Origin of the sequence: uncultured Fluviicola sp. (genome assembly GCF_902168135.1) — a bacterium.
Taxonomy (GTDB): Bacteria; Bacteroidota; Bacteroidia; order Flavobacteriales_D; family Crocinitomicaceae; genus Fluviicola.
The window spans coordinates 1-57,671 of sequence record NZ_CABHOL010000041.1 but is presented as its reverse complement, the minus strand read 5'-3'; the positions used below and the strand labels follow the sequence as shown (position 1 = coordinate 57,671).

General features: G+C 43.4%; 43 protein-coding genes and 1 tRNA gene (1 of these 44 running past the window's edge). 17 read left to right on the top strand and 27 right to left on the bottom strand.

The annotated features are described in order from the left end of the window. The 10 genes from QZT69_RS14170 to QZT69_RS14125 all read right to left on the bottom strand — a co-directional run. On the bottom strand, nucleotides 1–1,126 hold the start of the coding sequence (locus QZT69_RS14170) for a PKD domain-containing protein (RefSeq protein WP_294675691.1). It extends 2,540 nt beyond the left edge of the window; the window shows 1,126 of its 3,666 coding nt (coding positions 1–1,126); it begins with the start codon at nucleotides 1,124–1,126; its stop codon lies off the left edge, out of view. 16 nt (nucleotides 1,127–1,142) lie between these two features. After that, the gene (locus tag QZT69_RS14165; RefSeq protein ID WP_294675688.1) at nucleotides 1,143–1,553 is read right to left on the bottom strand and encodes a hypothetical protein; all 411 of its coding nucleotides are present in this window, start codon (nucleotides 1,551–1,553) and stop codon (nucleotides 1,143–1,145) included. 136 nt (nucleotides 1,554–1,689) lie between these two features. Continuing rightward, entirely contained in the window at nucleotides 1,690–2,349 is a 660-nt protein-coding gene (locus QZT69_RS14160; protein ID WP_294675682.1) for a hypothetical protein, read from the bottom strand. Further along, nucleotides 2,349–3,803: an RNA polymerase factor sigma-54 gene (gene rpoN, locus QZT69_RS14155; protein ID WP_294675675.1), complete on the bottom strand. Its 1,455-nt coding sequence runs from the start codon at nucleotides 3,801–3,803 to the stop codon at nucleotides 2,349–2,351. The genes QZT69_RS14160 and rpoN overlap by 1 nt, the downstream gene beginning before the upstream one ends. 112 nt (nucleotides 3,804–3,915) lie before the next feature. Continuing rightward, nucleotides 3,916–5,367 carry an asparagine--tRNA ligase gene (gene asnS, locus QZT69_RS14150; RefSeq protein ID WP_294675670.1) on the bottom strand — a complete coding sequence of 484 codons (1,452 nt, stop codon included), beginning with the start codon at nucleotides 5,365–5,367 and terminating at the stop codon, nucleotides 3,916–3,918. Nucleotides 5,368–5,529: 162 nt separating this feature from the next. Beyond that, nucleotides 5,530–6,435, bottom strand: a complete 906-nt coding sequence (locus QZT69_RS14145; protein WP_294675665.1) for an AEC family transporter — start codon at nucleotides 6,433–6,435, stop codon at nucleotides 5,530–5,532. A 64-nt stretch (nucleotides 6,436–6,499) separates the two neighbouring features. After that, complete coding sequence (gene dxs / locus QZT69_RS14140) at nucleotides 6,500–8,458, bottom strand: 1-deoxy-D-xylulose-5-phosphate synthase (RefSeq protein WP_294675658.1); 1,959 nt, start codon at nucleotides 8,456–8,458, stop codon at nucleotides 6,500–6,502. A gap of 111 nt (nucleotides 8,459–8,569) precedes the next feature. After that, nucleotides 8,570–11,908 carry a T9SS type A sorting domain-containing protein gene (locus QZT69_RS14135; protein ID WP_294675656.1) on the bottom strand — a complete coding sequence of 1,113 codons (3,339 nt, stop codon included), beginning with the start codon at nucleotides 11,906–11,908 and terminating at the stop codon, nucleotides 8,570–8,572. Nucleotides 11,909–11,947: 39 nt separating this feature from the next. Next, nucleotides 11,948–12,982 (bottom strand): hypothetical protein, encoded by a 1,035-nt coding sequence (locus QZT69_RS14130; protein WP_294675655.1) that lies wholly within the window; start codon nucleotides 12,980–12,982, stop codon nucleotides 11,948–11,950. A gap of 2 nt (nucleotides 12,983–12,984) precedes the next feature. Continuing rightward, entirely contained in the window at nucleotides 12,985–14,154 is a 1,170-nt protein-coding gene (locus QZT69_RS14125) for an iron-containing alcohol dehydrogenase (protein ID WP_294675654.1), read from the bottom strand. 440 nt (nucleotides 14,155–14,594) lie between these two features. Here QZT69_RS14125 and QZT69_RS14120 point away from each other — a divergent pair, with 440 nt between their 5' ends. From QZT69_RS14120 to QZT69_RS14095, 6 genes are all read left to right on the top strand, one after another. Then, nucleotides 14,595–15,200 carry a TetR/AcrR family transcriptional regulator gene (locus QZT69_RS14120; RefSeq protein WP_294675653.1) on the top strand — a complete coding sequence of 202 codons (606 nt, stop codon included), beginning with the start codon at nucleotides 14,595–14,597 and terminating at the stop codon, nucleotides 15,198–15,200. Between the two features lie 11 nt (nucleotides 15,201–15,211). Then, nucleotides 15,212–16,471, top strand: a complete 1,260-nt coding sequence (locus QZT69_RS14115; RefSeq protein ID WP_294675652.1) for a TolC family protein — start codon at nucleotides 15,212–15,214, stop codon at nucleotides 16,469–16,471. Nucleotides 16,472–16,482: 11 nt separating this feature from the next. Further along, complete coding sequence (locus QZT69_RS14110; RefSeq protein WP_294675651.1) at nucleotides 16,483–17,568, top strand: HlyD family secretion protein; 1,086 nt, start codon at nucleotides 16,483–16,485, stop codon at nucleotides 17,566–17,568. A gap of 2 nt (nucleotides 17,569–17,570) precedes the next feature. Then, complete coding sequence (locus QZT69_RS14105; RefSeq protein ID WP_294675650.1) at nucleotides 17,571–19,151, top strand: DHA2 family efflux MFS transporter permease subunit; 1,581 nt, start codon at nucleotides 17,571–17,573, stop codon at nucleotides 19,149–19,151. A 287-nt stretch (nucleotides 19,152–19,438) separates the two neighbouring features. After that, complete coding sequence (locus QZT69_RS14100) at nucleotides 19,439–19,819, top strand: TraR/DksA C4-type zinc finger protein (protein ID WP_144334364.1); 381 nt, start codon at nucleotides 19,439–19,441, stop codon at nucleotides 19,817–19,819. A 1-nt stretch (nucleotide 19,820) separates the two neighbouring features. Next, nucleotides 19,821–20,537 carry a signal peptidase II gene (locus QZT69_RS14095; RefSeq protein WP_294675649.1) on the top strand — a complete coding sequence of 239 codons (717 nt, stop codon included), beginning with the start codon at nucleotides 19,821–19,823 and terminating at the stop codon, nucleotides 20,535–20,537. A gap of 20 nt (nucleotides 20,538–20,557) precedes the next feature. On the opposite strand, the gene QZT69_RS14090 is transcribed toward QZT69_RS14095, so the two are convergent. From QZT69_RS14090 to kdsB, 3 genes are all read right to left on the bottom strand, one after another. Continuing rightward, nucleotides 20,558–21,439, bottom strand: coding sequence for a Fic family protein (locus QZT69_RS14090; protein ID WP_294675648.1), 882 nt, complete (start codon nucleotides 21,437–21,439; stop codon nucleotides 20,558–20,560). Nucleotides 21,440–21,517: 78 nt separating this feature from the next. Next, nucleotides 21,518–23,398, bottom strand: coding sequence for a hypothetical protein (locus QZT69_RS14085; RefSeq protein WP_294675647.1), 1,881 nt, complete (start codon nucleotides 23,396–23,398; stop codon nucleotides 21,518–21,520). Between the two features lie 27 nt (nucleotides 23,399–23,425). Next, complete coding sequence (gene kdsB / locus QZT69_RS14080) at nucleotides 23,426–24,163, bottom strand: 3-deoxy-manno-octulosonate cytidylyltransferase (protein ID WP_294675646.1); 738 nt, start codon at nucleotides 24,161–24,163, stop codon at nucleotides 23,426–23,428. A 146-nt stretch (nucleotides 24,164–24,309) separates the two neighbouring features. On the opposite strand from kdsB, the gene QZT69_RS14075 reads away from it, so the two are divergent. The 4 genes from QZT69_RS14075 to QZT69_RS14060 all read left to right on the top strand — a co-directional run bounded on the left by QZT69_RS14075 (nucleotide 24,310) and on the right by QZT69_RS14060 (nucleotide 28,156). Further along, nucleotides 24,310–25,269 carry a hypothetical protein gene (locus QZT69_RS14075; RefSeq protein ID WP_294675645.1) on the top strand — a complete coding sequence of 320 codons (960 nt, stop codon included), beginning with the start codon at nucleotides 24,310–24,312 and terminating at the stop codon, nucleotides 25,267–25,269. A gap of 131 nt (nucleotides 25,270–25,400) precedes the next feature. Continuing rightward, complete coding sequence (gene pth, locus QZT69_RS14070; protein WP_294675644.1) at nucleotides 25,401–25,964, top strand: aminoacyl-tRNA hydrolase; 564 nt, start codon at nucleotides 25,401–25,403, stop codon at nucleotides 25,962–25,964. 126 nt (nucleotides 25,965–26,090) lie between these two features. Further along, complete coding sequence (locus QZT69_RS14065) at nucleotides 26,091–27,173, top strand: acyl-CoA desaturase (RefSeq protein WP_294675643.1); 1,083 nt, start codon at nucleotides 26,091–26,093, stop codon at nucleotides 27,171–27,173. A gap of 83 nt (nucleotides 27,174–27,256) precedes the next feature. Next, nucleotides 27,257–28,156 carry a cation diffusion facilitator family transporter gene (locus QZT69_RS14060; protein ID WP_294675642.1) on the top strand — a complete coding sequence of 300 codons (900 nt, stop codon included), beginning with the start codon at nucleotides 27,257–27,259 and terminating at the stop codon, nucleotides 28,154–28,156. A 329-nt stretch (nucleotides 28,157–28,485) separates the two neighbouring features. Here QZT69_RS14060 and QZT69_RS14055 read toward each other — a convergent pair whose 3' ends face one another. The 3 genes from QZT69_RS14055 to QZT69_RS14045 all read right to left on the bottom strand — a co-directional run bounded on the left by QZT69_RS14055 (nucleotide 28,486) and on the right by QZT69_RS14045 (nucleotide 33,506). Then, a complete protein-coding gene (locus tag QZT69_RS14055) occupies nucleotides 28,486–32,214 on the bottom strand; it encodes a choice-of-anchor I family protein (protein ID WP_294675641.1) in 3,729 nt (1,242 codons plus the stop codon). A gap of 236 nt (nucleotides 32,215–32,450) precedes the next feature. After that, on the bottom strand, nucleotides 32,451–33,116 hold the full coding sequence (locus QZT69_RS14050; protein ID WP_294675640.1) for a 2-C-methyl-D-erythritol 4-phosphate cytidylyltransferase: 666 nt from the start codon (nucleotides 33,114–33,116) through the stop codon (nucleotides 32,451–32,453). Between the two features lie 210 nt (nucleotides 33,117–33,326). Then, nucleotides 33,327–33,506 (bottom strand): hypothetical protein, encoded by a 180-nt coding sequence (locus tag QZT69_RS14045; RefSeq protein WP_294675639.1) that lies wholly within the window; start codon nucleotides 33,504–33,506, stop codon nucleotides 33,327–33,329. Nucleotides 33,507–33,692: 186 nt separating this feature from the next. Between QZT69_RS14045 and QZT69_RS14040 the strand changes: the two genes are divergently transcribed. Together QZT69_RS14040 and QZT69_RS14035 are read left to right on the top strand one after the other, a co-directional pair. Further along, complete coding sequence (locus tag QZT69_RS14040; protein ID WP_294675638.1) at nucleotides 33,693–34,109, top strand: BrxA/BrxB family bacilliredoxin; 417 nt, start codon at nucleotides 33,693–33,695, stop codon at nucleotides 34,107–34,109. Nucleotides 34,110–34,196: 87 nt separating this feature from the next. Continuing rightward, on the top strand, nucleotides 34,197–34,973 hold the full coding sequence (locus QZT69_RS14035) for a TatD family hydrolase (protein WP_294675637.1): 777 nt from the start codon (nucleotides 34,197–34,199) through the stop codon (nucleotides 34,971–34,973). Nucleotides 34,974–34,985: 12 nt separating this feature from the next. On the opposite strand, the gene QZT69_RS14030 is transcribed toward QZT69_RS14035, so the two are convergent. After that, on the bottom strand, nucleotides 34,986–35,258 hold the full coding sequence (locus QZT69_RS14030; RefSeq protein ID WP_294675636.1) for a helix-turn-helix transcriptional regulator: 273 nt from the start codon (nucleotides 35,256–35,258) through the stop codon (nucleotides 34,986–34,988). Nucleotides 35,259–35,461: 203 nt separating this feature from the next. On the opposite strand from QZT69_RS14030, the gene QZT69_RS14025 reads away from it, so the two are divergent. Together QZT69_RS14025 and QZT69_RS14020 are read left to right on the top strand one after the other, a co-directional pair. Further along, on the top strand, nucleotides 35,462–36,631 hold the full coding sequence (locus tag QZT69_RS14025; RefSeq protein ID WP_294675635.1) for a transglutaminase domain-containing protein: 1,170 nt from the start codon (nucleotides 35,462–35,464) through the stop codon (nucleotides 36,629–36,631). Between the two features lie 154 nt (nucleotides 36,632–36,785). Further along, nucleotides 36,786–37,814 carry an asparaginase gene (locus QZT69_RS14020; protein ID WP_294675634.1) on the top strand — a complete coding sequence of 343 codons (1,029 nt, stop codon included), beginning with the start codon at nucleotides 36,786–36,788 and terminating at the stop codon, nucleotides 37,812–37,814. A gap of 47 nt (nucleotides 37,815–37,861) precedes the next feature. Here QZT69_RS14020 and QZT69_RS14015 read toward each other — a convergent pair whose 3' ends face one another. Together QZT69_RS14015 and QZT69_RS14010 are read right to left on the bottom strand one after the other, a co-directional pair. After that, nucleotides 37,862–38,584: a YoaK family protein gene (locus QZT69_RS14015; protein ID WP_294675633.1), complete on the bottom strand. Its 723-nt coding sequence runs from the start codon at nucleotides 38,582–38,584 to the stop codon at nucleotides 37,862–37,864. A 205-nt stretch (nucleotides 38,585–38,789) separates the two neighbouring features. Further along, nucleotides 38,790–38,876 (bottom strand) — tRNA-Ser (locus tag QZT69_RS14010). A 207-nt stretch (nucleotides 38,877–39,083) separates the two neighbouring features. Here QZT69_RS14010 and QZT69_RS14005 point away from each other — a divergent pair. The 3 genes from QZT69_RS14005 (at nucleotide 39,084) to QZT69_RS19200 (ending at nucleotide 41,559) form a co-directional block, all read left to right on the top strand. Further along, nucleotides 39,084–40,499 carry an aldehyde dehydrogenase family protein gene (locus tag QZT69_RS14005; protein WP_294675632.1) on the top strand — a complete coding sequence of 472 codons (1,416 nt, stop codon included), beginning with the start codon at nucleotides 39,084–39,086 and terminating at the stop codon, nucleotides 40,497–40,499. Nucleotides 40,500–40,552: 53 nt separating this feature from the next. Then, nucleotides 40,553–41,362 carry an AraC family transcriptional regulator gene (locus tag QZT69_RS14000; RefSeq protein ID WP_294675631.1) on the top strand — a complete coding sequence of 270 codons (810 nt, stop codon included), beginning with the start codon at nucleotides 40,553–40,555 and terminating at the stop codon, nucleotides 41,360–41,362. A gap of 104 nt (nucleotides 41,363–41,466) precedes the next feature. Then, entirely contained in the window at nucleotides 41,467–41,559 is a 93-nt protein-coding gene (locus QZT69_RS19200; RefSeq protein WP_367242278.1) for a nucleotidyltransferase domain-containing protein, read from the top strand. Between the two features lie 122 nt (nucleotides 41,560–41,681). Here the strand turns inward: QZT69_RS19200 and QZT69_RS13995 are convergent, their stop codons facing one another. The 8 genes from QZT69_RS13995 to QZT69_RS13960 form a co-directional block, all read right to left on the bottom strand. Then, complete coding sequence (locus tag QZT69_RS13995; protein ID WP_294675630.1) at nucleotides 41,682–43,940, bottom strand: OmpA family protein; 2,259 nt, start codon at nucleotides 43,938–43,940, stop codon at nucleotides 41,682–41,684. A 16-nt stretch (nucleotides 43,941–43,956) separates the two neighbouring features. Then, the gene (locus QZT69_RS13990; protein WP_294675629.1) at nucleotides 43,957–44,880 is read right to left on the bottom strand and encodes a type IX secretion system membrane protein PorP/SprF; all 924 of its coding nucleotides are present in this window, start codon (nucleotides 44,878–44,880) and stop codon (nucleotides 43,957–43,959) included. 25 nt (nucleotides 44,881–44,905) lie between these two features. Further along, the gene (locus tag QZT69_RS13985; protein WP_294675628.1) at nucleotides 44,906–50,272 is read right to left on the bottom strand and encodes an Ig-like domain-containing protein; all 5,367 of its coding nucleotides are present in this window, start codon (nucleotides 50,270–50,272) and stop codon (nucleotides 44,906–44,908) included. A 3-nt stretch (nucleotides 50,273–50,275) separates the two neighbouring features. Continuing rightward, a complete protein-coding gene (locus QZT69_RS13980) occupies nucleotides 50,276–50,938 on the bottom strand; it encodes a hypothetical protein (protein ID WP_294675627.1) in 663 nt (220 codons plus the stop codon). Between the two features lie 318 nt (nucleotides 50,939–51,256). After that, nucleotides 51,257–52,867, bottom strand: coding sequence for an AraC family transcriptional regulator (locus QZT69_RS13975; protein ID WP_294675626.1), 1,611 nt, complete (start codon nucleotides 52,865–52,867; stop codon nucleotides 51,257–51,259). 86 nt (nucleotides 52,868–52,953) lie between these two features. Further along, nucleotides 52,954–53,235, bottom strand: a complete 282-nt coding sequence (locus tag QZT69_RS13970) for a chaperone modulator CbpM (RefSeq protein ID WP_294675625.1) — start codon at nucleotides 53,233–53,235, stop codon at nucleotides 52,954–52,956. 1 nt (nucleotide 53,236) lies between these two features. Next, nucleotides 53,237–54,148, bottom strand: coding sequence for a DnaJ C-terminal domain-containing protein (locus QZT69_RS13965; protein WP_294675624.1), 912 nt, complete (start codon nucleotides 54,146–54,148; stop codon nucleotides 53,237–53,239). Between the two features lie 268 nt (nucleotides 54,149–54,416). Further along, entirely contained in the window at nucleotides 54,417–57,560 is a 3,144-nt protein-coding gene (locus tag QZT69_RS13960; protein ID WP_294675623.1) for a leucine--tRNA ligase, read from the bottom strand. Nucleotides 57,561–57,671 lie beyond the last annotated feature (111 nt).

The window sequence follows — 57,671 nt, the reverse complement described above, 5'->3', positions numbered from 1 at the left end:
TATCATCTTCGTTGGGTTCTCCGATCTGAACGCCGCCGCCGCCCTGCTGGTGCAAAACCTGGCTTTGTCCGTTCGGACATTCGACAATAATCACCAAATCTCCCATGAAGGAATGCTCCATTTCCAAACACAAACTTTCCAGGTCACTAACCTGTGTAAGTGTCGCTCCCGCGCTAAATCCTGTTTGGGTAATCGGAACTTCCTGGGCAACACCAATTTGATCATCTGTCAAACATCCGTCATTAACAGTAACAGATCCGGGGAATCCGGTCCAGGTTACCGGGTAAAGCTGCGGCTGTGCCGTAAGGACCACGCTTTCTCCTATACACAATGTAGTATCGCTTGGGAAACCGGCAAAACTAGGTATTGTAGCAACAAAAACCTGTAAGTCTAATAAATTGGTATTCGTACAGCCATTGTTGTCTGTCACGATCAATTGAACACGGTATTGACCCGGAGCATTAAACTGGTGAGATACGTTTTGACCGATAGCAGTCGTACCGTCCATAAAGTCCCAGGCATAATTAGCAAGTGTAAATCCTGGAGCTGCGAAAGATCCAACTCCTGAGAAATCAACGGCATCTCCAACACAAATACGGGTACTGTCGGGAGTTTCACCCGCAACAATAAAACCTCCCGCTGTTGGTGTAGAACAAGGTGTTGTACAGGTTGCACTTGCAGTAAACAATCCGGTTCCTGTTGAATTAGATCGGAAACGGATGGTAAGACAACCGGTAGTATTCAACGGAGTGCACGAGATAGCAACACCCAGCAGATCGGTACCGGAATAGGTTCCCAATGTTGGAGCAGCAGTCGAGTTACCATCGTAAATGTCCATGTAGTCCACATTCGTAACAGTAGGAGAAGGGTTGTCATCCGTCATGCTTAAATTGAACGTGTTGAAAATCAATGAAATGATATCTCCGGGAGTGTCCGGACAAATGGTTACAACAACTGTTTCATTGTCTCCGTATCCGCCCCCGCCTTGTCCGCCGGAATCGATTACGAACCCGTTACAGGTACTGAATGTTTGCCCGTTGCTTGCGGCATTCATTTGGATGGTTGTGCTTTGCGAAAAAGCATTACAAGCCAATAACGTTATCAGCGTAAAAAGAAAATTCTTCATAAAGTTCAGGTGTGTTCTATTTTGTATTTAAGGGACTTGTGGTAAAAGCTTTTGTTACCTCAGGAATAGCATAAAAAACCAATACTTTCTCTTTATTAACCTGCACGTACTGTCTTTCAGATTTAGACAATCTGATTCCCAGGTCGTAAAAATTAAAATTAGGAGTACCGATATTCGCCAGATCCGAATCGCTTAACGTGATGTTCTTTTTCATCAGGCTGATCTGTTCTTTCGAAAGTGATTTTTTAGAAACCAGCTCATAAGAATGGTCCAATTCGAACAAGAGGTAATTGTATGAGTTTTTGTTGTACACATACAATTTTTCGGCTTGTTTTCCTTTGTTTTTGAGGATTCTTGAGTCAATGTCCTGGGAGAAAGACACCGATGTGGAAATAAGGAATCCCGCTACAATTATTAGTTTTTTCAACGCGGTTTGTTTTTAGTTCTGTACCTGACAGACAACAAAAAGTCGGAAAGGTTGTCTCATGAGGCAAAACAAATTTAACAAAAAAGTCCGTTTTTTGTTGTCAGGCTTAACAACAATGCTTGGAATTCTTTAAATCCTAATAGTATCGAAAGAAGAACTCTATTCCCAGAACCAGGCCTGCAAAGCCTATAGCGAAACCAATGATCAGTTGAGATAAAGTGTGGAGCTTCAGATACATCCTTGCCGACATGACTATGCCGCTGGCAATAAATGCAAGCACCAGGATCCACATTGGAAAAAGCAGCATTTTACTGTAATACATGTACAGAAAACCGGTTAAAATTCCCATTCCGGCGGCATGCAGGGAAACTTTCCAGCGAAAAGTAAGAATTGTACAGACAACCACCGCTATCAAAGACCCCAGTGACAGTCCAAAAATAAATCGTGCACCGGGAAGATTTTGAGGGACTTTAAACAACAAAATTGCTAACAAAGAAATTCCGAATAAGACCGTCATTACTGCAGGAATGATCCGTTCCGTCCTTTTTTCCATCATTACGGAAGTAACCGAACCCCGGGTTTGAAGAAAAAGGACCGTTAATGCGGGAGCCAGGAATGAAAAGGAAGTGAAGAGGTATAAGAAAAACTCCTTTGCCCGTTCGTCTAGTGAAAACAGGCTGTCTCCCTGATAGAAATCAGCTTCCCAGCTTTCCGTATACATCGTAATAACAACAGCATATACAGGTGCTAAAAGCGGCAAAAAAAGCCAGGAAAGAATCTTGGAAACAACTTTCATTACAGTTCTTTTCTTAAACGCGCAACAGGAACATTCAACTGCTCTCTGTACTTTGCAATCGTTCTTCTGGCAATGTTGTATCCTTTATCATTCAGCAATTTCGCCAAATGTTCGTCTGTCAAAGGTTTCTTTTTATTCTCTGCTTCGATCGCATCAGTCAGGATTTTCTTCACTTCCCGGGTTGAAACTTCTTCACCGGAATCAGTTGAGAGTGATTCGGAGAAAAAGTACTTCAGGGAATAAACTCCGTAAGCCGTTTGCACATATTTTGAATTCGCAACACGTGAAACAGTTGAAATATCAAGACCCACAATTTCAGCAATGTCTTTTAAGATCATCGGTTTCATATTCGTTTCATCACCTGTCAGGAAGAACTCGTACTGATACATCATAATTGCATGCATCGTTGTATAAAGCGTTTGCTGGCGCTGGCGAATCGCATCAATAAACCATTTTGCCCCTTCCAGTTTCGTTTTCACGAACAGAAGCGCATCTTTGTCTGCCTTCGATGTTTTAGCTCCTTCACTATAGCTTCTAAGCAGCTGTTCGTATTCTTTGGAAACTTTCAGGTCCGGAGTGTTTCTTCCGTTAATGGACAACTCCAGTTTTCCATCAAACTCCGCAATCATGAAATCCGGGATTACCTGCTGGATGCTTTTCGAGTTATCTTTTAACGAACCTCCCGGCTTCGGATTCAGCCGGATAATCGCATCGATTGCTTCTTTCAGGTCTTCATCTTCGATTTCCAGTTTCTTCTGGATCTTATCGTAATGTTTTTTGGTAAACTCTTCGAAATGGTCTTCCAGGATCTTTTTAGCCGTAAATAAGGTAATATTTCCTTCCTGGATGCGTTCGATCTGAAGCAGCAGGCATTCTCTTAAATCACGCGCACCGATTCCTGCCGGGTCCAGTTCCTGTACAATTTTCAATACGTGTTCCACTTCTTCTTCGGAAACCATGATATTGGAAGAAAAAGCCAAATCATCTACAATCGCATCCAATTCGCGATTTAAATAACCGGATTCATCCAGGTTACCTATGATCGTATCCGCTATTTGAAATTGGGTGTCGTCCAAATCCAACAGATGCAATTGCTCAGTCAGTTTATCCTGGAAGGAAGAATCCACGGAAAGCGGAACTCCGCGCTCCTCATCGTCCTTGCTCTTATTGTTTACCTGTGTTTTATAATCGGGAGTATCGTCGTCGAAATAGTCACTGATGTCGAAATCGTTATCGAATTCGTTTTCATCATCTTTGTAATCGTCTTCCGGATCGTTATCGTAATCGTCCTCTATTTCCTCAGCACCTTCGTCCAAAGCCGGATTTTCCTCCAACTCCTGCTTGATACGCTGGTCTAATTCCATGGTAGGAACCTGCAACAATTTCATCAATTGAATCTGCTGCGGGGAAAGTCTTTGTTCCAGTTTTTGAGTGAGCTGCTGCCTTAGTGCCATTGAGGATTTTATTCTTGACTAAAGATAAATAAACTAAAGGAAAATAAAAGGATTTATTTCAAAGGAGACTTTCCCGAAAGATTCGGGACTCAGTCTCCTTTATTGAATTTATTTAAAATTCTGCGTTCTGCGGTGTACGCGGGAATGGAATTACGTCACGGATATTCGTCATACCGGTTACAAACATCACCATTCGTTCGAAACCTAATCCGAAACCGGAATGCGGAACGGAACCAAAGCGACGTGTATCCAGGTACCACCACAATTCTTCTTCGTGAATTCCGAAATCGGAACATTTCTTTTTCAACACATCCAAACGCTCTTCACGCTGAGATCCGCCGACCATTTCCCCGATTCCAGGGAATAGGATATCCATTGCTGCAACAGTCTCTTTTCCTGGTTCACATCCGTCGTTTGCACGCATGTAGAATGCCTTGAACGATGCCGGATAATCCGTAATGATCACAGGACGTTTGAATTCTTTTTCAACCAAATAACGCTCATGCTCCGACTGTAAATCAGTTCCCCAGTTTACATCGTACTTGAACTTCTTTTTCTTGTAATGGTTTGAATTCATCAATACATCGATCGCCTCAGTATACGTAATTCGTTTGAAATCATTCGTTGTTACAAACTGCAAACGCTCGATCAATCCTAATTCGTTTCGTTCGTTCTGTGGTTTTGACTGTTGTTCCTGTGCTTCGCGCTCGTTCAGGAATTTCAGGTCATCTGCGCAGTTCTTCATCACGTACTCACAGATGTATTTCAGCATGTCTTCCGCCAAATCCATGTTGTCGTGAATGTCGTTGAAAGCCACTTCCGGTTCGATCATCCAGAACTCTGCCAGGTGGCGGGAAGTATTGGAGTTCTCTGCACGGAACGTTGGTCCGAAGGTATAGATCTGGCCCAAAGCCAAAGCAGCTAATTCTCCTTCCAGCTGACCGGAAACTGTTAAGTTTACTGCTTTTCCGAAGAAATCTTCCGAGAAGTTCACAGATCCATCTTCGTTCAAAGGTGGATTTTTAGCATCTAAGTTCGTTACGCGGAACATTTCTCCTGCTCCTTCTGCATCCGAACCGGTAATAATCGGAGTATGAATGTAGTAGAACCCACGATCGTTAAAAAACTGATGAATGGCATAACTCACAGCATGACGTACTCTGAAAACCGCTCCGAACAAGTTGGTACGGAAACGTAAATGCGCCTGCTCACGCAGGTACTCCAAACTGTGTTTTTTCGGCTGCATCACCGTTTTTTGAACTTCATCAGGATTTGCTTCACCGATGATCTCAATTGCTGAAACCTGCAGTTCTACAGCTTGCCCGCTTCCTTGTGATTCGGTCAAAACACCGATTAATCCAACGGACGCAGCTGTTGTTATTTTTTTCAAAATTGCCTCGTCAAAATTCGACGCTTCCACTACACCCTGCAAATTATTGATAGTAGAACCATCATTCAATTGAATAAAACGGTCGTTGCGAAATGATCGCACCCAACCCTTCACAAGGTAAGTTTCCCCGACTTTCGGTTGACTTAATAAATCAGCAATTTTTGTTCGTTTCATGTTGTTTTTCTATGAATTGCAAAAATAGAAGAAAAAGCGTAGCTTTTGATAACTGAACAAGCGTTAGTGCAGTTCAGCAAAGAGAATTAATAAAAAAACCATAACTTTTGATAATATCCGGCTTCGGCTGGTAACATTGTGCATATCCATAACAAATTGCTATCAGACCACGATTTCCAATACCAGGTACCAAATTCCGCTCGTAATGAACGAAAGTAAAATCGTCATAAACACAATCAGGTTACTCAACCGCGGATTCAATCCGAACTGGTCATTTAAAATCCCGGCGCTAATCATGGTCCCCATCGAAGCTTCGAAAACGGAAATCTTTGTCTGCATTTCTCCGGTATGAAACATCAAAGCCAATCCTAAAATAATCAATGGAGAAAGAACTAATTTGTAAAAAGAAGCCGCTAAAATGGGTTTGATCACATCCCGCATTTTTCCTAATTCAAACTGCAGACCAACCGAAAATAGTGCCAGCGGAGAAAGTGTCAGTGCCAGAGTTGAGACCAAGGGATTGATTGGTTCCAAAGAAATGAAATGCGGTAAGACCAATGCTGCGATAATGACCAGGAAAGGTGGGAATTTCAGAAGCTTCAGACTGATTGTCCTAAAATCTGCTTTGGCACTCCCGGAAGCTCTCATTGCAACAATCGATGCAAAAACGGCGAGCATGAAGAATGACATTTGATCTGTCACTGCGGCTATGGATAGGTATTTTTCGCCATAATAAGCTGAAATTAACGGAAAACCTATAAAAGAGGTGTTTCCCAGTCCGGTAACGATCCAAAAAGCAGCTTTCGTCTTTCTGTCAAAATGAAAAGGTTTTGAAACCAGTTCAGCCAATAGCCACGCTCCAAGCCAGCAGATCAGGGGAGTGATTAACGGAACGATAAGATCGCCCGACCAAACGATACCGGGAAGGTATTTCAGAGTCGCGGCAGGAAGCGCCACATAAATAATCCAGACATTGATCCCATGATGACTTCCTTTTGCAAGAACGCCTGATTTTAGAAGTACGAAGCCGGCCAGGAAACAAACTCCAATGAGGATAAAATTCGACATGGCCCAAAATTAGAGCTTATCGATGAATCCGTAGGGAAATAACTTGCTAAAAAGGTATAGTCAATTAACCAGCTTCACTTCTTGAGGATTGCTCTTCTGAAGTCGAAATATTTAGTAATTCTTTCACTTTTGCAGCAATCGATCCGGCATCAAAACCGCAATCAATGTGCAATTGTTCCGGAGTTCCATGATGGATGTATTTATCCGGAATTCCCAATCGAACTACATGTGATCGGTAGTTATGATCTGCCATGAATTCTATAATCGCCGAACCAAATCCACCCATGATACAGCCGTCCTCAACAGTAATGACTTTATCGAACTTGGTAAACACTTCGTGCAATAAGGTTTCATCCAATGGTTTGGCAAAACGCATGTCATAATGCGCCACAGATGCTCCTGTTTCTTTCAGGGATTGAATGGCTTCCTGGGCAAAATTCCCCACGTGACCGATCGTCACCAAGGCAATGTCTTCTCCGTTGCTTACTTTCCGGCCCTGACCAATCGGGATTGCTTTCATGGGCGTTTTCCATTCGGTCATAACCCCGTTTCCACGTGGATAACGAATAGAGAATGGTCCGTGATTTTCAGCCTGGGCAGTAAACATCAGGTTTCTCAATTCTGCTTCATTCATCGGTGCTGAAACGATCATATTCGGAATGCTGCGCATGTAAGCAATGTCGTAAGCTCCGTGATGCGTTGCTCCGTCTGGTCCGACCAATCCACCGCGGTCTAAACAAAATACTACGGGAAGATTTTGCAGAGCAACATCGTGCAATACCTGGTCATAGGCACGCTGCATGAATGAAGAATAAATATTACAAAAAGGTATTAATCCCTGTGTAGCCAGACCTGCTGAAAACGTAACAGCATGCTGTTCGGCAATTCCCACATCAAATGCACGATCCGGCATAGCGTCCATCATAAATGTCAATGAACAGCCGGTTGGCATTGCAGGAGTGATCCCCACGATCTTTTCGTTCTGTTCCGCCAATTCCACAATCGTATGTCCGAATACATCCTGGTATTTCGGAGGCTGTGGGGATTTCGGAACAATCTTAACGATTTCACCGGTTTCTTTATTGAAAATTCCCGGTGCGTGCCATTTGGTAGGGTCTCCCTCTTCCGAAAATTTATACCCGGCTCCTTTTCGCGTGATGCAGTGCAGGATTTTCGGTCCCGGAATATCTTTCAAGTCTTCGAGTACTTTCGCCAAACCAATGGTATCGTGCCCGTCTACCGGACCGAAATAACGGAAGTTTAAGGATTCAAATAAATTACTCTGCTTCAGGATCGACCCTTTCAAAGCTCCGGATATCTTCGAAACGATGGATTGTGCATCCGGTCCGAATTTGCTCACTTTTCCAAGCAGTTTCCAAACCTCATCTTTCACTTTATTATACGTGTGAGAAGTCGTGATATCCGTCAAATATTCTTTCAAGGCACCCACATTCGGATCGATAGACATGCAGTTGTCGTTCAAAACCACCAATAAATCGGCATCTTTCTCAAATCCGGCATGATTCATTCCTTCAAACGCCATTCCGGCAGTCATGGCTCCATCACCGATCACAGCAATGTGATGGCGGTTCTTTTCTCCTTTGTAACGGCTTGCAACAGCCATTCCCAAAGCAGCAGAAATAGATGTGGATGAATGACCTACACCAAAAGTGTCGTATTCGCTCTCGGAGCGCTTGGGGAATCCGGAGATCCCGCCTTTTGTACGGTTTGTGTGGAAAACATCCCGGCGGCCTGTTAAGATCTTGTGACCGTAAGCCTGGTGGCCAACGTCCCAAACCAACTGATCGTAAGGAGTATTGAATACATAATGCAATGCAACTGTCAATTCCACCACTCCCAAACTGGCCCCAAAATGCGAGTTCCCAATTTCGGAAATGACATCGATGATGTATTGACGTACTTCATCTGCAACCTGTGGCAATTGATCCACAGTCATTTTATCCCTCAAATCCTGCGGGATAATGATTTGTTCCAATAAAGGGCCTGCTTTATAAGGATGCATAAAATCGGTATTCAACTGCAAAGTTAAGCCTTCACGAGTTGGTTAACAAACAAACTGCGGGTTTATTTTGTCCCGATCTGAATTTAAAGATTTTTTGGGAATGAGTGCTTATTAATTCTTCATGATTTTAAATACCTGGCTATCATTTTCAGAGTCCAAACGAATCAGGTAAACTCCCTGAGACCAGTCGGATGCATCCAGATCATAAGCCGTGTTTCCGTTTAGAGTTTGTGTCAAAACAGGCGCGCCTGATAAGGAACAAACCGAAACACGGTAACTTTCCGAAGGATTCTCTATTTTGATAGTGATCAGGGAACTTGTTGGGTTTGGATAAAGCGTAATTTGTCCTTTCTGAATTTCTTCCACACCGAGGTTTATGATCTCTAAAATTTGAGATGAAGTGCTACACCCATCTGCGGTTGAAACTACCACATAATACGAACCGTCCTCTGTTGGAGTAAACGATTGCTGGGTGGCACCAGGTATATCTTCATTCGTTTCCGCGTTGACCCATTGATAACCGGTTCCACTAACAGACGCCGTCATGGTGAAAAAATCCCATAGAATAGAGGCCTGAGGAGCGATACAGAGTTGGTACTTCAGTAAATAACCGTCTGAATAATTAGAACTTCGAAGGAGTTGTACTTCACTGGAAGGATCGAAATCCACACTGATTTCATGCACACTGCCTGTAATCCCCACCAGGCCATTTCGATAGGCGATGTGTGTGATGTATTGCGTGGACAAAGGACCAAAGGAGAATACGTTATGAACCTCTCCGTTCGGATCAAAATATACCAGGAAGTTATTGCCGGTCCCTCCAATTGCGTTTCGATGAATGTTTGGATTTACAGAAAATTGGATGTTTCCCGAAAAATATCCTCCCACAAGGATGTTACCGGAACTATCAACAATGCACGAATGAATCTCATTCACAGAGTAATTATCAAAAAGTTTAGCCCAATTGAATTGTCCTGTTGCTGAGTATTTCCCTACAAAAGAATGGAGGTTATTCGTGGTCAAATTAAAAACCGATGAAGACGGATCACAATCAAGCGTTCCTTTAAAACTACCTGCCAGAATAAGATTTCCGGCATGATCCTTTTGGAACTCACTGATATTTAAATAATATGTTGAATTGAGTGTTTTTACATATCCGGGAATTCCTGTATTGGAATAGGAAGCAAAAAAAGTTGCCTGCGCATGCAACGAGGTGTAATTGCTTACACCTCCGTTCAGGTTTAAATTCGCCGTTCCTGAAAAAGCACCCGATAGGTAAAAGTTACTTATCCCGTTTGGAAGGATCTGAAAAGATCTGTCAACCCCATTCCCTCCTATTGCACGAAGCCAGATTATGTCTCCGCTAGCATTCAAACGAGCTACAAATATATCTTCTGACCCATCGTTTGAAACAAGCATCGTATTGACTCCTTGTACATCGAAAAATACGGTGTCAGTAAATGTTCCTGTTACAAAAATCTCATCGTTTTCATTGAATGCTACATCTGTGAGTGTCACTCCTCCATACGTTTCCGTGAAAATTCGCTTTGCCCAGATTAATCCTCCAGAGTCATCAAATTTAAACAGCCCGTACCTGGAACTTAAATCGGTCAACGTATCTGCAAAGGTATTGGTAGGAGTTGTGAAAGCCAGGCCACCTGAATACATCACTGAAACCAGGACATTATTATCAGAATCCGTTAACGGTGGAATATTAATGGTCGCCAATACATTATTTCCGGCAAAACTTTGTGCCCAAACCAGCTCATTTGCAGCATCGTAATGACACACATATGCCGAACTGACAAGGCTTCCTGAATCTGAATACGCCAAATTGGATGTTAGGTCGAGGTCTACTTGTTGCCTGTAAACACCAGTTACAAAACTTCCCCCTTGTTCGTCAAAAACTACTCCGGTTGTTGATTCATTTGAAGCATTCATTAGACTATTTGACCCGATAAAAGAGCACCAATTAATTGCCCCGGTATTCAAAAACGATGCTAAGAAATAAGTATTCGTTTTTGGGGGATGAAGCGTGTTGTTGGTTTGGTCCATATCCACAAATTTTCCAGCTTCTCCAAGTACTACCAGGTTTCCGTCAGGGCTAAGAGAAACTGCATAACCGTAGGATAAATCCTGGTTAGCCGGGCCAGGACTTATTTCAAAGAAATGCTCCTGCGCCACATTTCCGATAGCATCAAATTCCAAACGACTAAGATCAGACTTGTCATCAAATGCAGTGCCGGAATGACTTAGGGTATCACTTGCAGTATAGATGGTGTGACTTTTTCTACTTAACAGGTAGCAATGCCCGTTTTCAGAAAGTGTCACATCCCAAAAAGGCACATTAAATGCGGAAGAAGTGAGCTTGTTTACGTATGTTAATTGGCAAGTATCATCATACTTGACAACAAACACATTGTCTGTAGAGGAAGCTGTAATTGTATTTTGACCCAAGGTTACGGAGAAATCGCGCGTACCTCCAAATTTTCCCATTATGAGTATTTCACCGGATTGGTTTACTCTGAGTTGTTGCAAATCTACCCAATCCAGGCCGGTGCTCATACGCGCCCACACCATTGAACCATTCGTATCGTATTTACAGAAATAAATCCCGATATAATAGGAGTTAATTCCATAACTGGTATTTAAGAGATAGGTCCCGGAATTAAAGTCCGCATCCAAAACACCTCTAAAGACACCGGATATACACATGTTCCCATTAATATCACTCCCGATACCGCTGACATTCAAATCATTGGAATTTCCGGAAGGTGTTGATTTTGCCCAAAGCACATTCCCACCAGCTGCAAATTTTGCTAAAAAGATGTTGTTTGAGGAACCGTTGAGTAAATAAGGATTTCCGAAACCTCCCAGGTCAATACTATTCTGATAAATTCCGGTAGCAATGACTTCGTTATCATTATTCAGGTTGAAATGAAAAGATTGGGTCTCGAAAGATTTGTACCAGATTAATACCCCGTTGCTTGTATACTTGGCAAGGAATTTCGAATATTGCCCACCCGAATGAATGATTTGACTTCCATTGAACCCTAAATCAATAGAATCCGGGACTTGCCCGCTTAAATAGACATTTCCGTTTTGATCCGCATGAATATCCATGATATCCGAATCCGTATTTAAAACGGTTGTTTTCTCCCACAACAACTGGCCATTCGGAGAATATTTAACGAAAAACACCTTTTCCTTTCCGTCCAATGATTGAATCAGCTGTTCATTTGGAGAAGGATCAATATCGAGTGTTCCATGGAATCTGCCGGCTATGTAATGATTTCCTAAGGAATCCACCGTCATTTGCACATAGTGCATGTCCCCATAAGATTCCTTATTACGAAAAACCGCTCCAAAATCAAAACTCAAAGAATTCTGAGCAAAATTTACAGAGCAGATGAAGCTAAAAAAAAGAATCGTAAGTGATTTGATTTTCATGATTATAGGTTACGAAAATCAAATATATGAATTTATCCGCTAAACCATATCCCAGCCCGCGACGAAAATAGGCTTGGAGCGCAGTTCGTCCATTTTCAGCGGATTTTTGCGGAGCACTACCACATCCACAATCGGCTGCGGAGTCATTTTATGGAACAAGCCCCAGTCAACATATTGTCGGGTTTCCCGCCAAAGCGCATCTCTGCGGTCAACAAACCAAAGCATCATATTGACTTTTTCTGCTGCTAAAATTCCTTCCAGCAAGGCAGATAAAACACCCGGATCGTTGTCTTTGACCCATATGGATTCCGGAACCAGGAAACTGTGATTCTTTGGTTTTACTATTCGTCTGATCCCGGGAGTAATGGTAATCAATTTGGTGAAAATTCCGCCCAGCATTCCCGGCAGACGTTCAATCACCCAATTGGCTTTGGTTACTTTGACAAAGCCTGTAATTTCTCCGGATTGATTGAAGTAACCGTAAAAAGGGCCTTTTTTGGCATGATGCTCCACAAAATAAGCATGTGAGCCGGAAACTTTTTCCAGGCAGGTATTGATATCCTCTTCCGACTCTATGAGTTTAACATGTGCAACTGAACGCGGCTTTGTACGGCTGAAAGACTGGGTGATCAACTGTGCTTCCGTGCGGAATCCGAATTGTTCGGACATCCACTTACTGCGGTCGTTTGCAGGGTCGATGTAAGCATAAAAGGCATCCGGAGCATCTCCCAGTTTGCCTTCAAATACCTCATCAAAAAAACTCGCCATCTCCATTTTCAAACGCGAATTGCTTTTAGGCACGCGATTGACATTTTTAGATGCCTGTTTCTGGTTTGCAAAAGCGAAATAACGCACATACCATTGTTTTCCACGATCACACAAAGTCAGGTTTCCCTGCACTTTTCCATCCCGTTCCAGGGATATGAACAAAGGATTATCCGCTTCTAAAATACGTGTCGGTGTATCCAAATGCTTGTAACGCGCACCGTTTGTACCCAATGTGGTTTGGGTCAATAAATCAATTAAAGCGGGCGATGCTTTTCTGCGGATTGTATACCTGTTCGAAAGTCCCATTATTAAATAGCCTGGTTAACGATATACTCTGCTTCCTTTGGAGTAAGGTCTTTATTTTCTCCTAATCCCATCCAGCCGCGCTGTACAAACCGGTCGTGAATAATTTGTGCTGTATCGTGGTAATCGGAAGTATATTCCGAAATCCGTGTTTTAACGCTCAATTTATGGAAAAATTCTTCTGTTTTGGCAATTGCTTTGCGGGCAACCTGATCGTCTGATCCTTCCAGTTTCCAAACACGCTTACCATATTGTGCCAATTTTGCCTTTTTGCTCTCGAATTTTACTTCATATAATCTCGGAGCAATGATAGCTAATGTCTGTGCATGATCGATTCCGTGTAAAGCTGTCAACTCATGACCGATCATGTGTGTTGCCCAGTCGGTGGTAACTCCGCAGCGCAGTACTCCGTTCAAAGCCTGGTTTGCAGACCACATCAGGGTTGCAGCAAGCTCGTAATCCGCCGGATTTTCCAATACCTTCTCCCCGATCTCAATCAGGGTAGAAAGAATCCCTTCCGCATAGCGTTCCTGCAATAAATTCTCTCCTTTGAAAGTGAGGTATTGCTCCATGGTATGCGTATAAGCATCAATGACACCATTCGCAATTTGGCGTTTTGGCAAAGTTGCCACAAAAGTCGGGTCCAATAAGGCAAACTTCGGGAAGAACAGTGGTCCGCCCATCGTTCTTTTCTCTTTCAATTCCGACCGGCTGATTACCGCCCCGGAGTTGGATTCCGATCCGGTTGCAGGAATAGTCAGGATACATCCGAATGGAACTGCAGAACTGAATGTACATCCGGGAACCTGGGTCAATACATCCCATGGATCTCCGGCATAATTCACCGCACCTGAAATAAACTTCGCTCCGTCAATGACAGATCCACCACCAACTGCAAGCATGTACCCGATCTTGTGCTCGCGGATATATTCGACTGCCTTCATTAAGGTCATATACTCAGGATTTGCCTCAATTCCTTTAAAAAAATGCAGTTCCAAATCTGTCAGTTCCGCTTTCAGTTTGTCCAGAAATCCGGATCTTTCAATGGAACCTCCACCGTATAAAATGATTACTTTTCCATCAGCTGCCTGGGCTTTGAGCAATTGAGAGATCCGGGGTAGCTGATCCTTACCAAAAACGATGGTTGTTGGAGTTGTAATTTCAAAGTTGTTCATACAAACTGCTCTTTCTAAAATTAAGGACTGTAAAGATATGAAAACAACAACTAATTTAAATCAAAAAAACAGTGCTTTTTCATACGCAAAGTTTCACCTGATCCCAAACTAAATTTCAGCAGTTCATTCATCTGTCCGTCAGGAAAAAGGAAACATCAAAAACATTCTAATAATCAATGAATTACGATTAAAATAACTAAAAACTAATTCCTTATTATTCTTAGCCGGGTATTCTCAGAGAGTCACGAAAAAGGACCTTCAAAATCATCACTGAACCGATAGCATTCATTTTCAACCCGTGAATGTTGATTCCGATAGCTGTCGTAATATCATTTTGCATTTCAATAACATTTTTTCACACAACAATAGTTATGAATCAAAATTAACTAAGTAGTTTTGCAAAAAAGTTTAACCAAATGGTTAAACTCAATAATTAAACTATGGGATTAAAGGATTCAACAACGGAAGAAAAGATCTTAGAAGCTGCTAAGGATGTTTTTATGAAGTATGGACTTTATGGTGCAAGGATGCAGGACATTGCTGATACTGCGGGGATCAACAAAGCATTGCTTCACTACTATTTCCGAAGTAAAGAGAAATTATTTGACGCCGTTTTCGACGGAGCACTGGAAAAGTATTTCTCACAGATGAGAGTAATCGGGGATACATCGCTTCCAATCAAGGAGCGTTTGATGCAATATGTGGATAATATGTTCGAGTTTTTCAGCGAATACCCTCAAATGTCCATGTTTATCATCAAGGAGATTTCCATCAACCCGGAAATGTTCCACGAAAAAGTAAAACACATGAAGAACCAGCGGTCTTTGCTCATTCCAACCCTGGAAGCAGCTTTTGCAAATGGTGAAGTCAAACCTTTCGATCCCGTATTGTTTATGGTCAATCTGCATTCCATGTGCGCATACCCGTTCCTGGCATCCCCGCTTTATAAAGTCATGCTGAAAAAACATGGCTATGACTGGGATGGCGATGCTAAAGACAAAATCAAACAGTCTGTCAAAGATTTCATTTCCTTCAAATTTCAATAACACAAACAATTATGTACAAATTACTTACAGCACTGAGCATTGCCGTTGCAGGAATCGGGTTTTCACAAAACTCCATTTCGCTGGATTCGTGCATTGCCTGGTCGAAGAAAAACTATCCATTGATCAAACAAAACGAAGTTACACTACAACAGACTGAACAAAACGAAAAGGCAATCCGTGAGAACTGGCTGCCAAAACTTTCATTCATGGGACAGGCAACTTACAATACCGAAGTTGTTCAATTCAATTTCCCGGGAATGGACCTGAAATTCCCGCACGATGCTTATATGACCTCTCTGAGTTTAGAGCAGGCAATTATCGACGGTGGACAAACGAAATCACAGCACAGCGTTGAACGCCTGAGTTCCGAATTGACCATTCAGCAGAATGAAGTGGAATTGTACAAATTGGTGGAGCGTGTCAATCAACTTTATGTAAATGTCCTTTTAGGTCGTGAGAACTTAAGAATCCTGGAACTTTACAAAGAAGATCTTTCAAACCGAGCTAAAAACATGAAAGCCGGCGTAGACAACGGATTAGTACTGGCAAGTTCCCTTGACGAACTGGAAGCCGAGATTCTGAAAACGGATCAGAACATCATCGAGTCAAAATTCCAATTGGAAGGATTATACAAAACGATGACGCTTTATACAGGAAAACCGATAGATGATAATACAGTGATGGCAGAAACCCCGATTGGCGGAACTGCTGCACGCATTGAAATCCAGCGCCCGGAAATGAAGATTTTCGATTTACAGGCAAAACTATTGGACGCGCGTTTCAAACAAATCAATTCAAATGCGATTCCAAGAGTAACTGTCGGGGCTGCAGGTAACTACGGCCGTCCCGGACCAAACTTCATCAACCAGGAACTGCGTTTTTTCGGTAGTGCAAACTTAACGGTACGCTGGAACATCAGTTCTCTATACGGGTTGAAAAGAGAGAAAACAAAAGTTGAACTGAACAAAAGCCTGATCGAGATTCAAAAAGAAGCATTCCTTTTCAACATCGAATCTTCTTTAAATACACAAACAGCTCAATTAAATGCCCTTGCACAAATGATTGAAAAAGACGATGTAATCATTGAAAAAAGACACAGTGTAACATCAACAGCAACTGCTCAAATGGAAAATGGCAAGATCACCGTTGTAAATTATTTGTCACAATTAAACGCTGAACTTCAGGCAAAACTCAATAAGAAAGTTCACGAAATCAAACGCATGAATGCCATTTCAACAATCAATGCAACATCAGGTTCAATCAAATTTTAATTCAAACACTCATGGAAAAGGAAACAAAAAAAGAAAAGAAAGGCTCTAAAATGAAATTCATCATCGGAGGTGTTATTGCTGCAGTGGTTGCAGGAATCGTCATCTTCCTGATGGGCGGAAATACGGAATCAACGGACAATGCACAGTTAGACGCCAATATCATCCCGATTCGTTCTTCGATCACGGGCTATGTCAAGGAAGTATTGTTCGAAGACAACCAGGAAGTGAAAAAAGGACAATTGCTCGTGACAATTGACGACACGGAATACAAAGCAAAGGTAGCTCAGGCCGAAGCTGCATTGGAGAATGCAAAAGCAAACCTGAATGCTGTAAAAAGCAACGCGATGGCTTCCAATCAAAGTGCAAGCGCTGCGATGTTCTCTACGGAAACAACACAGGAAAGCATCAATTCAGCGAAAGCGCGCCTGAATAAAGCAAAAGAAGACAACAAGCGTACTAAAAACATGTTTGCGGCAAAAGCGGCAACACAGGCAGAGTTGGACAACAGCAATGCAGAACTGGAAGTGGCGCAGGCTGCTTATGATTCGGCTTTGAAACAATTGAAAGTTTCCCAATCCCAATCGGCAGGTGTGAGATCGCAGGCTTTAGGACAGGTATCCATGATATCTTTGGCTGAAGCATTGATACGTCAGCGTGAAGCAGAATTGAAACTGGCTTTGACACAATTGGACTATGCAACGATCGAAGCTCCCTGTGACGGGATCGTATCCAAAAGAAGTGTTGAAGTAGGACAATACGTTTCTACAGGTCAGGCGGTTTGTTCGGCAATCGATAATTCAAGCCTTTGGGTAACTGCAAATTTCAAGGAAACTCAATTGGAAAACATGAAGATTGGTCAGCCGGTTGAAATTAAAGTAGATGCTTATCCGCATATCAAACTAACAGGTAAATTGAACTCATTCGTAGGTGCAACAGGAGCTAAATTCTCGTTATTGCCTCCTGACAATTCAACCGGTAACTTTGTGAAAATCGTACAACGCGTTCCTGTAAAAATTACGATTGACCATCTGACAAAAGAAGAAGCAAAAATCCTGTTCCCCGGATTAAGCGCATATGTATCTGTAAAAGTGAAGTAATCGTGGAAGGAACTGCTTTAAAAACACCCATTGTATATCCAACGGGGGCTGAAAAGTGGATCCTGGTAATCACGGCGATCAGTTGTGCCATTCTCGAATTACTCGATACGACCATTGTCAACGTTTCATTACGTGAGATCAGTGGTAACGTAGGTGCAACAACAACAGAGATCGCATGGGTTGTAACAGCTTATGCTATTTCAAACGTGATTATCATTCCGCTTACAAGTATGCTCAGCGACCTTTTCGGACGCCGAAATTACTTCACCGGCTCTGTGATTGTCTTCACAGTGGCATCGCTGATGTGTGGTCTTTCAGACAGCCTATGGACGCTAGTTTTCTGGCGCTTCGTGCAGGGTTTAGGTGGTGGTGGTTTGCTTTCAACGGCACAATCCATTATCATCGGTGCATTCCCGCCGGAAAAAATCTCTACCGCAAACGCAATTTTCGGGATGGGATTGATCCTGGGACCGACTTTCGGGCCAACTCTTGGAGGTTATATTACGGATAACTTCTCCTGGCACTGGATTTTCTTTGTGAACATTCCTATTGGTATTGTGGCAACGATCTTAAGCTATCGCTACGTCACAGATCGACCCGGGGCCGTCAAGCCCAGGAAAATCGACTGGTGGGGAATTTTGTTCCTGGTAGTATCCGTGGGTTCCATCCAGTATGTACTGGAAGAGGGAACTGCCGAGGACTGGTTCGAAAGCCATGAAATCACAGCCATGACTATTATCGGACTGGGTGCACTTGCTGCTTTCATTATCCGGGAATTACGCATCGACTATCCGGCCGTAAATATCCGTTTGTATAAGAACTACAACATGATCATGGGTTCCATCATGAACTTCCTGCTCGGCTTGATGTTATTCGGAACGGTATTTATCTTCCCGCTTTTCGTACAGATCTCTTTGGGCTGGACAGCTACGCAAACGGGCATGTTCATGATTCCGGGAGCGCTGTGTACTGCAGTCGCCATGCCTTTGGTAGGCCGATTACTGGGAGGCGGAATGAACCCGAAAACAGTTATCCTCTTTGGAATTGCCATGACCTTCAGTTTCGTGATGCTCTTGTCGTTCTCTTCACCGGATTCTTCGGAGAACAATTTCTACCTGCCGTTCGTACTGCGCGGTTTCGGGATGGCATTTATGATGTCACCTATCCTTTCGCTGGCTGTCCAGGGACTAAATCCGAGGGATATGCCGCAGGCAATCGGTTTGGCGAACATGATCCGTCAGTTGGGAGGTTCTGTTGGTATTGCTTTGATCAACGTTTATTTGACAAATACCAATGCATTGGTCCGCGGGAACATGATCGGTTATATCAATCAGTACAGTGACGCGGTTAACGAGCGTCTGCAGGCATTTACCCAGAATTTCGTTTCCAAAGGATTTGATTCGGTACAGGCAGCAGAAATGGCCAATCGAACACTTGATGGTCTGATGACCCGACAGCAAATGCTCGTGAGTTACAATCACGGATTTTTCATGGTCGCCTGTCTGATCCTGATCTGTATCCCGGTGGTATTCCTGATCCGTTATAAGAAAGGCTCAAAAGCTGTTGTAGCAGACGGTCATTAAGTTTGAGTTACCCCTAATAATTAAACAGATAAACCTTCTTTTCAAGGATGTTAACCTTGGAGGAAGGTTTTTTGATTTAGCTCCATAACCGAAACGGGAATATGCTTCAGGCAATATTAGCTCTCTTTAACATTTTCTGTGAATGTGGCTTTATCGCAGGGTTTTCCAACAAAAAAAGGTGTTAAAATCCGAATTCTGTGAATAAGTAATTGTTACCATTCATCCTTTTCGCTTTGGTCCTTTGAAAATTCGATTATTTTTGTGCGAATTTCAAAAATTACGTTGCAATGTCACAAGAGAAAACAAGATACTCAGATAGTGAATTGGAAGAATTCCGTCAATTGATCAACGAGAAGTTAAAAGAAGCAAATGTCGACTATGACATGCTTAAGGCATCTTTGTCAAATGACAATCATGGGACCGATGATACGGGCAGAACTTTCAATATGATGGAGGATGGGTCGGAAACGTTATCTCGTGAAGAAGTAGCTCAGTTAGCAGCTCGCCAGGAGAAGTTTATCGAAAACCTGAAAAATGCCCTGATGCGTATTGAGAATAAAACCTATGGAATCTGCCGTGTTACGGGTAAATTGATCCAAAAAGAGCGTTTGAAACTGGTACCGCATGCTACATTGAGCATCGAAGCTAAAAACATGCAAAACAAATAAGTTGAAAAAACAACTCTATATCGTTTTAATAGCGGTATTCTGCATATTGCTGATTGATCAGATAACAAAAATTTGGGTGAAGACCCACTTTAATTATTACGATCCTCCTGTAAATGCCATTGGTTCGTGGTTTCGATTATTGTATATCGAAAACCAGGGAATGGCATTCGGGACAACCTTTGGCGCAAGTATCTGGGCCAAATTGGGATTGAGCATCTTCCGCATATTTGCAAGTATCGCAATCGCATATTACTTCGTAAAACAATGGCGCAAAGGAGCTAAAACAGAATTTCTGTTAGCAGTCGGACTGGTTTTTGCCGGCGCAACCGGAAACCTTATCGATTCCATGTTCTACGACTTCATTTTTGACTATGATCCTTGTATCGCATTCAATCACCTGGAAGGATCCGGGGTTTGGTCGGATTGCGGTATTATGGGCAAACAGGAAACGCGCCATACCGGATTTTTACTGGGCAACGTAGTGGATATGTTCCAGTTCAATGTTGAATGGCCTTCCTGGGTTCCGTGGTACGATAAAAATGGAGACAATCAAATCTTCCCGGCTATCTGGAATGTAGCAGATGGAGCTATCAGTGTCGGGGTGATTATGATCATTTTTAGACAGCGAAAGTACTTCCCGAAGGAAAATAAAGGGAAAGCAGTTCCAAATACAAGTGCTGCTTCAACCGAAGAAAATATAGCAGGAACGGAAGAGTAATCTTCCGTTTTTTGATCCATTCAAATTTTAAAATCGGAGTCAATCATCCATTTTTCACGTAATCGAAATGCTGGAATTGTTTGTCGTTTGGCTTTGTTTGCAGCAATATTCGGCTTGATATCATTCTGAGAAGCCCATAACGAAAGCGGAACAATCCTTTTGGCTGTTAGCTGAGTTATCCTTTTGTGTAACGATTCCTGCAAAAGAAGAGCAAAAAGTTTTGTAAAGCCATCATACCGCATTGTCGTCGGATAACCATTGAACAGCGGATAGTATTCGGTGTGTTTGCTCTTGTTTTGAATAATGATTGGCGGGAGCCCATTATTCATTAATTGAAGATTAATGAATATTCTCCCCATTCGTCCATTGCCATCTACAAATGGATGAATAGTTTCGAACTCTGCATGAAAATGCGCTATTTTATCCAAAAAATAACCGCTTTTAGTTGTGTTGTATTGTTCAATGAGTTCGTGCATTAATTGGTTTACAAACATGGGATTTGCACCTAAATGATTTCCTATTCGAACCCATTCTTTCCCGCTTCTGAAACGTCCGGCAATGTTGTCATCAATATTGGTAAGTAGTAATTTGTGTAAATGCAATATCAGCTTCACGGATTGTTTTTGCTTAGGTTTAGCAAGCAGCATTTCAGTAATTTGTGCTAAATTCTTTGCTTCAAAGACTTCCCGAATGTTGACCGCCCGGGGAAGCTCATTTCCTATAAGGATCTTTTCCGTATCTTCTAAAGTAAGTGTAGAATTCTCAATGGCATTGGAGTTATAAACCATTTCCGGAATTTCGGTAAGGGAAATCTCTTTCAGAAGGTCTTCATTACCCGGTAAAAGCAATAAATACTTTCTCTTCAACTCATCTAAACGGTTTATAGTTGTTTGATTTATCACACTTATCTTTTAGATAAAGATAAACAACTTTACGTGAAAAGTATTAAAAATTCAATACTTTTCACGTAAAGTTGACAACTACTTCCCTGTCGACCAAAGCTTAAATAACTTTTCTTGCTCCGGGGTCATGTCTTTGATAATCTCTATTGTATTGTAAAGCGTTCCTTCCTTGAATTTCGCCGGGAAAGTAAGTGGTACTTGTTTTCCTTTTCGTTCCACATGAATGGTAACCATAGTCCCTTCAGGTAACAGGCTTCCGTCTTCGTTCTTGTAAACCTTCTTCAGCTCCTGGTAATCCACTATGTCCTTTGCTTTCAGACCAAACACATTGGTTTCGTCCGCTTTTTTAATCACCACTTTTCCGTTGATGATCCGATTATCAGCAGTAACACCGCAATCCTTGTCTGTAAAGAAATGAGCCGGAACAGTTCCTTTTTTCGATTTCGAATAATCAATACCGATAACCTTAAACGTTTCCTCGATTGCCAATGGCGTTGTTCCTTCTACATACCTGGTAAAGAAATTCTTCAAATCCGGATGAACAAGTGCCACAAATTCATCCATAAAGGTTTCTTCGTTGAAAGAACGGCTGCTTCCGTACTTACTACACAAATCGAAGATCACTGTCTTTAAAGTCTTTGTACCGTTTGTCAGGCGCATGATCTCAATATCGAGCAGCATTCCCATAATTGCACCGCGATCGTAAACCTGGGAATATTGATCGGAATAAGGTTTGTCAAAAACGTTCGCGCTCATTACTGTAAACGGCATCTTATCCGGGTAAGATGATGCACTCATGATTTTACCTTTAATCGTATTTTCAACCGTTGATTTTACAGATATCAAACCTCCCTGCATCGCAACAATCACCGAGAAATATTCCGTCGTGCCTTCATACAGCCACAAATGCTTAGACATTACCGGCTTAGTATAGTTAAACTCTCCGATATACTGGCTGTGCAGGCTCAGAGGCGAATAGATATGCATGAATTCGTGAATTCCTGTTTCGTAGACCATATCGGTATAGCTGTTATGACCGAAATCGGGAAGAAAGTAAGAAGAAGAATGTCCGTGTTCCAAAGCACCGAACCCTTGTCCACCCAAAGATCTCCCCAGCTTTATTTTTTGGAAAAGACCGATCTTTTTCTCACCGCTGAAAACAGCTTCCAATTCGCGGTAATCCTTTATGAAATTTAAAAAAGCGTAGTTATCTACAGGAAGCTTCCCGCCAACGAAGCGGTCAATAGCAACCATGGCCGAATCGATCTTATTCTTGATATAATAAGCCGAAGAATCTATCCCTTCATGATAAGAAGCAATAATCACATTTGTTCCCTGCACACGGATATTTTCATCTTTTTCGTGGGTAAACAAAATGGGGTTGTCGATGAGGTCGTGGTAATTTTTACTCCAAAAAGTGACCTGGTCTTCCGTGGTTGATTTGCTGACAAGCGTCGTAAAGCCGTTCAGGTTTTTGGGTTTCTTGAAGGTAATGTCGTATTCATTGTTCCATTCCAGGCCGAAATACCCAAAAAGGCCCCCATTATTGATATAAAAGTATTTACCGCTTTCAAAACCCGTTCCGGCAGGCTCAAAGATCTTGGTTTTTCCGTTTTTTTCTTCCCAGGAATCGTCCACCAGGTATTGTACTTTGGCTACATCTTTTCCGGGAACGATCACAAAAGAATTATTGCCTTTTTTCTTCACTTTCAAAGCCTTTCCTGCCGAATCAAAAGCCTTGAATTGAGTAATAAACCGGCCGTAGTCCAAAACGGCATAGGTTCCGGGTACTGTCATCGGGAAATTAAAAACTGCGGTATCTTTTCCTTTATATGCCGTATTTAATGTCACGGAAAGCTGGTCTTTTACGCAATTATTCAGATCGACCTGGTAGCTCATCTTTTGTGAGAATGCACCAAACGCAAGGGTGCAGGGTAATAGTTGAAAAAGTAGTTTCATAGTTTTAGTTATGGGATTTGATGGTTTTTATGAGATTAAAGCCAATACTTTGTCAACGTCCTCCGGTGTATCAATATTGGGTGTTTCAATTTCAGTTTCTACAACCCGGATAGCATAGCCATTGTATAACCAGCGCAATTGTTCCAGGGATTCGATCTGTTCCAGTTTTGTCTCTTCCAGTTCACTTAATTGAAGCAGAATATCGGAACGGTAAGCATACAATCCGATGTGTCTTAAGAACGGATAAATTTCCAGAGGCTCTCCTTTGGCATTGGCGAAGTTTGGAATTGGGCTGCGGGAGAAATATAGTGCGCTGTGGTTCTTATCTACCACCACTTTGATCCGGTTGGGGTTTACGATATCCTCCATTCCGATCTTCCGGGAAGCAAGTGTTGCAATTTGTACGTTCGGATCATTGAAAGCCTGTAATAATTGATCCAGTTGTTTTGCATCCACCAAAGGTTCATCACCCTGTATATTGATAACCACATCGTATGTTTCCGAAAGCGTTCTTACGATTTCTGCACAACGGTCAGTGCCAGTCGGGTGTTTGGCATCAGTCAGCATGACTTTCCCTCCGAAACCGGAAACCTCATCCACGATCCGGATATCATCCGTAGCCACAACAAGGTCTGTCAGAAGAGAAGACTTTGCAGCTCCTTCTACAACCCGGCGGATCATGGTTTTTCCTTTCAGATCAATGAGTGGTTTACCCGGAAAGCGGGAAGAGCCGTAACGGGCCGGAATGATACCGAGAATACGCATGAATTTTTGTTTTCTTTATTCCAAATATAGTTATTCAACCGAATTCTTATCGGTATAGGGTGTCCCTGCGGTTAAAAATGGGGGTTAACCGGGGTAAAACGATTACCCGGCATTTGTAATTCGCAATTCGGAATTATCTTTGTGCCATGAAACAGATCAATTTCTTAATCGCCGTCCTAACCTTTTCGTTCAACCTTTTTTCCCAGGAACAACCAAACCTGGTTTCTTCCTCCAAAGTAACCACAATCGGGTATTGGAATATCGGTGACAAAGTTTCTTACCAGGTTTCTCAAACCGATGTTACCAACAAATCAGGGAGCACACAGCCGACCAAGCAGAAATCAAACACCTATGACCTGGAAATAAAGGTAATCGACAGTACGGACCACAGTTATGTACTGGAAATGAAATACCTGAAATCTGCTGTTGAAGGTTATGATCCGCAGTTGCAGGAATTAATGAATTCGTTTCAAACAAGTGCACCGATCCGTTATCAAACGGATGAATTAGGGATCTACCAGAAAATTTTGAATACAGCCGAATTACAGAAGGACTTTAAAAAGAAGTGTGAAGAATTCAAAAAGCAGTTAGTTGTAAACAAGGGTGCAGAAGCTGCAAAACCTGTAATTAAAATGCTGGATGATGTGTTGATCGAATTTGCCAAGCCGGAAAATATCGAGGTGCTTTATTTAGGCGACATTATGGCAATCCACGGCAATTATGGAATGGAACTGGTTTTGAATAAACCTGCGGAAATTGATGTGGAGATTCCCTGTTTGATGGACATTGTGGTAAAAGGGTCCGGAAAGATTACCTTACAAACGATCAATAAGACAAAGGACCTTGCATCGATCTCTATCAGGTACAAACCGAACCAGGATGAATTGAAAAAGTACATGAAGAAGTTTTTCGAATTATTTGTTCCGGCGGAGAGTAAGGAATTCAAGATTGACGATATGAAGATCGATTTTGAGGATACCGAAAAACTGCAAATGCAATTAAGCAGCGGCTGGATGCCTTCCATTCAAACAAGCAGAACTATCAGCGTTACTTTCGGTGAGGAGAAGATCAAAAAAGTGAATGCTACCAGCTATACTTTTAAATAATTGATTCTTAGTTAATCGGTTTTGCATGATCAACCTTTGGGCTTTCAGTTAAAAGGGTCATTTGGCATTCGCAATCAACTTTGCGTTCTTTCATTTTGCGGTTAAATATAATTCGCAATTATCTTTGTGACATGAAATATCTATTTGTCGGTTTAGGAAACCCCGGTTCGAAATACGAAGAAACACGCCACAATATTGGTTTTAAAGTCGTGGAAGCTTTGGCGAAGGAGCTGGGCGGAACTTTTTCCCTTCAAAAGACTGCCGAAGTCGCAGAGGTGAAATTCAAAGGAAGAACCCTTATTTTGGTGAAACCAACTACCTACATGAATCTTTCCGGGAAAGCCGTTAATTATTACCTGCAGCAGGAAAAAATCTCCAAAGAGAACTTAGTGGTCATAACGGACGATCTGGCACTTCCTTTCGGAAAATTGCGCATGAAAGGAAAAGGGTCTGACGGTGGTCACAACGGTTTAAAGGATATCCAGGCAACTTTAAACACCACAGAATACTGTCGTTTGCGTTTCGGTGTCGGGGCTGATTTTCACAAAGGCCAGCAGGTAGATTATGTATTGGGAGAATGGAACGCCGAAGAACGGGAAACTCTGAACGAACGCATCGCTGTTGCAGTTGAGTTTTTGAAGAGTTTTGCCTCTATAGGAATTCAATTGACCATGACAAATTGGAACGGAAAATAAATACTCATTTTCAGGTTGTTAGCACGTTTTTTCATGTTAAATATATCCAATTCGTCTTTTTTGGGAGTTTTGAATTGAAACTATCGATACATTTGTATTGAAAATAAATATCATTTTCGGAATACTATGCAATATATAAGACTCACAAGAGGTGATGAATTTACAAAAAAACTCTCCCAACAAGTAGATGAATATCTGAAAAGAAATAATCTGAAACGCTATGGTAACTGGCGGATACTCTTAAAAGTTCCATTAATGTTCTCCCTGTTTTTACTTCCCTATTTCCTGATGGTTTTCGGAGTAATTGAAAATCATTGGCTGATGTTCTTCATGACTATGATTATGGGGGTAGGAATGGCCGGAATCGGTTTATCCATCATGCACGATGCGAATCATGGTGCTTTTTCCAAATACAAATGGCTGAATAAAATCATGAGCTTTTCCATGGAAATCCTGGGAGGTTCTAACCTGAATTGGCGCATTCAGCACAATGTGTTACACCACAGCTTTACAAACGTGCACGATATGGACGAAGACATTGATTCCATCGGATTGCTGCGCTTTTCTCCGAATGTACCGCGTAAGAAAGTACACCGTTTCCAGGTTTATTATGCCTGGTTCTTCTACGGGTTTATGACATTGTCGTGGATGACCAACAAAGATTTCATGCAGCTGAGCCGCTACAACAAGGAAGGATTGCTCCAGGCTCAAAATAAAACATTCAGAAAAGCATTGATCCAATTGATCTTTTCCAAATTGCTTTACTATGTCTATATCATCGCTGTGCCTTTATTGGTAATGGATGTAAGCTGGTGGCAGGTTTTGATCGGATTCTTTGTGATGCATTTTATCTGCGGGATTATTTTGGCCTTCGTTTTCCAGGTAGCACACGTGATGCCTGAAACAGAATTCATGACCAAGGATGATTACCAGGAGGAAAACGCAGATGTTTCCTGGGCAAAACACCAAATGATGACTACGGCAAACTTCGAGAACTGGAATCCGTTACTGACCTGGTATGTCGGTGGATTGAACTACCAGATCGAGCATCATTTGTTCCCGGACATCTCTCACATTCATTACCCGAAGATTTCTAAAATTGTCAAGAAGACAGCGAAAGAATACGGAATCCAATACAATTATCACAAGACATTTGGTGCTGCAATCTTCAATCATTTGAGATTATTGAAACAATTGGGAAGAGCATAATCCATTTAGGGATAAAATAGTAGGGGCGTCTCGGTTAAACTGAGACGCCCCCGCTTTTTTCATGGATTTTGTTATCTTTAAGTATGGGACACGATCACCCACATCATCATCACGAAGTGTTGACAAAGGTCAACGCTGCTTTTGTTGTGGGGATAATTCTCAATTTGGCTTTTGTAGTGGTCGAAGCAATCGTCGGAATACTGATCGACTCCCTTTCTGTAATTTCAGATGCCGGACACAATCTCGCGGATGTAGGAACACTGGCTCTTTCGCTTTTAGCCCTCAGACTGATGAAAATCAAATCGACGAATCAGTACACCTATGGTTACCGTAAAACTTCCATTTTGGTTGCCTTGTTCAACTCCATGCTTTTATTTGTAACGATCGGAGCGATTATTTACGGTGCGATCGATCGGTTTTTTCATCCTGAAATCATTCCGGGGTTAACCGTTTCGATCATTGCAGGCATTGGGATAGTGATCAATTTTTCCACCGCTTTGCTTTTCCTTCGAGATAAGGAAAAAGACATCAACGTAAAAAGTGCTTACCTGCATTTATTGGCAGATGGGCTGGTTTCCGCCGGATTGGTCGTTGGCGGGATCGTCATTTATTATACGAAGCTCTATTGGCTGGATGCTGTTTTCAGTTTGATCATAGCAGCAATTATCCTGTTCGGCACCTGGAAACTGATGAAAGAAAGCCTGCGTTTGTCACTGGATGGAGTTCCCAGTACCATACACCTGGAAGAAATTGTTGCACTTATTCAGCAAACAAACGGAGTCAAAGAAGTACATCATGTACACATCTGGCCATTAAGCTCAACAGAAAATGCCATGACAGCTCATTTGGTATTGGAAGAATCCGTGCAGACTGAAGAAGAAGCACATATCAAGCATGAATTACGTCATTTGCTCGAACATCGGAATATCCACCATGTGACCTTCGAAACCGAACGGAAAGATTGCAAACACGGCTCTTGTTAATTTTACAGCAGAGAACGCTGAGGTTTATTAATCTCCTCTGTGCTTCATTTAAGAAGACTTTGCCACAGGCGGAGATAGAAAAGAAAGAAGCGACTGGTAAGCGCCTCCGGACATTTGCGAATTTGTGGGAAAAGACAAGAGCTGCACCGCACGTGGAGATCGAATTCGACAGTTCCTTTGCGTTCTTTTACCTTCGCGCCGCGTCTTTCAGACTGCAATCCGTCTTCACCGGTCACAGCTGGCTCTTCTCTGCGGTTAAGCAAATCAAAAAACCCTGACACCATTCAAGAGTATCAGGGTTTTTCAGCGTAGTGTATATGTAGGTTATTTTACTTCTTAATCAGGATTTGTTTAGTTTGTGTTCCTTCATCGGAAGAAACCTTCAACCAATACATTCCGTCAGCCAAATCAGCTACGTTCACTGTAAATACTGCAGTCGTATTTTTCTGGGTAAACAACACCTGTCCGTTTACTCCGTAAATAACTACTTCCGAGTTCGGCACACTCGTTTCTACAGTAACTGTATGAGAAGCCGGGTTCGGATATAAAGTGTATTCGAAAGTGCTGTTCTCGGTCAATCCTAAACATGGATCCGAAATGATCACAACGGTATCAATATCCTGGCATCCGTTGTTGTTCGTAACAGTTAAACTATAAGTTCCAGCCTGTGCCACTGTTGTATTTTGAGTCATTGCTCCGTTACTCCAGTTGTAAGACGTATATCCTCCCGGGCCGTTCAGGTTCACCGGGAAATGGTTCGCACAAACGGTCATATCAGCGCCCAGGTTGATAGTTGGAAGAGCAAACAAAGTCAACACTAAAGTATCTGCATCCATACATCCGTTTGCATCTGTCCCGGTAACAATGTAATTTCCTGCAGTTAGTGCATTAAATGCTGTTCCGTTAACCACACCGTTGTTCCAAACAAGCGTTGAAGCACCTGTTGCATTGAAGGTAACAGAAGTTCCCGTACAAACAGATTGGTCTGTGCCTGCATCTACAGTTGGAAGTTGGTTAACAGTAACAGTCAGGGTATCTGAGTTCTCACACCCGAAAGCATCCGTTGCGGTTGCAATGTAATCCATGGTTGAAGTAGGGAAGAAATCAACACTGTCCTGAACACAGTTGTTCCATGCGATTGTTGCGGAGGAAACAGCATTTAAGTTTACGGTATCACCGATACAGATAGCAGCATCTGCTCCTGCAGCAATTGTTGGCAATGTCAATACTTCGATTGCTTCAGCCAAAGTAGTATCCGCACAAGCATGAGTTGTATTTGAAACGTAAACGCGGTAGTTTCCTGCTTCTGTCACATTTAATGAGTTTCCTGTTTCACCTGCAATTACCTGGTCGTTCTTCAGCCACTGAACCGTACTTTGAGCATCTCCAGGGATGGTTAAAGTAACCTGGTCTCCTTCACAAATTGAATCTGTAGGAACAGTGATTGTTGCACCTGCAAGGTCCACACAAGTATTAATTCCATAGATGGAAAGCGTGGAACTGATTTCATTTGCCAGGATTACAATCTCTTTTCCATTCGGAGAATCTTCCCGGCTAATGGTAATGATTCCCTCAGCTCCTAAATCCGGTCCGCTGTTTGGTCCGATAGAACGGTTATTGTAGTAACCTACATAAACCGGTGTACCTGGAACATCTACATTGAACATCATCACACCGCCAACTCGCTCCAATGAAACGAACAGGTAATGGTTCCCATTGATCACCGCAGTTGCAACTCCTTCCGGTTCCGGACCTTTGTCGTCAGAACGGTTTTTAGAGACGGATGTTCCGGTTGAGTTACTTGCATTGAATAAACCGCTCAATGTCGGGTGATTTGCAACCAGCTGTTCGATCAAATCTTTTGAATCGAAAACCAGGGCTCCGGTTTGTGCATCCCAAATAGAAAATGAACGAGTTCCGAATACGTGAATATCATCAATGTCTCCATCGTTATCCGTATCACCACTTGCTTTTGTTACGTTGATACGACCCAGGAATTGATTGCTTTTCAGGATATTTTGATCAGGAATCGAAGCATCCAGGGTAACCGAAGATAAGCGTCCAGGTTCATCCAAAACACTTCCGTATTCGCGGGCATCTCCTTCATTTGCGGAGAAAATGTATTCTGTTCCTGAAATAGAAGCGTGAGCCAGTGCGTCCGGCATAAACAATCCTTTGATCGGGGCAGAACCAATAAATGGTTCTGCAGTTGCATCTGAAGCATCCAAACCATTATTTCCGTTTGCGTAATTCATAGTTCCCAACGGACGAACCGCAGTAACTGTTCCGGCAGTGATGTCAACTACAGCCATGGCATTGTTTTCCTGTAAAGAAACATAAGCTGTGGAGTTATCTTCTGAAATGGTAATGTATTCCGGTTCAAAATCCTGTGCTGCGGAGCTTCCCGGCCCGAAAATGCGGATTCCCTGTGTGCGTAAAGCAGCCTCCTGTCCGTTGAATGACTGGAAATTCACCATCGTTACGTTTGCAGCTGTCAATGCCGGATAACCACCCGTAATGTCTACAATTCCAACTGAACCTTCCGGATCAACCGAATAATCTGAATTCGGCTCACCTTCACAGGCTACCAATACTTTCGTGTAGTCATTGTTGAATGTGATCATATCCGGCATAGCGCCAACCGGTACCTGGGAGATCAATGTTCCGTTCTGGTCCAGGAAAACGATAAATCCGTTTGCCTGCGGATTGCTGTTTTCTACCGCACATGCAACCACACCGTTGTGAACTGCTATGGAGTTGATGTTTCCGTAAGGAGTAATATCAATGGAATCCAAATAGGCCGGAGCAGCCGGATCCGAGAAATCTACGATATCTACTTGCGCACCAATTGAATTTGCAATGTACAAACGATCTGTTGTCGGATCAAATGCTACGATTTCTGCAGAATTATCTCCGGAAAAGTCATTTGAGAAACTACTCAGAAGGTTCAATTTCAATTCATTATTAGCTACAGGAGCCTGGTAGTCGTTGTCCTTGATATAAATGATCTGGAACACATTTGCTCCAACATTCGCATTGAAGAGCGATTTCATTTTAAGAATTACTTTCTCTGTTCTTTCAGCCAAAGCATCGTCAATGATGGTTAAGTCAACTGTTTGTGTTCCGGTGAAGTTCGCAGGAATGGTGATTGTATCTTCAGCAAGGGTAAAATCGGCAGTTTCTGTTGCATCTGTATAAACCGAGTAACTTAATACCACTTTTGCAGGATATGTGTTCGGAGTCGCTGAGTTAATTCCAACAGTCACTGTTCCGGCATTCTCCTGGAAATTCTGAGAAACGGCTGAGAACGTAATAGTTCCAGGGGTTGCTGCAATCAAACCAACGGAAGACAGATTATCTAAAGTTGGAGTTCCTACAACCCAGGAACGCTGACCAGTCCACAGTGATGTTTGGGTATTAAATAATCCCGTTGCACGGATGGATTGGTCACCTCCGGGGTCTCCTGCGAAAAAAGAATTTGGCTGAAGTTTTCCTCCGTTGTATAAATCGTTTAGCGGTAGTTGGTAACCGTCTGCACCACTATTCAGTACAGCAGATCCAAGTGAAGTTCCATAGAACAAAGCATCTACCGGAACACTTGAATTAGTAATGGCAGCGGAAGCCAAATTGAAAATGGCAATTCCATCTCCGTTCGAGCCGCCGTTTCCTACTACTCCGGTTGCTGCATCACCAAATCCGTCACCGGCAGTGGTTGCTGTGTTGATCACACGCAGTTGTGTACCGGTTGGCGCCATTGAGCTTCCTCCAACATAAACTACGTCTCCTGCATTCACCGTTCCGGTGTTAATCTGGAAAGCATATGTAATTGTCCCGCCTTCGATCCAGCCATTAATTGTTGCAGCTGAGTTGTTGCAAACGACCGTGTATGGGGTGGTTGCAAAGTTGATATTGCTGGTAGCTACTAATTCGATCCATTCAAAAGGAGAATCCGTTCCACTTGGATTCGGTAAAATTTCTGAGATTACGAGTCCCGGGTTTTGAGCAAAGCTGTTCATGCTCATCAAAACGGTCCCGATAAAGAGTAAGGTTTTTTTCATTGCTGTATAAACTTTCGACAAAGTTCATTTCAGCATGTAATTAGAACTAAGGAACAAGATGACTTTTCTGGTAAGATTGCGTTGAGAAAAAATGAAGTTTGTGAATTTAAAATGAAAGTAAGCTCCAAATTCGGACCTATTTTTTTAAATCCGGTTGATAATTCCTTAAAACAATCGATTTAGTAAGGTAAAAACAGAGGGCGCGCGATTAATCGCGCGCCCTCTGCTACAGGTATTTATTTCCAATTTTTTAATATTAACGCCGCAAGACTTAAATCAAGCGGGGTGGTAATTTTGATGTTTTCATCGTTTCCGGGAACAAGGTGCACTCGCGCTCCGATTGCTTCTACGACACTTGCATCATCCGTAAAGCTGGTTGCGTATTTCTGCTCGTAGGCTTTTTTTAGCAGCTTTGCTTCGAATACCTGAGGTGTCTGAACGATGCGGTAATGGTCCCGGTGAACGGTGGCATTGGTTTCCCCATCTGCAATGCGCAGTGTTTCTTTCACAGGAATAACCGGGATCACTGCCCGGTGGCTTTTTACTTCAGTAAGTAATTGATTCAAAACCGATTTGCTGATAAACGGACGAACACCGTCATGTACCGCAATCCATTCTCCGGAAGCTTTTTCCAGGGCATTTTTGATCGAATCAAAACGTTCATCGCCTCCGGGAACAACTTGATGAGGGATCGTAAAAGTGTATTTCGTGCACATTTCCTCCCAGTCTTTCAAATAATCCACCGGAAGCGTTACAATCAGTTCAGCCGAAGTGTCAAATGCATGGACCTGTTCGATGGTGTGCATCAGGATCGGTTTGTCGTTCAATAACAGGAATTGTTTTGGAACGGACCCCCCCATTCTTTTTCCAATACCCCCGGCAGTAATAATGAATGTCAGCATGTGAAACAAGTTCAAAGGTTAAAATGCTTGCGCTAAAGCTCTTGCCTTTGTGTAGCCACTGTGCCTTCGCTGAAGCTACAGCATAAGCGTTTCGGCGGAGCAAGATCAGCATCGGCGCAGGGTTCAAAAAGTTAAAACCTATCGAACCGGATTTATGAAAATAAAAAAAGGTCCTCAAACGAAGACCTTTTATTATATTAAAATCACCAATTACTTAATTTGGTTCGGATCATTTGCAGCCTGATCGTTGAATTTCTTCTGCCATCTCAACCAGTAGAACAATCCGAAGAAGCCTAAAACAATCACAGAATAATTAAAGATATCACCAATGTTGTCATAAAACCATGCACCATTCAAGATTTTTCCAAGTGTGTACCAAAAACTATTCATCTTTTTTCGTTTTAAATCTACGGCAAAGTAAATAAATAATTTGTTGATAACTTCCGATTTCATTGAAAAAAAATCATTTTTTAATCATTTAGAATCGTTTTAAAGTTATTTGGCGAAAATTGAACTTGGATTTTGTTTTCCAAAGCAAGAAGAATCCGTAACTTTGCGACATAAAATTTAAAGATTATGTACCCACCAGAACTCGTACAACCAATGAAGGAAGACCTTACACGTGTGGGCTTTCAACAACTCGTATCAGCATCCGAAGTAGATGCAGCTATTCCAACCAGTAAAGGTGTTGCCCTTGTGGTTGTAAACTCTGTTTGCGGATGTGCAGCAGGAAATTTAAGACCAGGTGTGAAAAAATCTTTGGAAATCGCAGGCAAAAAACCAGATCATTTATTGACTGTTTTCGCAGGTGTGGATACCGAAGCAACACAGCAGGCACGCAAGTACTTTTTACCATTTCCTCCATCTTCACCGTCAGTGGCGTTGTTTAAGGACGGGAAACTGGTTCATTTCTTAGAAAGACACAACATCGAAGGAGTTACTGCAGCTATGATCGCTGAGAACTTAGAAGCAGCCTACGAAGAATTCTGTTAATTAAGACTTAAAGACATCAGACTGAAGACCAAAGACAGATTTGTCTCTGGTCTTTTGTCTTTTGTCTTAAAGCAAAGCGATCTCATTATGTTTATCGACACACACACACATCTTTATTCCGAACAATTCAACGAAGACCGTGCTGAAATGATCCGCCGCGCCATTGCAGCAGGAGTGGAACGCATGTACATGCCCAATATTGACCTGAACTCGGTGGACGGAATGCATGCGCTGGAACAGGAATTTCCGGAAAATTGCTTTGCCATGATGGGATTGCACCCATGTTCGGTAGATGCAAACTGGGAATTGACTTTGGCTAAAATGCGGGTTCTGCTGGACAAAAGACCCTATGTGGCTGTCGGTGAGATTGGGATCGACCTTTATTGGGACAAAACCTTTGTGAAGGAGCAGAAAGAAGCTTTTCGCACTCAGATCAACTGGGCCAAAGAATTGCAGATTCCAATCGTAATCCATGCCCGGGATTCTTTTCCGGAGATATACGAAGTACTGGATCAGGAAAACGACGAGCGATTGAGAGGAATTTTTCACTGCTTTACCGGGAACGAAACGGATGTCCGGAAAATTCTCGATTACAAAGGATTCATGTTTGGAATCGGCGGAGTGGTGACCTATAAGAAATCCGACCTGCCCGAAACCCTGAAACACATTCCGCTGGAAAAACTATTGCTGGAAACAGATGCACCTTACCTGGCACCAACTCCTTTCCGTGGTAAGAGAAACGAAAGTGCTTATGTGGTACACACGGCAGAAAAAATAGCTGAGATTTTAGATTTACCATTGAGTAAACTACAGGAAATCACTACTCAAAATGCATTGAATTTGTTTCATCCGCAGCAAGACTAATTTGTATTTTGATCAATGGTCAAATAAATAACGTTTGCTTTCTAAATAATTCGGTTGAAGTAATTGTTCAAATTCTTCCAATCTTTGTAGTGTATTTACCAACATCAAAAAACTTTCCAGTGAAATAATTCCAGTCTCCTCAAATTTTCGCAAAGTAGGAGCAGGAACTCCTGAAATGTCAGCCATATGTTTTCTGCTTATTTTCTGTTCTTTGCGTAAGAGCTTAATACGTTCTCCAAAAATATACATTAATTCCCTTGGAGTTTTCTCAATTCCGTAATTCATAAAATGACATTATAGTGTCAAAAATACTGCTTTTTAACGTAAAAATGATATTATAGTGTCAAAATTTACCGGAATTTTATTCCATTAGCTCCTGATTTTTGTGACTATTCCCGGTAAAATGTGTTTTCAATCTTTAAGATGTCTCAATTTTCCAAAAGAATGATGGGAAAACAGTTTATCTTCGGGCCTTTAATGGAATTTTTATGCGCTTAATCTTCATCCTGGCTTTCATTCTTCTGACCATTCCGGCATTTGCTCAGAAAAAACTACCCGTACTTCACACAAACGTGGAGTCTTTCCGAATGAAATTCCCGAGTGATCCGGCAATAACTGTCCGAACCTGGAGCATTGCCCCGCATTTAAAGCCTGACAGTACTGTCGTTTGGGATGAAAAAATCCAATTTATCACCGATGTGGATTCTATTTACATCAAGGTGAATAAAAAACACCCGGTTCAGGATTTCCTGGTGATCTACCAGCATAAAGATACCTGCTGGACACGCATCAGGTATGAGGAACTTCCCGACTACGTGGGTAAGTTGAAGAAAGCGGCAAAATACAATACCTCCGATTTGAGAACCGTTCCGGAATTCACTTTCCAGGATTCAAGTAATGTTCATCTAAAGGCACTGCGCAAGAAATACAACCTCGACTCCATTGCGGGTGAAGCCAGTGAAATTCATCAAATGCTCAATCTAATGCACTGGATCCACAACCTGGTGGAACACGACGGACAACACAGTAATCCCGAAAAAATGAATGCTGATGATATGATTATGGCTTGCAGTGACGGTTCCCGCGGACTCAATTGCCGCGGGCTGGCAATCTCCCTAAACGAATGTTTCCTGGCCCTGGGTTTCAAATCGCGCTACATTACCTGCATGCCCAAAGAACTGGAATTCGATGACTGCCACGTGATCAACATGGTTTATTCCAATGATTTGAAGAAGTGGATTTACCTCGACCCGACAAACGATGCTTATATCATGGATGAAAAGGGAACATTACTTAGCATTCAGGAAGTGCGCGAACGATTGATCAATGGAAAGCCTTTATTGTTGAATCCGGGCGCCAACTGGAACAATGCCGAACCTTGTGTAGCGGAAAATTACATTTACTATTACATGGCAAAGAACCTTTACCGCCTGCAATTCCCGGTTTCAAGTGAATACAATTACGAAACTCCTGTTGCCGGAGGAAATGCGGTTTTCCTGGAATTAGTGCCACTCGACGGCCTGAACCAGAGTCTGCAAAAATCGGAACACACGGCGAAAAGTGTGAACTTTACCTATACGAACTACCTGACCAACAACCCGGACATATTCTGGAAGGCTCCGCAATTAAACACTGAAAAAACGGGTGCCAGGCAATAATCAACGGGCAGCCCATCCTCCTCCGCGAATTTGCCAATTTGCCTGTTTGCCAAATGGCAAACCGTGAAACCCGGTTGTTTTTTAGAGACTTCTCCTCCCGGAAACTTGCTTTTTCAGTATTTTCAGTGAACTTTGTCTCACTCAAGAGAACAGCATGAATAAAACACCGCAGGTACTGGTCATTTATACCGGAGGAACGATTGGAATGGTGAATGATCCCTTAACAGGTTCGCTTACTGCCTTTGACTTTGGTGATGTTTACAAACACATCCCGGAATTGGCCCGGTTAAATGTGCAGTTGACAACCCATGCTTTCCCCCACCCGATCGATTCTTCGGAAATGAACCCACTTTGGTGGAAAGAAATGGCCGAATTGGTCTATAACAAGTACCATGAATTCGACGGCTTCGTGATCCTGCACGGTTCTGATACGATGGCTTTCTCGGCTTCTGCTTTGAGCTTCATGCTCCAGGGACTTCAAAAACCGGTTATTTTCACCGGATCCCAGCTGCCGATTGGAACTATCCGCACAGACGGGAAAGAAAACCTGATTACAGCCATTGAAATTGCGGCCGCTACCCATGAAAACGGAACTCCTCGTATCCGTGAAGTAGCCATCTACTTTGAGTATTCACTTTACCGCGGGAACCGTACTTCTAAAGTTTCTGCTTCATCGTTTGAGGCATTTCGTTCTCCCAACCTGCGTCCGCTGGCTGTTGCCGGAGTTCACATCGATTACACCGGGGAAACCGTTTCTTCCTCCAACCAATTGGAATTGTTTACCGGGTTCGACACTTCTGTGGCATTGATCAAGTTGTTCCCGGGCCTTAACTGGACTATTTACGAATCACTGTTCGACACGAATAAAACCAAAGCGATCATCCTGGAAACTTACGGTTCCGGAAATGCTCCCTCCGACTCCAAATTCCACGAATTGCTGTTGAATTACCTGGAGAAAGGCGGAATTGTTCTGAACATCACCCAGTGTTCCACAGGAAGAGTTGAGCAGGGAAAATATGAAACCAGTTCCTTCTTCGAAAAGAACGGCGTGCTTTCCGGTTTCGATCTCACCACCGAAGCAGCGGTAACCAAAATGATGTATGCCCTGGGAAAAAGTGGAGGGAATGCCGAAGCTGCGAAAGCGATTTTGAAGCAAAGTATCTGCGGGGAAGTGACGGTATAGCTGGGTGAATAGATGGATGTCTATTCGTATTTTCCGGTTCGAAATTCCTAATGACGGTATCTTCTTTGGAGCAATTTGATCTTAAGCTTGATATTATCATAGACTATTCCCAGAATGAGCGAAGCGGAACCGATCAGTAAAACATACAGCCCAATCTTCGAGTAAAAAATACCGCCCACAATTCCACCGATGAAAAAGAAACTAATGATTGTTAAGCGTAGTCTGACAGAAGCAAGCAGTCTTTTTTTGATTTCATTCTCCCGGTAGAAAAACAATTGTGAAAGCTCTATTCCCAGATCAGTGAAAAGCCCTGTGAGATGCGTGGTTCTTACAGTGGCATTAGAGATCCTTGTAACCAGTGAATTTTGCAGGCCCATTGCAAACAGTAAGCTGAAAGCAATCAGGTTTGGGTTTTGAGTAACCAGATTCCCGCCGAAAAGAGCAATCATTGCAAGGATCAGGCATTCAATAGATGTAGGAATAACATACACATAGCTCTCATTTTTCCGGGAAATGACCTCTACCAAAAAACTCGAAGAAAACGATCCCAGGAAAAAAAAGAAGATGTACAAAAAGTAAATAAAGCCCTCCCAAAATTTCAGCTTGAACACTTCGTCCACAAAAAAAGCAAAATGGCCCGTCACATTCGTTGTCAGTTTCGCAACAGCCAGAAATCCTGCTACGTTCACAATTCCCGCTACAAAAGACAGCAAGGATGCAATTTGCAGGTTGTGCTTTGCCGTTCTCTTCTTTCCCTGGTGTATAAACATATGCTGTTTATTTAGGGTCGAATGTACATAAGATCTTTGATTATTCAGCTTGTTTTCCGGTCCGACAAAAAAACGGAGATTACAAAAATACTTTTAAATAATCTGTTTGATTATATAATTGGTCAAAACGGATGGATACCTATGCGGATTTCAAATCGGATTGAGAAAAAAATCCCAGACTTTGTGAAGCCTGGGATCATTCATGCAGAGAGGAAGAGATTCGAACTCTCGATACAGTTACCCGTATACTACCTTTCCAGGGTAGCTCCTTCAACCACTCGGACACCTCTCTGTATCAATTCCGAAACCAATTTTTCAACCGAATTTCAGATTGTGGAGTGCAAAAATACATTTTTTTATTTGAATCCGGGCAAACCCTGCAAAATACTTTAATGAAATTCCTTTCAGAAGACATCTTTTGACCGTTTCAACAAACCAAAACTTGACTGTTTCAACAAAGTCATCCGGGTTAAAAAGCTACAACTTTGTAAAAAAAGAAATGGAAAAAATAAATCAGATTTACGTGAACGGAGAGTTTATAACACCGCACGGAACAGAAACATTCGATTTGATCAGCCCCGTAACCAATCAAAAAACCGGAGAAGTAGTACTTGGTGACGAGACGGACACTAAATTGGCAATTGCTGCGGCAAAAGAAGCTTTTAAAAGTTTTCGAAAAACGACCGTTGCAGAACGGGTCACCTATTTGGAACATTTGCATGAGGCAGTTAGCAAAAAGGAAGAAGAACTGGTCAAAATCATGGTGTCGGAATACGGCGGAACTCTGAAATTCAGCAAAGCAAGTGTTAAAAATGCCATCGATTCTTTTACAAACATGATTGAAGTGCTGAAAACTTTTGAATTTCAACGCATAGTCGGAAAATCCAAAGTGCGCCTGGAATCTTTGGGAGTAGTAGGAATTATCACACCCTGGAATGCCAGCAACAGCTTTATCTGTAACAAATTTGCCACGGCAATCGCGGCAGGTTGTACGGTAGTGGTAAAACCCAGTGAAATGAGTGCTGCCCAGACACAACTGCTGCTACACTGTTTTCACGAAGCAGGACTTCCTAAAGGAGTTTTCAACCTGGTGAACGGCTTAGGCAATGTGGTCGGAGCAGAAATAACCAGGAATCCGGATGTGGCAAAAATCTCTTTCACAGGCTCTACATTGACGGGTAAAATTATTGCCAAAGGTGCTATAGATACCATGAAGCGGGTTACGCTGGAATTAGGAGGAAAATCACCCAACTTAATCCTTGACGATGCGGATTTGGAAAAAGCAATTCCCGCTGCAGTGTTTGGAGCGTATATGAATAGCGGTCAGGCTTGTATAGCTCCAACGCGTTTACTGGTTCCCGAAAATAAACTGGAAGAAGTGAATGCACTGGCAAAAGCTGCTGCAGCGTTGGTTCAGGTAGGGAATCCGATGAATGAACAAACGCATGTAGGACCAATGGTGAGTATAAAACAATATGAACGTGTACAGGATTACATCCGCACAGGAATGGAAGAAGGAGCCACTCTATTGGCTGGCGGTACCGGTAAACCTGATGGATTACAGGATGGGAATTTTGTGAAAGCAACTATTTTCACCAACGTGAGAAACGACATGCGCATTGCCCGGGAAGAGATTTTCGGTCCGGTATTATCGATCATTACGTATAAAACGGAAGAAGAAGCCATTGCGATTGCCAATGATACCACTTATGGATTGAGTGCTTACATCAGTTCTACAGATCTGAGTCACGCGAACCGGGTGGCAGAGCAACTGGAAGCCGGAAGAGTAGTGATCAATGAATTTAAACACGATCCGCTGGCTCCGTTCGGAGGTTTTAAGCAATCCGGAATAGGTCGGGAATTTGGTGTTTACGGATTGGAAACTTACCTGGAAACCAAAGCCATTCTTGATTAAGTTTTAAGTGAAAAGGTAAAAGTGAAAAATAATCTTCCTTACATTTGATAAACATGAACAAAACAAGTACCAACCTTCCGTTTAATTATTCCTGTCACCTGGCGGAATTCCGTGAGGGAGAGCAATTTGTACAGAACGATTCACTGGGAATGGTCCTTGCCGGCAGGATGGAATTGAATGATGGTGAAAGAAGGGAGATTATACAGGAAGGTGAGCTTTACTGCGTACGGAAAAATAGATTACTGAAGTTTATAAAGTACCCACCCGAAGGTGGAGAATTCAAATCTTTGAGCCTTCGTTTTGACGAACAGCTTTTGAAAAATTTTAGCAGGGAATATGGATATAAGGCTGAGAAAACTAGTTTCTCAGCTGCCTTCCACCGTTTGCCAAAAGAACCGTCATTGCTCACCTTCATGCAGTCGTTGCTGGATTACCAGGATTTCACGGATGATCCGCATATTCTGAAACTGAAGCAACAGGAAGCACTGTTTTTACTACTGAAACTGGATCCGGGTCTGAAGGACGGCTTGTTTGATTTTTCAGAACCTCATAAAATTGATTTGGAAGCCTTTATGCAAAAGAACTTTCATTTCAATGTGCAATTGGAGCGATTCGCATACCTGACCGGAAGAAGTTTATCGACCTTTCAGCGCGACTTTTCAAAAATCTTTCGTGAAACACCCAGCAGGTGGTTATTGCAAAAAAGACTGCAGGAAGCTTATTTCCTGATCAAAGACAAGGGGAAAAAATCTTCAGAAATCTACCTCGACCTGGGCTTCGAGGACCTGTCCCATTTTTCGTACGCTTTCAAAAAGCAATTCGGACTGACAGCTACAGAACTGGCAAATCAACAAGAAGGCTGAAGTGATCCGGGAACCGCTGATGATTTTGATCATACCCAAACAGACGCGTTTTTTACTCTGTTGTTTCCCAAGCAATTTTCGAAAAGTATTTGCATCTTTGAATTATGACATCAACTATCATCGAAACCATTGCCAAATTAGAGCAAGAGAAAAATATTAAAGTCCTGTTTGCCTGTGAAACGGGTTCACGTGCATGAGGCCAGTAGTTGCGCGATTAATCGCGCAACTACTGGTTCGTATTTCACAACAAAGGCTGCCCGATTTACTCAGACAGCCTTTCTAACCTAACCACTATTCACTCTGACCTAAGCGTTAAGTATTAGAAACTATCGGTGCTGGTGTTGCTTACTTTTAATTTGTCGTCCCCGGTTGAAATGACTTTGAACTCGGTTCTACGGTTCTTTTCGTGCTCTTCTTCCGGACAGTCGGATTTAACCGGCCCTTCGCAGGCACAATTATTCAACAAGCGGGATTCCCCGTATCCTTTTCCGTAAATGCGCGACGGATTGGTAATCTTTTTCTTGATGTACTCGGCAGAAGCTTTTGCACGGTTATCAGACAATTTCATGTTGTATGCCTTGGAGGCGCGACAGTCTGTGTGTGATCCCAATTCTACGACCATGTTCGGGTATTTGTTCATGACATCCACGATCTTGTCCAGTTCTTTCGCCGCATCCGGACGGATCACGTACTTGTTCAAATCGAAATTGATCGGGTTGATCTGTACCATTTCCGACAAATCTTTTACTTCAGGGTCTAGCCCTAAATCCAGGATTGCATGAATGTCGTATTGTCCCGGCTTGTCGAACAAGGTGTTGTAAGTGACTGTTTTCGAAAAGTACCCTTCTTTTTGAAGGACCAGGTTGTAGCTTCCGCGATCGTTGAGTTTCTTCCCGAACAATGCTTCGCGGAAATCTCCGGATGCCGGTGTGGTGATTTTCTTCGACTTGTTGGTCATGTTGTCAACGAGGTAAACGGAAACGTTTTCCAATGGTTTCCCGGTTTTCTTGTCGGTGATCAACGCATACAAGGACAAGCCCGGATCTTTTTCGAGGATCACATCCGCAATGACAACTTGTTCATTGGTAAAGGTATTTGCGGTGTTCTTTCCGTCGAAATAATCGGTTTTTGAACCTCCCAGGGCATAGTTTTTCTCGTATTCTGCTTCGAAGGAATATGCTCCGTTTTCATCAGCTGTTACGGTTCCGATAACGTTTCCTTTGTCGTCTTTCAGATCAATTTTAGCATTCGGAACGATTTCGCCTTTCTTGTCTTTCGCCGTTCCTTTGATCGTTACTCCGAACGAAATTGGTCGAATGAGTTGCACGGCATAAATATCGTCGCCGCCTTTTCCTCCTTCCCGATTGGAAGACAGGAAACCTGTTTTCAAATCTTTGGATAAGTTGAATGCAAAGTCATCAAACTGGCTGTTGACAGGAATTCCCAGGCTGTGGATCTTCCCGACCTTGCCGTTTTCCAGGAAAGCAACGAACACGTCCAATCCTCCCAATCCGGGATGTCCGTCTGTCGAAAAGAACAAACGCTCTTCCGAATCAATGAAAGGGAACATTTCCTGGCCTTCGGTGTTGATCTTGTTTCCAAGGTTGATCATTTCTCCGAACGTTCCGTTTTCCAAAACAGCAGCTTTGTAGATATCTGCTCCGCCCATTCCTCCGGGTTTGTCGGAAACGAAGTACATCGTTTTTCCGTCGGAAGTTAGAACCGGATGTCCCACCGAGTAATCTTTCGAATTGTAAGGGAACTCTTTTTCATCGGTCCATTTACCCTCTTCATTTACCTGGGCAATGTATAATTTCAGGTTCTGGATCTTCTGTCCGTCGCGGCGTTTTTTACCGGAAGAAATGTTGTTACGGGTAAAATAAACGGTCTTTCCGTCCGGGGAAAATGCCAGCGGACCTTCGTGGAATTTGGTGTTTACTTTTGACACGCGTTTTGGAGATCCCAACTTGTTATCCGTACTCACCGTTGCGGAATACAGGTCCAAAAAGCGGTTCGCATTCCAGGACCATTCCTTTTTCACAAATACACGTTTCTTGCGGGCTGTAATAAAGTACATCTGGTTCTGCGAAGGGTTATAATAACCTCCGAAATCCGCCACTCCGGTGTTCAAATCCAGGTTCGTAAGGCTGAAGAACGGTGCTGTTTTTTCGATCTTCGACTTATAGCTGGTGTTTCCCAAAAACAACTGCCCTCTCAAATCTGCCTGGGCGGCATTGCTGTATTTGTTCATCCACTTGTCGCTTTCGGCGTAGTTCCCGCTCTGTTTCAGAACATAAGCGTAATTGTAGTAATCCTCCGGTTTTGCTTCGGAAGACTCGATCATTTTGCCATAGTACTCAACCGATTTGGTGTAATTGTCCATCTTCAGGTAACTGTAGGCCAGCTTGCTTTTCAACGCCGGACTGTCTACTTCCGAACCGATCAGTTCTTCGTATAATTGGGCAGCATAGGCGTAGGACAAGCGGTTGAAATAGCTGTCTGCCTTTTTCAGTTTCCCCGATTGTCCGCATACCGACAAGGAAACACTGCAGATAATTGCTAATAATATCGTTTTCATGTTTGTGTCTTTTTAATTAGAAGTAACGAGGTGAACGGATTCCTTCTTTTTTGAAGACAAAGTCGTATGACAGCATGACTTCGAAAGAACCGTCGTTGTATTTCCGGATTTTTTGCGTGCCGAAATCGCTTGCCAGACCCACTTTAAACTGCGGTGAAAGCTGGAATTGTACAAATGCTCCGAAAGCAGCCTGTAAACGGTAGTTTGCTCCGAACCACACTCTTTCATTGTAAATAGCCGCCAGGGTCATGTCCAGACTCAACGGAGCTCCTTCCGTAATTTTCACCAGGGAAGTTGGTCTCAGTTTCCATTTATTGGATAAAGTAATTACCCCGCCCACAGTTCCGAAATAATGACGGCGTTCCAGGTTGGTGGTGTTTGATCCGTCATAGCTTTGCTCCAGGATTTTCGGTGAACTGATCCCGATGAAGAAACTCGGCGTATGGTAGTAAATACCCGCTCCGAAATTCGGATTGACATTGTTGCGGATATTCTGCAATAATTTGGGATCATCCGGAGTATCACTGTTCAAACCGTCTCTCCCGATATTGATCAGGTTGATTCCGCCTTTGATCCCGAAAGCCAGTTTACCCTTGTGGTTTTTGAATCGGATCGTATAGGAAGCATCGGCATAGAACATCGTTTGGTTCATAGGTCCGATATTATCGTTTACTGCTGTTAATCCAAGTCCCACTGATTCGTAAGAAAGCGGTGAATGAATGCTCAAAGTGGAAGAACGGGGCCTTCCGTCAAATCCCACCCATTGTTCACGGTGGATCCCGGTTACGTTCAACATCCCGCGGCTTCCGGCATAAGCCGGATTTATAAACAGCATGTTATCAAAATACTGTGTATAATGAGGGTCCTGCTGCGCGTTTGCACCGGTGCTTCCAAGAAGCACCAGCATCAAACATGCTATTAAAAATTGATTTGTTCTCATCTTTTCAAGTTGAAAATTGCTATTCTTATCGCTGAATGTATACGTATCCTTTCAACACACCAGCAGATTCATCTTTCGTATCCAATACGTAGAAGTAAGTTCCTGTAGGAAGTTCTGTTCCGCCTACATTCAAAGAACTGTTCGAAGTACCGTCCCAGGTATTCAGGTATCCATCTGCGGAGAACACCACGTTCCCCCAGCGGTTGAATACGGTCAGCTGGTTATCCGGGTAGCTTTCGATTCCCTTGATTACCCAAACGTCATTGATTCCGTCACCATCCGGTGTGAATGCATTGGAAATATCAATGCCGCACGTAAGCGGATCACACGGATCGTTCGGATTAGAACCAGTCGTTACTTCCTCACCGTTGGTGATTCCGTCACCGTCGCAGTCAGCATTTTCCCAAGCCGCAGTTGGTGTGCCTGTTTGACTTGCAACAACAAAATCACAAGGATTGTTCGGATTAGTACCGTCTGTCGTTTCTGTGCCGTTTGGTACGCCGTCACCGTCGCAATCTGCGTTGTTCCACGCTCCGCCTTGCGTCAATGTGACATTGGATGCGGTGTAGTCACACGGATCATTCGGATTCGTACCATCTGTTACTTCTTGTCCGTTCGGAACCCCGTCGCCGTCACAGTCTGTTGTATTCCAGTTCGCAACCGGTGTTACTGTTTGACTGGAAGCAATGTAATCACAAGGATTAGCCGGATCAGTTCCGTCAGTTACCTCTGTACCGTTTGTTACTCCGTCACCGTCGCAGTCTGCGTTATTCCATGCTGTAGTTGGTGTTCCTGTTTGGTTTGCCAATGTAAAGTCACACGGATCAAGCGGATTGTCGCCGTTAGTTGTTTCATCTTCGTTAGTCACACCGTCACCATCACAGTCTGCACTGTTCCAAGCCGTGTTCGGAGTTACGGTCTGACTTGCAAGTGTTAAATCACAAGGATCGTTCGGATTCGTACCATCGGTAATTTCGTCTCCATTCGTTACGCCGTCGCCGTCACAATCTGCATTGTTCCAAGCTATTCCCGGTGTTCCTGTTTGACTTGTCACTATGAAATCACACGGATCATTCGGATTTGTACCGTCTGTTACTTCCGTTCCGTTTGGTACGCCGTCACCGTCACAATCAGCCGTATTCCATGCTGTAGTTGGTGTTCCTGTTTGACTTGCAAGCGTCAGGTCACAAGGATCGTTCGGATCTGTACCGTCTGTTACTTCCGTTCCGTTCGGTACGCCGTCACCATCACAATCTGCGTTATTCCACGTCGTGTTTGGCGTCACTGTCTGACTTGCCAATGTGAAATCACATGGATCAAGCGGATTGTCTCCGTCTGTTACTTCTGTTCCGTTTGGTACACCGTCACCATCACAATCAGCCGTATTCCATGCTGCAGCTGGTGACACTGTCTGACTTGCCAATGTAAAGTCGCAAGGATCGTTCGGATCTGTGCCATCGGTAGTTTCGTCGCCATTCGTTACTCCGTCGCCGTCACAGTCATTAGCCGGATTTGACAAACAAGGAATAACCGTAATAATCACCTGAGCTGTATCGCACAATACCGGCATTCCCGTATCACAGATCGAATAAATAAGGGTATCATTTCCGCTAAATCCAGGGTTCGGGGTGTAAGTAATTTCACCTGTTACCGGATCAATGGTTACTGTTCCGTTTGAAGGCGGAGTCGTAACTGTTACACTTGTTTCGTCGAGGTTTCCGTCAGGATCAGTGTCGTTTGAAGGAGCGTCGATCACCACCGGATTTCCTTCTTCGGTAGATGCCATATCACCATTTGCTTCAGGAGCATCATTCACCGGAGTTACGGTAATTACGACAACCGCTGTATCGCATGCAACCGGCATTCCTGTGTCACAAATCGAGTAAACCAGCGTGTCATTTCCACTAAAGCCCGGATCAGGAGTATAAGTAACTTCACCTGTTATCGGATCAATGGATATGGTACCGTTTGAAGGCGGAGTCGTAACTGTTACACTGGTTTCATCCAGGTTTCCGTCTACATCCGTATCATTGGAAGGTACATCGATCACAACAGGTGTGTCTTCATTGGTAGATGCAGTGTCATCGTTCGCATTCGGATCGTCATTGACCGGATTTACGGTAATCACAACCAAAGCTGTGTCGCATAATACCGGCATTCCTGTGTCGCAGATGGAATAAATCAGGGTATCTGTTCCGTTAAAGTTCGGATCAGGGGTATAGGTAATTTCACCCGTAACCGGATCGGTAGTTGCCGTTCCGTTTGTCGGAGGTGTAACAACGGTTACGCTGGTATTATCCAGGTTTCCGTCAGGGTCTGTGTCGTTTGAGGGTGTATTGATTACCACCGGTGTATCTTCATCGGTAGTTGCCGTATCTCCGTTTGCTGTCGGCGCGTCGTTCACCGGATTTACAGTAATCACAACCAAAGCTGTGTCGCACAATACCGGCATTCCCGTATCGCAAATCGAGTAAACCAGCGTGTCGTTTCCGCTAAAGCCCGGGTCCGGAGTATAGGTAACTTCACCCGTAACAGGATCTACGCTTGTTGTTCCGTTTGAAGGAGCATCCGTTATTGTTACGCTTGTATTGTCCAGGTTTCCGTCGACGTCTGTATCATTGGAAGGAACATTCACTGTAACAGGAGTGTCCTCATCGGTAGCTGCTGTATCTCCGTTTGCTTCCGGGCCATCATTCACAGGTGTTACTGTGATAATTACCATCGCTGTATCACAGAATACCGGCATTCCCGTATCACAAATGGAATAGATCAGGGTATCTGTTCCGTTAAAGTTCGGATTCGGCGTATAGGTAATTTCTCCCGTTACAGGATCTACGCTTGTTGTTCCGTTTGAAGGAGCATCCGTTATTGTTACGCTTGTATTGTCCAGGTTTCCGTCTGAATCCGTATCATTTGCCGGAACATTGATCACAACCGGTGTATCTTCATTCGTCGTTGCAGTATTTCCGTTTGCTACCGGCGGACAATTGGTTGCCGTAACCGGCAAAGTGATGTGCGCAGCATCGAATTCACAAGGATTCAATGGGTTTGTTCCGTCTGTTGATTCAGTACTGTTGGTCACTCCGTCACCATCGCAATCTGCAGTGTTCCATGCCGCATCCGGAATGACACTTTGGCTCGCCAGAACGAATTCACAAGGATCGTTCGGATCTGTTCCGTCACTTGCTTCATCGCCGTTCGTTACTCCGTCGCCGTCACAATCTCCGTTCAGCCATGCCCCGCTTTGAGCAAGAGTAATACTTGCCAGTTGTAATTCACAAGGATCAAATGGATCGGTGCCATCTGTTACTTCCTGTCCGTTGGTAACTCCATCACCGTCACAGTCCCCCGAATTCCAGGAAGCAGTTGGTGTTCCCTGGCTGGCTAAAAGCAGGTTACATCCATCACCCGGATCTGTACCGTCGGTGATTTCCTGTCCATTGGTAACTCCGTCGCCGTCACAATCTCCGGCCAGATCAGATAAGATATCTACGTCTACATAGAAATCTTCCACTTCTCCGTGAATTACGGGACCGAAACTTCTTTCATCAATTGTTGCGGTTGCCGGATCATCATTGAGTGTTTCTGTTGTTATCCTTACTCGTGCGTACTTATTTCCGCAAGAGGTCGAAACACCGGTCCATGACAGGTTGGTTGTTTGGGCACCGACAGCTGATGGAACCGAAGCTGTAACAATCTCGTCCTGAGAGAATACTCCGTCGTTGTTCCAGTCAATCCATGCGTAAATGTTCGCATTGGTCCCTGAATTGTTTGTAAAGTTAAGTGTAGTAGAAAAGCCCGGGTTTGTGGTTGAATGCGACAAAGGTGTTGTTAACCCGTCTTCATCCGCCCCGTCTCCGTTCGTTCCTGTATTGTTTGCTCCCGAAGCTACATTGTTGCTCAAGCCGTTGTCCGGATCTGGCTGGCTTGCTCCCAGATAAATTTCATCGCCGCACATGTAGTAGTGTGCTGCCGGATTCCCATTTTCGAAGGAAAGCGGAGTATCTCCCGCATCGTAGGTACTGGACCCACAAATCAGACCTACCGGTGTATTGGCACAATCGAATGTGGAAACAGTGCTGGTTCCGGAAACTCCGTCACCCATGGAACCGTCAATTTTGTGTCCCATGTAGCAATATCTTTCGGCACACAGTTTCATGATAGCTGTCGTGTGTCCACCGATCTCCACGTAGGTGGCATGGTCTGTTCCCTGGGTAAATCCGTTGGGAACTTTCGGTAAAGAATGACTTCCTGTTCCTCCCGGTACACCGATCATTTCGTTGTTGTTGGAACCCCAGGACCACAATTCACCATTGGAAAGAATAACGGATACGGATGCATTTGCAGTTCCGGGTGATCCGTCATTATCGTTTGCAGAAACAAAGATGACATCGGTAAGATCTGCGGTATTCGTTGAATTCCTAACCGGGACCCAGCCGGCTGAATTGGTAGTGTTTCCTTGTCCGAGCTGCCCGTTACCGTTACTTCCCATGGCGTATAACTTGTTGTCTGCCGGGTTGATGGCAAAATAACTTGCGCGGTTGCTGGCATCTGTCCAGGTATTACTCCCGAAATCTGCTGTCATGGCAATCATTACGGGAAGTCCCGGAAATGGAGTGGTCATGGTTACTGCACGATTATAAGTTGCCACTGCCGAACCGTCTCCGCGGTAACAGCGGACACCCCAGGTATACCACTGGCCAGTAGAAGTGATAGCAAAAGCTCCAACAGGAGTTACGCGAATATCAACCACACCCGTAAGCGCCGGATTTCCGGTAATGTCTCTGGTTACACGTGCCCAATAGTTTTCCGAAGCTCCCGGTAAAACGCCTCCGTTCCCGTGAATAGCATCGTTGCGCCCGCTTACGTACACTTCACCGGAATGCGTGAGCAATACCAATGCACCCCAGGAAGCAATCATATTCTTCACGTCCGTAGGAACAATTCCTACCGGAAGGGAAATTTGTGCAAATCCTGTCAGGTTGTCCAGTCCCGTTCCTACCGCCACATTATTGGCTCCCCAGGAGTAAAGTCCGTCTGTAGACAATACAAATGCCTGTGTGGTTCCGGAAGACTGCGTAGCCAAAGTCGCAAACAAAGGCTGCCCCGTATAATTGTAATCTGCTGCAGGAACTCCCGCATTCGGCTCAATGACAACCGGCGTTAAATGTCGTGCAGCGGCCGTTCCGTTTCCGTTAGCTGTTGAACCTGCTCCCCATATTAAGAATGTACCGTCGGGGCGGGAAGCAATAGTTGTATGGAATCCTGATTGGATCTGATCGTAAGGCTGAAGTGGGTTACAACCCGAAGATTGCGCCCTGACTGCCGAAGAAAGCAGCGCAATAGACCCAACAGCCAGCATGACCTGATTGAAAAATAAGTTCTTTCTCATTTTTTAATGCGTGATTGAGTAAGTAAAAAAGTGGGCTTCTCCGGTGGTGTCATAAACGCGGAATTGCACATTCCCCTTTGTGGGAACTGCTCCTGACAATTCGAATACCAGTTGATTCTCACCGTTCTTTAAAACAGCTTTGTCGTTTTTCAGGCGGGATGAGATCGCTGCAACCCCGGTTGTTTGTACTTCACGTATCGTATATTCGACCGGTTTTCCGTCATAAGATTTCACCGTTACAGGAATAGTCATGTTGATCCCGGAAATAGTTCCTGTTGCGAGCGGTGTTGAGAAGACCGGATTTTTCAAATCAAAGATCATCTGAACACTGCTAACCTCTACGGTGACAGTTTCTGTTTTTGCCGGATGATCTCCATGAGCGGGAATCACAAATGTGATTTCGTATTTCCCCGGTTGTGAGAATACCAGCTTCCCGGTGGATTTTCCTGTTCCGGATGTTTTGCTGACTCCGGCTTGGGGAGCAACTTTCCAGGAAATGGATAAGGGAAGTTCGGTGGCAACTCCTGTTTCGATGGCATCGCCGAAATGGATTGAATAGTGACTTTGCAGGACGCTGACATCCTCGTCACATGAAACGTGTGTGGGACTTCCGTGGACTAATAAGCACATCCAGGAAAAACCCAACAGGGTGAATAGTCTTTTCATTGCGTAAAAAATATTTTAGTTAAAAACTGAAAAATTCGGTGCGAAGATAGGTCGGGATAGATGCCTTTTAATAGCAAAAGGGTATCCGTATTCGGGAATTTAAACAGTGTAAAAAAGAATTTAAACCGTTGATTTACATGTATTTGATTTGATTTTCAGCTTTGTTGATCACAAAAGAATTAAGGTTCCGTCCAAGTGGTGTTCAACGGATAGAAAAATGGGCTGAAATGACTTAAAAAGATGAATCCCGAACCTGAATGAACTAAAAAAGGCTACCCATTTTTTGGACAGCCGGGTAATCAATAAATCAATACGTTTTTATTGGCGCTCTTTTAAATAAGCCAGGAAAGTAGACGGAGGGAATCCGGTTACGGATTTGAAAACGGCCGAGAATTTACTGTGAGATGAAAAACCACATTCATCGGCAAGTACGCTTAACTTATAATTCTTGAATTTCTCGTTGGTTTCGATTTTCTCGATAATGTACTTAATGCGTAATTCATTGATGTACGAATTGAAGTCTTTATTCAGATAGGTATTCAGCACGTGGGAAAGGTACTTGGTGTTTGTATTGAGCATTCCGGCAAGCATGGAAAGAGATATTTGCTTGTCGGTGAATTTACTTCCCCGCTCGAATTCTTTCAGATCATTGATAATCTTTGTTTCAATGGCATCCGACATGATCTTCCGGTTGGGGTCTTTCTTTTCGGATATATCCGGAGTTGATGCCGCCAGCTGGTTCTCCAAACGTTCCTGTCTCATGCGGTTCATCACTTCCCGGAAACGTGCACGCTCGCGTTTTCGGCTTCTCCGGTGCCAGATAAAAATCCCGACAAGCGCCAGGCAAAGCCCCATTGATAAGACAAGCCAAAGGTTTCTGTTTTGAGCCAGGTCCTTTTCATGAGATTTGGTGGTATTCACAAAATCTGCAATAGACTCTTTTTTCTTTTTTTCACTTAATTCCAGTGCATGAACATATTTGTCGTTGTATTTGGAATACCTGGTAATGTCATTTGAAAGCTTGTAATAATCTGCCAGCGTTTGGTATACTTCAATTTTCAGTTCCAGATAATCGGATTGTTCAACGATCTTTTCCGCTTTTTTCAAATTTTCAAAGGAAGCTGCCTTATCGTTCTTTTCCAGGTAGATTCGCCCCAATCCGCTGTAGATAAATCCGCTCAACATGGCATTTTCCTGGGTGACGGTTGTTAGGCGTTCCTGCGAGTTGTTGTAGTGGGACAATGCATCATCCCATTTTTTCAGCCCGATGCAAATCCGGCCCAGCAGCTGTTCATTCGTAGCTAAAAAGTAATTTTTGTCCTGTTCACTGTAAACCAGCTGCTTAAAATAAATATCGGCCTGTTTAGCTGCTTTATGGGCTTTTTTGAAGTGCTTGTATTCAATCTCATAATAGGCTGTTTCTTGGTAGATCAGTCCCAGGTACAACTTTTTCATCTGGTCGTTTTCTATTTTAAGACTAACCGTTTTCCCTTTTTCAAGGTATTCCTCCCCCTCTTCGTATAATCCCATAATCCGGTACTGGGTAGAAAGGAATCCGGCTATTCGGGCCTCCCAGTCGTAAAAATCGTTCTTTACAGCAATCTCGTCTGCTTTAACAGCGAATTGAACGGATTTTTTGATATCGCCTTTTTGCTGAAAAAGGGAAGAAGAAAGCATTAAAGCTTTCAACTTGTTGAGCTCCGGTTTTGAGTTTCGGTACAGCGAATCGGCGATGTGGATAGCTTTATTTATGTCTTTGGCAGCAATAGTTACCGCTGTTGTGAAGTAAATACTGTCAAATTTTTTATCATCGTCCCTTTTGTGTTGTGCATGTGCCGGACTGAACAGGATGCAGATTAACATGCCTATTCCGGCGGACAACTGCATTTTATTGAACCACAAAAAATGGAGTCCGGTTTGATTCTTCATATTGGGTAATAAGTTGTAAATGTGCGTTTGAGCAGATTAAAATTAGGTAAAAATTTAGAATCCACTTACAAAGAACACGAATAGACCTACCCCGTTTCTCCTTTTAAGCGTTTTACTTCCTGCTGAAGTTCATTCACCCTGCCCAGTAAATGTTTAATGGTTTCCAGTCCTTCCAGGTTAATTTCCAGTTCGTAATGCAGGTGCATGTATTTTTCCAGGTCAGCCAGCTGCTCAAAGGCAATGTATGCGGTTTCTTCCGAACGAATCAATTCGATAAGTCCGTATTCGTCGAGCTGGTACAGGAAAGTGGTTTCAATGTTGTATACCACGCAGCATTGTTCGATGGATATGTGATTTTGCTTTTCCATATTAATTCGTTTTACGCTCGCGGGCAAGCTGTTCGATCAATTCTTTTTCTTTCGCGGTCAGATTGGTTGGCAGCTGAATTTGGTACGTCACATACAAATCCCCGAATTGGTCTTCTTTCTTATAAACGGGGAAGCCTTTTCCCTTCAGCCGAACCTTGGTACCGTTTTGCGTTTCGGGAGCCACCTTCATTTTCACTTTCCCGTCAAGTGTATCGATGAATTCTTCTCCGCCCAGCAATGCTTTGTAGAGATCCAACGGAACGGTTGCATGCAGGTCATTCCCCTTTCGTGTAAATGAGGTGTTGTTTTTGATCTCAAAGGTGATGTACAAATCGCCGTTCGGGCCGCCGTTCATGCCCGGAGCACCGTAGCCCGCCAGTTTGATCTCCTGTCCGTTCTCAATTCCGGCCGGAACAGTAATGCGGATATTTTTCCCGTTCACCGTAAAGGTTTGCTGGTGCGTTTTGGCGGCATCCGTTAAATTCAGCTCCACCGAAGCACGGAAATCCTGGCCCTTGAACCGGGTTTGTCTTCCCCCGCCGGTGCGGTTCCCGAAGATCGACTCAAAAAAATCAGAGTAACCGCTTTCGTCGCCATAGGTGTAGTATTCACCTCCACCAAACGGATTGCCCTGTCCCCGGGCTCCGGATGCCTGCTGCTGTTTTTTTGCCTGTTCAAACTGTTCGGCATGCTTCCAGTCTTTGCCGTATTGGTCGTACTTCTTCCGGTTCTCCGGATCGCTCAGTACCTCGTTCGCTTCGTTGATCTGCTGGAATAATTTACTCGCTTCCGGGTCGTTGGGATTCAGGTCCGGGTGATGCTTGCGCGCCAGTTTCCGGTATGCCTTTTTGATCTCCTCGGCAGATGCGTTTTTATCCACACCTAAAATTTTGTAATAATCAATGTATTCCATACGATTTGACCTTATGATCTTAAGTTACGGTGAAAATGGGGATTATCCAAACGTAAAAAAATGATCCTGGTCAGGAAACAGTGTGAGTGTGAGCAGTGGGTGTGAGAACGGGACCGCTCAGGGTGATAAGTTGAATCGTTATCCCGCGGAAGGGCGCTGAGGAACGCAGGAATTGCCGGCAAGGATTCTTTCTTCTTTTCTGCTCCAAAAACAAAAGACCGCAATCCGATTGACGGATGCGGCCTTTTACGTTATTTGTTGAATGGTTTTAAACCACCATGTTCACAATTTTCCCCGGAACGACGATGACTTTCTTCGGAGCTTTTCCTTCCAGCCATTTTTGTGCTTCCGGCATGGCCAGCACCGCGTCTTCTACTTCTTTTGCAGAGAATGCAGTTGGCAGTTCTGCATTGAATCGCATTTTTCCATTGAAAGATACGGGATAAACCGTGTTTGCTTCTACAAGCATCTCCGGATCAAATTTCGGGAAAGCAGCCGTAGAAACGGTTCCCGCAGGATTCCCCAAAGCCTCAGACCACAATTCTTCTGCGGCATGCGGCGCGTAAGGTGCGAGGAGAATTACCAGTTGTTCCAATACTTCTTTCGAATGGCATTTTTGCTCCGTCAGTTCGTTCACACAGATCATCAGGTTCGAAACATTCGTGTTGAACGAGAAACGTTCCAAATCCTCTTCTACTTTCTTGATCGTTTTGTGAAGGGTTTTCAAAGATTCTTTGCCCGCAGGTTCGTTCGTTACAATCACATTTCCTTCGCTGTAGAACAAACGCCACAGTTTGCGCAGGAAGTTGTGCACACCGTTGATCCCTTTCGTGTCCCACGGCTTCGTTTGTTCCAACGGACCTAAGAACATTTCGTACATGCGCAGGGTGTCGGCACCGAATTTCTCTACCAACTCATCCGGAGTTTGTACGTTGAATTTCGATTTGGACATTTTTTCGACTTCATTATGGACGGTATACTTTCCAAAAGTATTAGGAACGAAGACCATATCTTCGAACATAATAGTTGACCATGAAACTAATTCTTCTATCAAATATTCATTAGATGAATTTATCAAAGAAACATTTATATGAGAACTTCTAAGATTTTCTTTTCTAATGCTTTCTTGATCAATAACATATTGCTCTAAATCAAATTTCTTTGAATTAAAAGATTCACTTATCTCAACTTTGTTTAAGTTATCTATCAAATACTTGTAATCATCTGATTTGAATTCTGAGTTCTTGATTTTCAGTGCAATGCTTTCAGGAATTACTATTTCTAACCCCGATTCTAACTTCCAATCTTTGCTATTATTTATAGATTTTAGAAATTCAACCTTTAATACATATACGAGAGCACTCGTCCCCAAAATCATCCCCTGGTTGATCATCTTCTTGAACGGCTCATCAAAGGAAATGTAGCCGCGGTCGTACAGGAACTTGCACCAGAAACGGGAATACAGCAAGTGGCCGGTTGCGTGTTCGGAACCTCCGATATACAGATCCACCTGGTTCCAGTAATCCGCTTTTTCTTTGGAAACAAACTCGTTCTCGTTGTGCGGGTCCATGTAGCGCAGGAAGTAGAATGAACTTCCGGCCCAGCCCGGCATGGTGTTGTATTCCATGCGGTCTCCCTCGGAGTATTTCCAGGCACTTTTCTCGGCACGCGCCAATGGCGGTTCACCGTCTTCCGTAGGTAAATATTTGTCTACTTCCGGTAATTCAACAGGCAGATGCGCATCGTCTACCAGATACGGAATTTCGTTCTTATAATAAACCGGGAAAGGCTCACCCCAGTAACGCTGACGGGAGAAAATCGCGTCGCGCAGGCGGTAATTCGTTTTTCCTTTTCCAAGGCCTTGTTCTTCGATTTTTGCAATCGCCACAGCCATCGCTTTTTTGATCGGCAATCCGCTTAAGAAATCCGAATTCGCAATCGTTCCTTCTTTCTCGGAGTAGGCACCTTCGGAAATATCCACGTTCTCAAAAATGTTTTTGATCGGAATGTTGAAATGGGTCGCGAAATCCCAGTCGCGCTGGTCGCCGCACGGAACGGCCATCACAGCACCTGTTCCGTAGGAAGCCAATACGTAATCTCCGATCCAAACCGGGATTTTCTCTCCCGAGAACGGGTGAATGGCATAAGCTCCGGTGAATTGCCCGGTAATATTTTTCACGTCCGCTTGTCTGTCGCGCTCCGATTTCAAAGAAGCGGCAGTTTTATAGGCTTCAATGGCGTCTTTGTATTCGGCAGTCGTGATTTCATCAACCAACGGATGTTCCGGTGCCAGTACCATGAAGGAAACGCCGAAAATCGTGTCAGGGCGGGTGGTGAAGACCTCGATGGAGTGATCTGGTGCTTGAGCGGAGTCGAAAGCATCCTCCCCCTCATTCCCCCTCCAAAGGGGGAAGTTTACGGAAGCTCCAACCGATTTCCCGATCCAGTTACGCTGCATGTCTTTGATCGCGTCTGTCCAGTCAACTGTTTCCAGGCCGGTCAATAAACGTTCCGCATAAGCTTTGATCCGCATCGACCACTGGCGCATCAGTTTTTGTTCCACGGGGTGACCGCCGCGCTCAGAAAGTCCGTTGATGACCTCATCGTTGGCAAGTACGGTCCCCAAAGCCGGACACCAGTTTACCCAGGAATCAGCCAGGTAAGCCAGGCGGTATTCCATCAGGATGTCGGATTGCTCTTTTTCGGAGTAATTTTTCCATTCCTGCGCTGTAAAAGTGTTCGCAAATTCGCTAACAGCTTTCACCTCTGCATTTCCGTTTTTCTCGAATTCAGCGATCAGTGAATCAATGGATTCCGCTTTATCCGTTTTTACATTGTACCACGAATTGAAGATCTGTTTGAAGATCCACTGGGTCCATTTGTAATATTCCGGAGAGGAAGTACGCACTTCTCGGTCCCAATCGAAAGAGAAACCGATTTTATCCAATTGATTACGATATCCTTTTATAATATTGTCCTGATAGTTTGGATCAGTAATTCTTACATGTTCACTTTTAACAATAAGCGCTTCATCTTTTATCGTTCCATCAGGATTTACAAATTCTTGTTTGATCTCTCCATTTTCGTCCAGACAGCCATCAATATTAATTGAAGTTGTGATTTTAGGATGAAGCCCGGTCTGGATCGCATATTGTTCTGCCGGAAGTCCGAATGAATCGTATCCCATAGGATGCAATACATTGTAACCTCTTAATCTCTTGTAGCGCGCATAAATATCGGATGCAATGTAACCGAGCGGGTGACCCACATGCAAACCTGCCCCGGATGGATACGGGAACATATCCAATACATAGTATTTGGGTTTTGCGGAGTTGTCCTCAGCGGCAAATGTTTTATGATCTGCCCAATATTTGCGCCATTTGCGCTCGATCTCATTAAAATTATATTCCATGCTTTCGCGTCTGTTAAAGTGGGTGCAACGCTTGTGCCAGAGCTCTTCGCCTTCGTGAAGCCACTTGCGCCTCTGCTAAAGCTTCAGCGGCACGCAGACGGCAGAGCAAGG

Excerpts from the sequence above, each read along its gene's own strand:
- QZT69_RS14160 (WP_294675682.1), bottom strand. The coding sequence starts at position 2,349 with ATGAAAGTTGTTTCCAAGATTCTTTCCTGGCTTTTTTTGCCGCTTTTA.
- rpoN (WP_294675675.1), bottom strand. The coding sequence starts at position 3,803 with ATGGCACTAAGGCAGCAGCTCACTCAAAAACTGGAACAAAGACTTTCC.
- asnS (WP_294675670.1), bottom strand. The coding sequence starts at position 5,367 with ATGAAACGAACAAAAATTGCTGATTTATTAAGTCAACCGAAAGTCGGG.
- QZT69_RS14145 (WP_294675665.1), bottom strand. The coding sequence starts at position 6,435 with ATGTCGAATTTTATCCTCATTGGAGTTTGTTTCCTGGCCGGCTTCGTA.
- dxs (WP_294675658.1), bottom strand. The coding sequence starts at position 8,458 with ATGCATCCTTATAAAGCAGGCCCTTTATTGGAACAAATCATTATCCCG.
- QZT69_RS14135 (WP_294675656.1), bottom strand. The coding sequence starts at position 11,908 with ATGAAAATCAAATCACTTACGATTCTTTTTTTTAGCTTCATCTGCTCT.
- QZT69_RS14130 (WP_294675655.1), bottom strand. The coding sequence starts at position 12,982 with ATGGGACTTTCGAACAGGTATACAATCCGCAGAAAAGCATCGCCCGCT.
- QZT69_RS14125 (WP_294675654.1), bottom strand. The coding sequence starts at position 14,154 with ATGAACAACTTTGAAATTACAACTCCAACAACCATCGTTTTTGGTAAG.
- QZT69_RS14120 (WP_294675653.1), top strand. The coding sequence starts at position 14,595 with ATGGGATTAAAGGATTCAACAACGGAAGAAAAGATCTTAGAAGCTGCT.
- QZT69_RS14115 (WP_294675652.1), top strand. The coding sequence starts at position 15,212 with ATGTACAAATTACTTACAGCACTGAGCATTGCCGTTGCAGGAATCGGG.
- QZT69_RS14110 (WP_294675651.1), top strand. The coding sequence starts at position 16,483 with ATGGAAAAGGAAACAAAAAAAGAAAAGAAAGGCTCTAAAATGAAATTC.
- QZT69_RS14100 (WP_144334364.1), top strand. The coding sequence starts at position 19,439 with ATGTCACAAGAGAAAACAAGATACTCAGATAGTGAATTGGAAGAATTC.
- QZT69_RS14085 (WP_294675647.1), bottom strand. The coding sequence starts at position 23,398 with ATGAAACTACTTTTTCAACTATTACCCTGCACCCTTGCGTTTGGTGCA.
- kdsB (WP_294675646.1), bottom strand. The coding sequence starts at position 24,163 with ATGCGTATTCTCGGTATCATTCCGGCCCGTTACGGCTCTTCCCGCTTT.
- QZT69_RS14075 (WP_294675645.1), top strand. The coding sequence starts at position 24,310 with ATGAAACAGATCAATTTCTTAATCGCCGTCCTAACCTTTTCGTTCAAC.
- pth (WP_294675644.1), top strand. The coding sequence starts at position 25,401 with ATGAAATATCTATTTGTCGGTTTAGGAAACCCCGGTTCGAAATACGAA.
- QZT69_RS14065 (WP_294675643.1), top strand. The coding sequence starts at position 26,091 with ATGCAATATATAAGACTCACAAGAGGTGATGAATTTACAAAAAAACTC.
- QZT69_RS14060 (WP_294675642.1), top strand. The coding sequence starts at position 27,257 with ATGGGACACGATCACCCACATCATCATCACGAAGTGTTGACAAAGGTC.
- QZT69_RS14055 (WP_294675641.1), bottom strand. The coding sequence starts at position 32,214 with ATGAAAAAAACCTTACTCTTTATCGGGACCGTTTTGATGAGCATGAAC.
- QZT69_RS14050 (WP_294675640.1), bottom strand. The coding sequence starts at position 33,116 with ATGCTGACATTCATTATTACTGCCGGGGGTATTGGAAAAAGAATGGGG.
- QZT69_RS14045 (WP_294675639.1), bottom strand. The coding sequence starts at position 33,506 with ATGAATAGTTTTTGGTACACACTTGGAAAAATCTTGAATGGTGCATGG.
- QZT69_RS14040 (WP_294675638.1), top strand. The coding sequence starts at position 33,693 with ATGTACCCACCAGAACTCGTACAACCAATGAAGGAAGACCTTACACGT.
- QZT69_RS14035 (WP_294675637.1), top strand. The coding sequence starts at position 34,197 with ATGTTTATCGACACACACACACATCTTTATTCCGAACAATTCAACGAA.
- QZT69_RS14030 (WP_294675636.1), bottom strand. The coding sequence starts at position 35,258 with ATGAATTACGGAATTGAGAAAACTCCAAGGGAATTAATGTATATTTTT.
- QZT69_RS14025 (WP_294675635.1), top strand. The coding sequence starts at position 35,462 with ATGCGCTTAATCTTCATCCTGGCTTTCATTCTTCTGACCATTCCGGCA.
- QZT69_RS14020 (WP_294675634.1), top strand. The coding sequence starts at position 36,786 with ATGAATAAAACACCGCAGGTACTGGTCATTTATACCGGAGGAACGATT.
- QZT69_RS14015 (WP_294675633.1), bottom strand. The coding sequence starts at position 38,584 with ATGTTTATACACCAGGGAAAGAAGAGAACGGCAAAGCACAACCTGCAA.
- QZT69_RS14005 (WP_294675632.1), top strand. The coding sequence starts at position 39,084 with ATGGAAAAAATAAATCAGATTTACGTGAACGGAGAGTTTATAACACCG.
- QZT69_RS14000 (WP_294675631.1), top strand. The coding sequence starts at position 40,553 with ATGAACAAAACAAGTACCAACCTTCCGTTTAATTATTCCTGTCACCTG.
- QZT69_RS19200 (WP_367242278.1), top strand. The coding sequence starts at position 41,467 with ATGACATCAACTATCATCGAAACCATTGCCAAATTAGAGCAAGAGAAA.
- QZT69_RS13995 (WP_294675630.1), bottom strand. The coding sequence starts at position 43,940 with ATGAAAACGATATTATTAGCAATTATCTGCAGTGTTTCCTTGTCGGTA.
- QZT69_RS13990 (WP_294675629.1), bottom strand. The coding sequence starts at position 44,880 with ATGAGAACAAATCAATTTTTAATAGCATGTTTGATGCTGGTGCTTCTT.
- QZT69_RS13985 (WP_294675628.1), bottom strand. The coding sequence starts at position 50,272 with ATGAGAAAGAACTTATTTTTCAATCAGGTCATGCTGGCTGTTGGGTCT.
- QZT69_RS13980 (WP_294675627.1), bottom strand. The coding sequence starts at position 50,938 with ATGAAAAGACTATTCACCCTGTTGGGTTTTTCCTGGATGTGCTTATTA.
- QZT69_RS13975 (WP_294675626.1), bottom strand. The coding sequence starts at position 52,867 with ATGAAGAATCAAACCGGACTCCATTTTTTGTGGTTCAATAAAATGCAG.
- QZT69_RS13970 (WP_294675625.1), bottom strand. The coding sequence starts at position 53,235 with ATGGAAAAGCAAAATCACATATCCATCGAACAATGCTGCGTGGTATAC.
- QZT69_RS13965 (WP_294675624.1), bottom strand. The coding sequence starts at position 54,148 with ATGGAATACATTGATTATTACAAAATTTTAGGTGTGGATAAAAACGCA.
- QZT69_RS13960 (WP_294675623.1), bottom strand. The coding sequence starts at position 57,560 with ATGGAATATAATTTTAATGAGATCGAGCGCAAATGGCGCAAATATTGG.